This is a genomic window from Guptibacillus hwajinpoensis (assembly GCF_020171785.1).
Classification (GTDB): Bacteria; Bacillota; Bacilli; order Bacillales; family Guptibacillaceae; genus Guptibacillus; species Guptibacillus sedimenti.
The window spans coordinates 1-57,671 of the sequence record NZ_JAIVAE010000001.1 but is presented as its reverse complement, the minus strand read 5'-3'; the positions used below and the strand labels follow the sequence as shown (position 1 = coordinate 57,671).

Genomic DNA, 57,671 nt, shown 5'->3' with positions numbered 1-57,671 from the left:
ATGGGCAAGCGCCGTTTTCCCAACGCCACTCTCCCCAAGAATAAGGATACTTGCATCCGTCTCTTTCACTTGCTGGAGCAGTGACATAACTCGTTTCATACTTGGACTTTCAAAATGAAAGGTGTCTTCCGGCTGCTCCTGATCTTCCCTTGTATTCAGTTGTTTTAATACGAGAGCTTTTACTTCTTCAAGCTCCATCGGTTTATTCAAATAGTCGACAGCACCAAGCTTCATCGCTTGAACGGCGCTTTCTACATTTCCGTATGCCGTCATCATGATAACTGGTACATCAGGGTTTATCTGCTTTATTTCCTTCAATACTTGGAGTCCAGTCATATCTGGGAGCATATAATCGAGAATCACGATATTAACATCCGTTCGCTTAAAAAAATCAAGTGCACTGCTTCCTAAATGAGCCATGATCGAATCTAAGCCCGCTTTTTTTAATTTACGTCCAATTAATTTCGCTAATTGGACTTCATCATCAACGATTAAAACCGTTTGTTCCATAATGCCAGCTCCTTTTCTATCGATGAAACCAACAATGAATGGTTGTCCCTTTCCCTTCAACACTTTCAACTGTAAGCTCGCCGTTATTTTCACGAATAATATCTCTTGCGATCGTTAAACCGAGACCATTCCCATCTTCTTTTGTTGAAAAAAATGGGTCAAAAAGCCACTCAAGATTACTTGCCATAATCCCTGTTCCTGTATCTTGAAATGCTACATGAAGTTGGTTTTCGTATTCACTTAAGGTAACTGTTAAAGTTCCCTCCCCTTTCATCGCATCCGCTGCATTTAGGATAATGTTTAGAAAAGCCTGAATTAATTCATCATAAAACCCGATATACTCACCATTTGTTTCATAGTGCTTAACGACTGTTACGTTTTGCTCCTTCATTTTAAAGCGAACGAGATGAATCACTTCTTCAATAACGGTCTTTAACTGAAGATGTCGAGCATCAGCTTTATTCACTTTCGCAAAATTCAAGAAATTACCAACGATCGTTTTCATTCTTCTTACTACTTGATCAATATCACGCGCTAATTCTTTAATGTCTTCAGAGCTATTGGCTTCTTCCACTTCTTCTCGTAACATCTCAGAAGATCCTGTTAAGATGGCAAGTGGATTTTTTATTTCATGCGCAATTCCTGTTGTAATTTGACCAATTAAAGCAAGTTTGTCGTTTTGCTTCACGCGTGACTCTAGCATTTTCATTTGTGAAATGTCTTGCAATACAGCGATACTTCCGATAATTTCATTTTTTCCATTATAGAAGCGAGAGGTGCCAATATTGACAAGATGACGTTGACCTTTAGCATCAATAATGTAACTCTCACACTCGATACTTGGTTCTTCTGAGATCAATGCTTTCAATAACATAAAATCTTCATCTGTATGTTTAATAGGGAGCTGCGAAAGAGGGCGACCGACAAGTTCAATCCGACTATACCCCACCAAATCTTCAAACCGTCTGTTCACATGTGTAACAACGGCATGCTCATTAATCGTAATCATGCCATACGGGATTCCTTCGATCATATCATTTAAATATCGTTCACTTTCTTCTAATTGGTGCTGTTTCTCATAATTGCTGTTACCAACCGAGATGATGGTTCTAGTTAATTCCCCTACTTCGTCTTTTCGTAAGTTTTCTGAGGTGGATTCTTCCTGATAAAATGTTTTTCTTCGATAAGCTTTCGCATAGTTTGTTAAACGAATAATCGGATACACGATGTCCCGAATGCCAGCTACGATGAACAAGAACGAAAGAATCAAAATACCAATGAAAGATAGCGTGAGAACATACGAGAGTTTTCTAACCGGAGCAAAGGCAATTTCTTCTGACACGCCATAGACAAGCCCCCAACCATCTCGAAGGGTTTGATAGGCAATAATGCTTTGATCTCCTTCATAGACAGAACGCGATACCCCTGAAACCTCTTTGAAAATTTGGCTCGATGGAAGATCTTTTGAAATAACTTCTCCTAACGCTTCGGTATTTGTGGATGCAATCACAAGACCATCTGGATCAATCAGCATCCCAAAGTGCCCTTCGCCTGTGCTAACACTTTCAATCATCTCAGATAAATAATCCTGACTAAATTCAGCAATGAGTGCACCCTGGAAAGAGTTACTTTCGTTAAATACCGGAATCCCGACTGAAACAACTTCTTCTCCATTATAATTTCGAATCATATTCGACACGGCATAGTTATGCGTCCACTGCATTTCATTTAATTTCGGATAAAGATAAGATGTTCCCTCAAGCTCAGGTGCAAAAGGCGATTCAAACATCACCTTGCTTTCATTGTTTAAATAATAAACCGATCGAATAATCGAGCTCTGAGCAATCGCCTGTCTTGATCGATTATACATGCGCTCCACGTCAACGTTACGTTCTTCTCGATTGCCTGCAATTAAATGAAGCTGAAGTACCACACTCGAAATTTCGTTATCCACTCTTTTTACAATACTTTCCGTATTGGCTACATTTTCACTAATGATATCATCTTCAATCATGTCTTCTGCATAATTAATAATCACTTGATAAATAAGTAGCGTTGGAAGAACCAGAAGTAAAATAAAAATGAGCACAGATTTTTTTAATATACTTTTGCGGATTGGATGCCAAAGGATTCGTTTTATTTTTGTAAAGGATTTCATTTCATCCCACCATTTGAATGTCATGTCGAACGTTATGTCATTTATCATAATCGCCGCTTTACTAGATTGGCAACCGTGAATTTTGAACCAAACGCTTTTGACCATTTTTCACCACAATCCCTTCCTTCTACTCAGAGTTAAGAAACGGTTCGACTTCTTCCACTCATTTCCCCGGAAATGGCCAACTAGTTTACACAAGTATTCGCTTAAAGTAGACAAGAGATTTTTTTATGTCTCGACACCAATATCCCTTTCTTTCAGAAAAGCTTATGTATAATAATGACATCAACTTACTTTAATAGGGAGGAATCGTATGAAAACGCTCAGGATGGTGTTTTTATTCGCTTTGTTACTTACTGTGTCGGCTTGTAATTTCCTTACCACCTCAGACTCCTCAGAAAAAGTAGAAGCAGAAAAAGAATCGGTGGACAAGTCTTCGACGGAGACTGCAACAGAAGTTCTTTTTCAAGAAGGCACCTACAAATGGGAAAAAGATGGTGAAATTCTTGGTGGACTTGATATAACCGACCCTAAGGCGGATTCCTTCACGTTTATGCTCCAAGCCTACGATGGTCAAAATGTTGGTGAATTGTCCGGGGTCGCTCAGGTTAACGGAGAAATGGCCTCTTTCACACACACTGAAAACGCAGCATGCAAAGTTTCTTTCGGGTGGAAAGAAGATCGATTAACGATCGATACGAGCGAAGCCTGTGAGAACTTAAATGAAAACCCGATTTCGTTTACGGGTGTTTATACAAAGATTGAAGTCGGGAACTCCTCGTCCCCAACTGAAGAAGAAGCGACAGAAGAAGCGAACTGGCAAGAAGCACTTTATATCAATCCAACTTTTGAGCAGGGCGAGCTTACCTTATCAAATGTAACGAAGGAATCCTTTGAATTCACCTTTCAAATTAGTAGCGATGATCAAGTTGGGAAAATGACAGGGACTGCAACCATAAATGGAAATGAAGCAACCTTCAAAGACCAAGAAGATCCAGCTTGTTCAGGGACATTTGTTCTATCAGATGATGTGATTTCATTTAATGAAGACTCTTGCTTAAACTACCATGATGCAGCAGTTGGTTTTAACGGGGAATATGCTCTTTCAGACGAAAAGCCTACTGCCACGAACGAAACCGCTTCTTGTGACAAGGCCCCTTTTCATTCTGAACTTTTGCAGTTTGCCGAACAGGGCCACTTAAAAGATGCATCCATTTTTCTTGGTATGTCGGAAGAAGCCTTGAAAAAACTGAAGCCTTCCATGACGTTTGATGAAGCACTTTATGAAGGAACGCCAGGTTTTTATGATGACAGCTACTCTTACTTAACAGCCGATGAGAAAGTCAGTCATCTAAGATACAATGCGCTTTCGGAGGGACCAGCTGTCCCTTATGCTGAAGTTGTTTGTCAATTCGGAGAACCTGACGAAGTGGTGTTTAATGAATTGGACTCGGAATACCTTCATGTTTATTATGCTGGTGAGAATAAACTTTCCTTTGTATCTGATTCGAAAGAAGGCGCCATTAAAGCGGTCGCGCTTCAAACGATGACCGTTCAATGATTTTCGATCTCTTTAAAGCAGTCAGGCGATCAATGCCTGACCGCTTTCTTCCTTTAGAGGGTTATGTTGATGTGCACAAACGATTTAATGTTCTTTAAGAACGTTCAGGATATAACTCTTTCAAGTAATCAACTGACTGTCGAATCATCTCTTTCAACACATCAAGATCAATATCGTCTAACTTGTTCACGTAAACGCACGCCTTACCTGTCTTATGCTTACCCAATCGTTCAAGTGCGTTCTCGCGTTCTGGTTCACCTTGAGCGAGATATAAGCTAATTTTTGCTTTCCTTGGTGAAAATCCTACGAGTGGCGCATCACCTTCATGTCCCGTCGCGTATTTATAATGATACGAACCGAAACCAATAATGCTTGGTCCCCACATTTTCGCTTCATACCCCGTTGTTTCAGTAAATAGATCTAACAACCGGTACCCATCTTCTCGCTTTTTCGGATGGTCGACACTTTCAATAAATTCAATGACACTGTTATCCGTTTCTTTCGTTTTTAATTCGTACATGCAGGAAGCCTCCTTAGTAAAGTCTCTCTTTCCTGTTACGCTCTTCCATCATAATTTCCTTTTTCATCATGTAAATTCCCCTTGATTAAACCAAAAATGTATCGAGATGATTTCGTTTATTATCGTTTCATGTTAGTTACTGAAAAAACGTTAGGAATCCTCTCATTCTGGAACGGTCTTGCTTATAGAATTCCCATCACCTTTTGAAGGTAAGACAATGTTTACATTAAATGATATCCCAATGTTTCTAGTGTAATCGTTATTTTAATCATAAACTATTTAATTACGTCAAATACGAATCCTGTGACGCTCTTTTTCTATCAATTCACATATTTCTCCATCTGCTTCATTTTCTTCTTTCTTATGCCTTTTCGCAATGATGAGGAGAGACCGAATGACGGGATGGCTGTCGTTGACGTTCTTCGGTATGGAAAATCAGTTGACCCCATCGATTAAATATGAAACCTGCTTCTGAAGCGGGTTTTTCCTTTATGCAAACTATAGTAAAATAGATGTAAATCAATCTTAGGGAGTGATTAGTTGAAAAGTGAAATGAACCAATTGTTCATAGAGAAAAAATGTGTTCATGTGCTTTATGCGTATCAAGAGGTTAAGAGCTATATCGAACAGGTTTGCGATTTCATTGAACAAGGAGCATTGCACGGGGAATATACGATTCTTATTGAAAATGATCGCCTTTATCCAATGATACTAAAAGAATTACAACGAAAACTAACGAAAGATCAATTACACTTTGTTCACCGTGTGAATAGCTTTGATTTTTACTTTTCAAGTGGAAGTTATCATCCTCCTGCGATTCACGAGTATTTTAAAGAGACCGTGGCTCCGTATGTCGAAAACAGCCTGTCCTTTCGTTCGTGGGCACACGTTGAATGGGCTTCAATGGAAGAACCCCTTCATCTGATCGAAGACTTTGAAAAAATCGTTGATCGTGCTGTTAACGACCTGTCTTTTCCACTCATCTGTGCTTATGATGGGGAAAGGATGCCTGATTATCTCATCACCATCTTAATGGAAACACATCCTTATATATTAATGAATGATGAATTCACCTTGTCCAAACAATACTTCGGCTAAAAAAATGAGCCCCGTCCTTATGACGATAAGGACGGGGCTCACTTAGTTAATATTCAATACGTTCAAAAGGCTCCATCGTTGGCACGTCTACTTCAAATGCATCTGGATATTTTATCCCAAGCCCCGTATTCAAACAAACGACCCGTTCTTCTTCTTTGATCCAACCGCGTTCTTTGAGTGTTTTGGCTGCTGCAAACGTAGCGGCTCCTTCCGGACAAATAAATTGTCCTTCTAGACTAGCGACCTCCCTTTGCGATGCCCGGATCTCTTCTTCTGAAACGGCTAGCGCACAACCATCCGTTTGATAAATTGCATCCAGTACAAGAAAATCACCGATGGCTTTTGGGACATTAATTCCAAACGCATGTGTCGTTGAATTCTCCCAGAACTCCGATTCCATTTTCCCTTCCTCAAATGCTTTCACAATCGGAGCACACCCATCGGATTGAACAGCAACTAATCTTGGAAGCTTCGTTTCTTTGATCCAACCAAGCTCCTGAAGCTCAAGAAGCGCTTTATAAATACCGATCAGGCCGACGCCTCCCCCTGTTGGATAAAGAATCACATCAGGAAGTTTCCAATTCAACTGTTCTGCTATTTCATACCCCATCGTCTTTTTACCTTCAATGCGATAGGGCTCTTTTAGCGTAGACGCATCATAGAATCCATTCTTTTTCACAAGATCACCTACAATTTTTCCTGCGTCACTTATTAGTCCATTTACAAGATAAAGATGAGCCCCAGAAATGCTGACTTCTTTTCTCGTAATTTCAGGAGCGTCAACTGGCATCACAATATGCGCTTCTACTCCTGCCTTAGCCGCGTAAAGCGACCAGGCGGCTCCTGCATTGCCATTCGTCGGCATCGCTAAGTTCCGTACACCAAGCTCTTTTGCCTTTGAAACCCCAACCGCCGCACCTCTTGCTTTAAACGAACCAGTTGGTACGAGGCCTTCATCTTTTATGTACAAATGCGGTATCCCTATCTCCTTACCAAGAGTAGGGAGTGACAGGATCGGCGTCATGCCTTCTTCAAAACTCACTTTATTTTCAACATTTTTTACAGGAAGCAACTCATGGTATCGCCACAGTGACTGCTCCCTCCCTGCGATCATTTCCTTTGTCACATGCTTCTTCACTTCATCAAGCTTGTAGTCAACGAGAAGTGGTGATCCACACACACAGAGCTGTTCAACCGTATCGACATCATATGTTTCACTGCACTTCGGGCAGGTTAAATGGGAAACCATGCTATAAGTCATCCTTACACCTCCGTTTTTTATAAAAAACAGTGAAACCCAAAGTTCACACGCGTGATCTTTGGGTTTCTTCCTGTCAAAGCATTAACTATGAAAATCAAGTCCTGATCGCACTTCTTCAACATATCCCGCTCGGATCACATAATCACCGAAATGCTCATTCTCTTCTTTTTCTTTTGCATAATTAAAGAGGATCGGTTTAAGAGAAGCAAGGATCTCTTCCTCACCGATGTTTTCTTTATAGAGCTTGCTTAATCGGTCGCCAACAAATCCGGCTCCCATGTACATGTTGTACTTGCCAGGTGCCTTTCCAATAAAAGCAATCTCGCCTAAGGTTGGACGTGAACAGCTATTCGGACAGCCTGACATACGAATCACAATCTCTTCTTCTCTTAGACCCGCTTCATCCACAATCTCCTCGATTTTATCAATAAGAGAAGGCAAATACCGCTCAGCTTCAGCCATCGCTAAACCGCATGTTGGGAAGGCAACGCAGGCCATGGAATTACGGCGCAGTGCAGAATTTTGTTTCCCGTCTGTCAGACCGTATGCGGCGACAAGCTCATCGATTTCCGTTTTCTTTTCTTCTGCTACGTTCGCAATGATGAGATTTTGGTTCGGTGTTAGCCTGAAATCACCTTCGTGAATTTTCGCTATTTCTCGTAGTCCGGTCATAATTTGATAATCTTCTAGATCAACAATGCGGCCATTTTGGATAAAGAGCGTTAAGTGCCATTTGCCATCGCCTTTGACCCAGCCATAGCGGTCACCATTATGATCAAAATGATAAGATCGAGCTTCTTCTAGTTCAAACCCGAGTCTACTATGCAATTCGTTCCGAACCCAATCAAGTCCTCTTCGATCAATGGTATATTTAAAACGCGCATTTTTTCGTTCTGATCGATTGCCATAATCACGCTGAATCGTAATAATCTTCTCTGCTACATCAACAATGTTTTCAGGTGCACAAAAGCCAATGATGCGCGACAGCTGCGGATACGTACTTGTATCGCCATGCGTCATGCCCATTCCACCTCCTACCGCAACATTGAACCCTTGAAGCTTGCCATCTTCAAGAATCGCAATAAAGCCGAGATCCTGGGAGAAAATGTCCACGTCGTTTGATGGCGGAACCGCAACGCCAATCTTAAATTTTCTCGGTAAGTAATGAGGACCATACATCGGCTCAATCTCTTCTTCTTTTCGATCAAGCACCTTCTCTTCATCTAACCAAATTTCATGATACGCTCTTGTTCTCGGCAACAGATCGTCACTTAGTTTTCGTGCCCATCCGTGCACTTCTGCATGGATATCAGATTGATACGGATTGGCGTTACACATCACGTTCCGATTCACGTCCCCACAGGCCGCAAGAGAATCCATCAGAACAGAATCCATTGCCTGAATGCTCTTCTTCATATTCCATTTTAAAATGCCGTGCATTTGAAATGTTTGACGCGTCGTTAATTTGAGCGTTCCGTTTCCATATTCATTCGCAAGATCATCCATCACAAGCCACTGCTCTGGAGTCGCTACGCCACCTGGCAATCGGACGCGAACCATAAACTGATAAGCTGGTTCAAGCTTCTGCTGCTTTCGCTCCTGGCGGATATCGCGATCGTCCTGCATATAGCTACCATGGAACTTTAATAGCTTTGTATCTGCATCCGGAATTGATGCGGTAATCGGATCCGCAAAGCTTTCGACAAGAGATCCACGTAAATAGTGGCTTTCGTCTTTAATTTTCTCCATTTCACTCGGTTTTCCATCTTGGGTTGCCGTCTTTTTATTCATGTCAAACTCCTTCCATTCCGCTTAGTACACATCACGCTGATAGCGCTTCGCGTTCCGTAAGTCCGATAAATAAGCCTCTGCTTCTGACTCACTCAAACCGCCCTGCTCCTCAAGAATGTTGACGAGTGCAATGTGAACATCTTTTGCCATATATTTCTCATCGCCACATACATAAATGTGTGCTCCCTTCTGAAGCCACTCGTATAGTTCTTTACTTCGCTCACGCATGCGGTGCTGAACATACACTTTCTCTTCTGTATCGCGTGAAAAAGCGACATCCATGCGAGTCAGCACACCCTCTTTTAACCATTTTTGCCACTCGACCTGGTATAGAAAATCGGTAACAAAGTGCTGCTCACCAAAGAACAACCATGTATCGCCACCTGCGCCAATTTCTTCTCTCTCTTGTAAAAAAGCACGATACGGCGCCACTCCCGTACCTGCTCCGATCATGATGACAGGTGTATCGGGATTGTTTGGCAGTCTAAAATTCTCGTTTCGCTGTACAAAGACCGGAAGTTGATCACCTGGCTGTGACCGTTCAGCGCACTGGCCGGAACAAACCCCAGTGCGAGCTCGACCGTGTGCGTCATATCGCAGCGCACCAATGGTAAGATGAACTTCCCCATCACTTGCTTTCGGACTGCTTGCAATGGAGTAAAGACGAACGGGTATTTTACGAAGTACCTTCACAAATTCCTCTGCAGCAATTTCCCAAGGCCCGTAGTCTTTCACAAGATCAATGAGATCTCTTCCATAAATGTACGTCTTTAGCTCTTCTCCCTCAGCATCCACCATGCGAAGTAGCTCTGCGCTTTCCGTAAGATCCGCAATCTTCTTAAGTAATGGCTTTGTTAGACTTGTAATCTCATATGTTTTCGTCAAAGCTTCCTGAAGAGACTGCACGTCTCCCTGCTTGTTTATCACCAACTGGCTGTCTCGGTTCCAATTCATTTCTTCCATTAGTTGAAGCACAAGTGCGGTATCATTTTCAGGATAAATCCCTAAACTGTCGCCTGGTTCGTATACAAGATTGGATCCTTCAAGATCAAGCTCAAGATGACGCGTTTCTTTATTCGATCCACGTCCGTTTAAATTGATATTCTCTAAGATCTCTGCTTTAAACGGATTCGTTCTTGAGTACGAAAGATTCGTATCACTCGCTTCCTTAGAAGGCGAGGCTTCACTACTCTTGGACGGGGCATCAGACAGCACACTCATGACACCTTCAAACCATTCTTCCGCAGGTTCTTCAAAATCCAAATCACAATCGACACGAGGATAAATTCTAGTAGCTCCTAACTCTTCCAGACGTCTGTCAAAATCTTTCCCCGTTTGACAGAAAAATTCATACGAGCTATCTCCAAGTGAAAGAACAGAAAACCTAATTTCTTCTAATTTAGGAGCGCGCTTACTTTGGATAAAATCGTAGAAGCTTAGCGCATTATCAGGAGGATCGCCATCTCCATGCGTGCTTGTAATCAACAACAAGTCTTCTACTTTCTTAAGTGACTTTGGTTTAAAATCATCGAGGGATGAGAGTGTAACGTTATACTTTTCGTGATCAAGCCGCTCAAAAAAAGATTCTGCTAGCGACTGACCATTTCCCGTATGAGAGCCATAAAGAATCGTAATCTCACGCGTTTTTGGTTCATTCTTTGAGAACGCTTCTTCTGCTGAGGAAGCTTCAGTAGTTGCCGCTGTTTCTGCCACTCCCGGAACAGAAAGATATCCACTTAGCCAAATTTTCTGCGTTTCATTTAACGTTGGTAATAAACGATTTAAAAGTTCCGTTTGTTCTTGATCAAAAGGACTATTCATAACCTGTAAATGCAATACAATCCACCTCGCATAGTTAATTCAATGTAATACAAGTTGTTTACCCGGATTTAAAACCGTATGAATACGAAGTATGCTCCTCTCTTCTAAGATACACATAAAAAAACCTCTCTTCTTTAAGCATAAGAAGAAAGGTTTGTGAGAACGATGCCAATCTTCTTATCTTTCAGGATGTACCTGCTGGATTTGGCACAGTATGAGTTGATCATTCAACTCATCGGTTGCCGAGGCTTCAAAGGGCCAGTCCCTCCACCTCTCTTGATAAGAAATGTTGCTATAAAGTTTTGATAACAATGATTGTTTCAAATAATATCTTTTGTTTAACAAAATGTCAATGTATTATTAGAAAATTATCACCATTCAATTAAATGAAACATGATGAGAGCAAGCGATAGTTGAAAAAATGAGTCAAATGATTTAGGTCGATTTTCATGAACGTAGATGCTTATTTTTTAGATTCATAATTTCAAACATATTCACAATCAATAGAAAGAGAGTAATCCCCAGTTTTACTACAATCGAGTAAGGAAGCGGGGTTACTAATAAGAGAATAGCCATAAAAGAAACTGTACAGCTTCGTATGACATCTCCCTTAAGAGACGTTTTTCTCACCTCACCACGCAGCCATTTCACAAGGGTTCTCCCAACGCTAGAGATGGCAATAACCATACAAACAAGATAAGTCCATATCGGTAAATAGTACGGTACTACAAAGATTGTAAGCGACAGCAAAATCGTCAGCACCGCATATCGGATCGTTAGTTCTTTATAGGTAAGTGAGTTGAAATCTTTCATTTCATTCCATCCTTATGTTGCTGGTTAGGCGTATGTGCCATCTCCCGAGAAACACGTTCCACCTTATTCATGTTGAAAAACCAGAGAAGGCTCATGAAAAAATAATAGATTCCAAGAATAGAAAGGGTATCCGTTACACTTTCGCCAAAGGATAGGTTAGACAAATAGTGCTTCCACAGAAGACTTCCGATCACACATATAAGAGGACTGATAATATAAAACCAGCCGTACATTAGTTTATTGAATTGTTTCATCTGACCTCCTTATTGATAACGTTTATCTAACTGTTGACTCCTTCTCATTTGATACAACTTGAATCCAGGCCCGGCCTTTGTTCCACGTCACGCTAAGCGGCAAATCCATGCTTTTACTTAGATTTTCAGAGGTGATGACGTCCTCTTTCTTTCCTTTCACCGCAATTCTTCCATTTTCCATTAACATCGCATGAGTGAAGGAAGGAGCAATTTCTTCAATATGATGCGTGATGTAGATCATGGTTGGACTATTTACTTGTTTTGCCAGTCGCTCCACCTGAGCTAAGAGCTTTTCACGTGAATACAAATCAAGACCCGTACATGGTTCGTCGAGAATGAGAAGCTTTGGGGAAGCCATTAAGGCTCGCGCAATCAGGATTTTTTGCTTTTCTCCTTGCGAGCAGATTTGAAAAGGCTTATGATGCAAATGTTGCAATCCCCACTCCTTCATAAGCTCCTCTGCCTGCACTTTATCCTCTTCTGTCACATGCTCATAAAGACCTGCGGAAGCAAATTTCCCACTAATCACAACTTCTGTGACCTCTTGCATGGGTGAAATTCGTTCTGTAAAAGCGCTACTTACCCATCCAATTGCTCTTCTTAGTTCATTTAAATCGGTTTGTCCAAGCCGCTGACCAAACACTTCGATCACTGGGGAATAGCGAAGCAATGGCCAAACTCCTCCGTAAATTAACTGAAGCAGCGTCGTTTTTCCTGAGCCATTTAATCCGATGATCGCCTGGTGCTGTCCTTGTTCAATGGTAAAAGAAATATCAGATAAAATCATTTGGTTCTGCCGCTGATAATAGGCGTTCTCAACATGAACGATCGCCATAGCTCTCCCTCCATTCTCTACAATATATCTTTTAAATCTTTAGTGATTATACCCGTTTGCGAACGCTTGAATCACTTCAAGTTCCTCTTCATTAGGCTCTCTTTCCACGATTTTCTCGTAAGCGATTTGCATCTGTTCTTCATCTCCGTTTGAGGGTCCAGTAAGGGAGGAAACCGTGCGTAGAAGCCTTACTTCTCTCGCAAATGCTTCGCACGAAATGGCTTCACCATGCGACAAAATCATCCAGTCCGCCTCAAATCCTTCCAGTACATCAAGCAACTGGGTAGTCGTTTTTACTGTATAATTCGTTTTGCTAGAAAAAATATCAGGATAAAAGCAATCGCCTAAAAATAGAATTTTCTCTTCTTTTATGTAGACGACAACCGAGTCAGCCGCATGGTTTCCGCCAACATGTTGAAGGACACACGTCACGCCACCTAAATCAATTTCTAGCTTTCCTTCAAAGGTTACATCCGGAAGTGTAATCGTTATATCACGTTGCTTCGCAAATTCCTTCTTAATAGCGGTTGCACAAAATTCAATTTCCGTTCCTTCTTCTACACGCTGAGCAAGATCTGCATCAGACCATGATAAGGGAAGAAGCTTAGCCATTTCTTCTTTAGTTTGAAAAGAAGAAATCGAAACCGTATCTCTGAGCGCGGATAAACCAAATATATGATCCCAATGCCAGTGGGTAAGTGCTACTATATCAGGTCTTTTAAGCCCCCGATCTGAAAGTTCCTCTAGAAAATAACGTGCATGGTTTTCTGAATTTCCTGCGTCAATCATTAACGACTTTTCATCCCCAACGATCATCCCTAGAATCGGTCGGTCTGTTTCGGATACTGGTGTTTGGTAGTAAAGACGAGCGCCAATTTGTTTGATCTGTTGCATAAATGTACCCTCCTAAAACGTCTTTTCACCATTTTACCATTCCATAACCAAACTCGAAGCATTATTCTTCCATTCAAAAAGACACTCCTACAGAAGAAGTGTCTTTCCTAATCATGAAAGGAAGCTTGTCGTAAGCTATTATCCTAGTCCATCTACAATGATCTTCACCATCATCGGTCCAATAATCACGACAAATAGTGGAGGAAAAACAAAGACCACCATCGGAATCAGCATTTTAACAGGGGCTTTCATGGCTTGCTCACGAGCGAGCTCACGTCTTTGCTCGCGGATGCGCGTCGTAATGTTTTTAATCACTTTTGACATCCCAATTCCAAGATGATCAGCTTGAATAATCGACATCATCACACTTTGAAAGTGATCAGACGGAACTCGTTTTTTCAAACTGTAAAAGGCTTCTCGTCTCGCTTTTCCGCGCTTCATTTCATCCAACGCTTGATTGAACTCGTCTGCAAGCGGTCCAGGTTTCCGTGCACATACGTTTGCGATCGCTCCTTCAAGACCGACACCCGCTTCAAGAAGCAGACTCACCATATCAAAAAAATCCGACATGTCTTTATTGATAACTTTCACTCGCTGCGTTTTTTTCTTAGCTAAATAAAACAAAGGATAGCGATAAAATAAGAAAGCGATCCCGAGAGCTAAAACAAAACTTGTCGATGCTTGGCCATCCGTAACAGGTGTAATCAGCAAGAAAGTAACAAACCCTCCACCAATGCTGAGAAGAAGTTGAATCAAACGGAATTCAACTGCGGATCGTGTTCCAAACCCAGCTTCATGGAGAAGAATCGTCAACCTCTTTTGATTCTTTCTTGCAAATGTTTTGTTCACCTGCTCAATCCCTATCCCCCAATATTTGCGAACCAGCGGGTGTGATCCCCCGCTTTCTCTTTTTTTTGTTTTACGCTCGAGCTTTTCATTCTGTCCGAAATAATGTTCCACCCTCATTTCAAGAGCAAGTTCTTTTCGAAAAACCGTTTTAAGAACCGCTGCGCTTAGGAAGATAAAAAAGACGAAGGCACAAATCATAAATAAGACTGAAATCATCTGCTACACCTCAATCCGTACAATTCGTTGAATAAAAAACCAACCAATGAAAAGTGAAATCACGCTAGCGCCCAATAAGAACAATCCTAGCGGGTTTGTCAGCATGGGCTCAAGATAGTCTGGGCTGACCAAATAAAGATAGATTCCCATTACGACTGGAAGAGCCGTAATAATCCATGAAGAAAGCTTCCCTTGAGCGGTTAGCGTTTTAAGCTCTTCAAGAATCCGGATCCTTCCCCGGATCGTATCTTCCATCGTATCCATCAGCTGCGCGAGATTGCCCCCACTCTTTCGCTGCGCGAGAATAGCCTGAACGACAACTTCAAGCTCTTTATTCGGCAATCGTTCTAGCAAACTCGAAAACACATCTTCCATCGGAACCCCCATCCCAATTTCGCGAACTGCACGATCAAATTCGGGGCCGAGCGGATCTGGCATTTCTTTGCCAATAAGCTGCATCGTTTGCACAAAACTAAATCCGGCTCTCATCGAATTGGACATCGTTCCAAGCGCTTCCACCAGTTGATAAGACAGAAGGTTAATCCGCTTTTTAGCTTTCGTTTTTATATAGATGACCGGCATGATAAATCCGATTAGAAGCGTCGGTAAAAGACCATACCAGGGCAAGCCCATTCCATATAACACCCCCGTACACGTTAGTGCACTGAGGAGACGAATCACAAAAAACTCCTCCGGTTTGAATGAACTTCCCGATTGAACGAGATAAGCCTGCGTTTTTTGACTAAACCGCATCCCAGCAAAAGCCTTCGCAAACGAACCAATCATTTGCTTGAACGTTTGCTTCTTCTGCTTTTCCTCTACTTCCGAAACGGTGAGGGCATGCGGGATAAACTCCTTAATTCGTTTGTTCGTATGTTTTTTTCGCATCAATCTTTTGGACGAGAAATAGAAAAATACTGTAAAGCTAACAAAAAGCAAGAAGATCATGAGTGGATCGTTCATGTTACCACACCTCTTTAAACCAGGATGATGGAATGGTATAGCCATTTTGTTCAAGGAGCTCTGACACGTGTGGCCGTACTCCCGTTGTTTCAAAATGCCCCACTACTCTTCCTTCAGCGTCACGCCCAGTTTCTTTATACACAAACAGGTCTTGCAGGACGATAATATTCTCTTCCATCCCAAGCACTTCCGTAATTCTCGTGATTTTCCTTGATCCATCCTTCATTCTCGCCTGCTGTACAATCAAATCAAGCGCATTCGCGATTTGCTCTCGAATCGCTCGGAGTGGTAAGTCAAACCCCGCCATGAGGACCATGGTTTCCAGACGAGAAAGCATGTCTCTCGGTGAATTCGCGTGTCCTGTACTAAGGCTTCCATCATGACCGGTATTCATGGCTTGAAGCATATCGAGCGCTTCAGCTCCACGTACCTCTCCCACAACAATACGATCCGGGCGCATTCGAAGCGCGTTACGAACGAGTTCACGTATCGTAATTTCACCCTTTCCTTCGATATTAGGTGGGCGTGATTCCAGCGATACAATATGCTCCTGAGATAAATTTAATTCAGCCGCATCTTCAATCGTAACAATCCGTTCATCATTAGGAATAAACGAAGAAAGAACATTAAGTGATGACGTTTTTCCCGACCCCGTCCCTCCACTAATAAAAATATTTAATCTTGCTTTTACACAGATTTCTAGAAACTCGGCCATGTCTTCACTTACTGTCCCGTAGTGAACAAGGTCATTCATTTGAAGAGGTATGCTTGAGAATTTCCGTATCGTTAGCGACGGCCCCTTCAATGACAGTGGAGGGATGACCGCATTCACACGCGAACCATCCGGAAGACGCGCGTCCACCATTGGGGAACTTTCATCGATTCTTCTTCCAAGTGGTGCGACAATGCGTTCAATCACGCGACTTAAATGATCATCATCTTGAAAAGAAAGGGGACTTCGTTTCAATTTCCCGTACTGCTCGTAATAGATAGCTTGCGCACCGTTTACCATTACTTCAGAAACCGTATCATCTTCAAGAAGAGGCGTAATCGGACCGTATCCAAGCAGCTCATACTCAACCGATTCAAGCATCTGTTTTTTTTCTTCAAACGTTAGCCGCTCTGCTTCCTTATCCAGAAAATCTTTACCCCACTCTCGAATTTTCATCAGCTCTTCTTCTTTTTGAAGCTGGTACTTTTTAAGTTCTTCTAATAAAAATGTTTGTAGTTTTGTTTCTAACTGCTTGTACTCCACCGACTTAACAATTGGTGCTTCCCTCTGTTCTTCCACTTGCGCTGCCTCTTCTTCGACATACCGTTTAAAAAGCGACAATGGAACTCCTCCTTCATCGACTCAATGCAAATCGTTTTGTTTTTTTCTCTTCTTCTTCTGGCGGTGGCAAAATTAGATGGGAGATCTGAAGCATACGTTTCGAAAAAGAATGACGCCCATTTCTTAATACAAGTGGAAGTCCTTCATTGATGGCTGTTGTCATTTGCTTACCCACGTCCGGAATCGAAGCAAATACAGGATTTTGGAGAATCCCTTCCAACCGCTTCGCTTCAATGGCACGATGCTTGGAATCCTTATTTAAAACAACATGAACCTTTTCAGAGAAATGAAGCGAGTCAAGCATATCAACGTAAAGCTTCGTGTTTCGTAATACGGGCAAATCACTTGTTGTCACTAAAAGAAGGTCATCCGCAAGATCGAGACTTTTAAGATGAATTTCTGAAAGAGACGTTGGTGTATCAATGAGAATCACGTCATACCGTTTACGCAGTTCAGCTACCGCAAGTGCAACATGTTCTTCCGTCATAATTTCAAAGAACTCCGGTCGAGGAGGCGGTGGAAGAAGGGCGATTCCACTCGAGTGATGAGAGACATAGTTATCAATCCCATATCGGCCTCGCTCAACCGCTTCTTTCACCCACTCATAAATCGTGCGATTTGGCTTTAAGTCGAGATACATCGCGACATCGCCAAACTGGAAGTTCGCATCGAGAATCACAACACTTTTCCCACTTTTAATAAAGGCATTGGCGAGATTGACCGCAAGCGATGTTTTCCCTACCCCTCCTTTTGAACCACACACTGCCATAATGCGGCTGTTTTGTTTTGGCAAATGCGTTACGCCCTCCCCCTTGCTAGCTCTTTGTTTCATATAGTCTTGGGCCTGAAGGATGACATCATTGATTTCATCTGTAGCATCAGAATACGTAAGCAAATTCGACGCACCTACACGCATCGCTTTCTTCGTATTTTCCATATTTTCAGGAACGAGGATAATGAGGTAAACGGAAGGGAATTTCATCGAGATTTCCTGACAAAGATCATACACGTTGTAAGTTGTGTAGGCCTTTAGAAAAAGTATCGAATGAGGTGTACGCTCAAGCTTGTGAAAGAGATCTTCTAGAAGTTGAAAACTCTTTAGCTTATGATTTTTCTTCAACAGAAGCTCTTCCAATTCACCAGCTTTGGCATTCGTATCTGAATAAAAATACCAGTTTAAGTCCGTCATCATTCCGTCTCCTTGTAAACCTGACGTGTTTCTTTCAATCCCTCTTTCACCGTTCCATCGTCTTCACTATTTCGTAGCATGAGGTAAAACTTATCTTTATCCTTAGCCGCAAGACTTACGCTCACACCTTCCTCTGGTGTTACTTCAAGCGTAACCGTCACATAATGAAGCGCTTCGTCCGTCGTGTCAGGTGATTTCCCTGAACTTAGCACTTTCACCTTTTGTAGCATCATGACGGCTGACTTGAATTCTTTCTTTTCTTCATCAATCATCGTTTCATAAGCGATTACATCGACAAATGAGTTCGGTTCAATATATCCTGAAACGCCAGGTGCTAATTCAACATCGATCGAAATCGCGCGTTTTCCTTCGCTCACGTCAACGATTGGGTTGGGTATCTCTCGTTTTGGAATCGTTGTCTCTGCCGCTACCTCCGGCTCTTCCACTTTCTTAACTTCTGTTTCTGCATCCGTTGTTAAGTTCGTAAATAGCGCTACATACACAATCACTGTCGAGAATGCGCCAAAAATAACGGACCACAGCCAAATTCGCTTCGTTTTCATTCCTCGTCCCTCACTTCTCGTCTATTCCACCAGTTTGACACCGTATAAGTTCCCAGGACCTGTACTGCCAATCTCGCCACTCGTTACGATATCTTTAAATTCTCCAACAATTCGTTTTGGTTCATCTAACCGATTAATCCAGTAAGCAGCTAAACCAACGACTTTGACGGATGATTTCCCATTTGCGTCATCCCAGGAGTCAATAAGCGGGATAATGATGACACGGGCACACGAGTAATCGGCAGTTGATGCCTGCTGACATTTCGACTTTCCTGCATCCTGATTGATTAACGTTTCGATTGCACCCATAACAGGTCCCCACTTTTGTCCGGGGTCTGTTTGAACAGACGTCCCTACCTCAATTTCTGTCCCATTGATAATATTGTCAGCTAGCCCGCTCGCGCCGTTACTCTCGATATCAAGGTAGCCGCAGTTCCCATGATGCTTGCCGGTATTCTCACACTTTAACTCAGTTTCGTTTGGGATCGCCGTATACTCAATCGCAATCGGTGTAACGCGCTTAGCTGATTTAAGCAATCCTATTTCAGCCTTTGCGACTGCCTGGACCGACGCTTCCTGAATTCCAAAAACACGGGCAAAGGTCATTGGTACTGTCGATTCTCGTGATACTTTGATCGACTTATTAGTGATGGTAAGATCACCACTTGAAACGGGAAACGCGTTTTTGCTCGCAAGGTCTTTTGCAATTGAAGCAGCACTTACCTCACTCGATACTAACCCTTGAGCCCCGGAAAGCGCTGCTGCATCCATCGCATTTTGTAACATTCGTTTTTCGTGATAAAGTCTTCCAACATCGACAACCATTGCTGTCACACCAAGTAGTACAGTTAAACTAAGCGCGAGCATCACGGCTACGTTGCCTTTTTCGTTCATTAATAAAGCCCGTAATTTCTTCATCATTCCATCCTCATTACAGTTGAACTAGACAGTGTGATCGGTCCAGTTAAATTTGAAACGACAGGCGTGAGGAAGCTGATTGGGTACGTAATCGTTACGGTCACGTCGCTTCCAGAAGATTTGGTTCCACCTGGTGAGATCGCAACCTGACCCGCAGTCAGATGAATGCTTGATGCACTAGCAACTGCCGTCGAAACAATCGCGGCATCATTTTCTCCAATGCTCGCTGTTCTCGCAGCTTCACGGCTCGCATGGTCAATCGCCAGGTAAGTGTGGAAAATACGTCCAAAATCAATAATGCCGAACAACAGCATGACTAAAATCGGGAGGACAAGCGCAAATTCAACCATCGATTGCCCTTTTTCTGACCTCATACCACCCCTCCTAAAAAAGCCGCGCAGAGCGTTCCAAACGTAATCGCAACACCATATGGAAAGGTGAGCTTGCTTTCTTTGTTAATCGTAAATCCCTTCATCGTCATTAGGGTAGACACCGCATATGTCGGTGACGTTACATACTTCCATAAAGACATTCTTTTTAAAATAAGAAAAAGGCCGATAACGCCACCTATAAGAGCCGTATAAAAAAAGGAATGAAGAACGAAAGAAGTGCCCGTTAACGCCCCAACCGCTGCAAGCAACTTCACATCACCAGCCCCCATTCCCCCTAACAAATACGGAATGAGAAGAAGTGCGAAACCAACAAGCAGCCCAGCCCCGCTAAATAGAAAGCCTTTCAAACCGAGCGTGATCGTATAATAAACTAAGCCAATTCCCATCGCAGGAAACGTCACAACATTTAATATGCGTCGATTGCGTACGTCTGTTATAAATGAAATCAATAAGACGATCCCCAGGATACTGTATACCATCGCAGTCCCTCTTTGTTTTTAAATTTGGCCCCACTTGGGTAAGTGGGGCCAGGGTTTTATTCACCTTTAAATGCGCTAGTTACACTATCAACAAGTGAGTCAATTTGTACGCCTAATGCTTTAATCCCAACAATAGCCACAACTGCTACCCCCGCCAAAATCAATCCATACTCCGCCATACCTTGTCCTTCTTCTTCTCTTACAAACTGCTCCATTTTTTTCAACATCATTTTTCCCCCTTAGGATTTTGTTTTTTAAATGTATGAATGAAATCATAACTACCAAGTTATCAACTGTTCTTAAATGGACCTGAGATCTTTGCTTCATCTCCTTTCAAACACTATGATTCTCACATGTTGTTCAGTATAGTGTTCGATTAAAATCATTTTGTTCTTTTTATAGAACAACCTTAACTTCATAATAATTCGTTATAGCGAATTTGTCTAGTCCTTTTTTCTCTTTTTTTTACAAATTATTTAGGTCTATATTCACTATTGAGGTTAAAAACCGCTTGATATATAGTATAATAAACGTCATTCATTAGGAGAATTGTCATGATACCAACTAACAAAAGCGCACTATATCGAACACTTCCGCTTACGATCAGCAAAGCAAATACGTTTGGAAAACGACTAAAAGGGCTAATGTTCCGAACACGACCTCTTCATGATGAAGCCCTTCTGATCACACCTTGTAACGCCATCCATATGTGTTTTATGTTCTTTTCGATCGATGTTGTTTTTCTAAATGAACGAAACGAGGTCGTTAAAGTTGTTCCTAACCTTAAGCCCTGGAGAATTGTCCTTCCTGTCAAAGGTGCTAATGCAACTCTCGAATTGCCTGCAGGAGCGATTGAACGGTATGAGATGAAAGTAGGAGACTATCTGAATATTTAAGAAAACAAATAAGCGGCAGTGTCCTTATGTGGGGACGCTGCCGCTTTTAATGCTGTAAAAAGGTATAGGACGAGCTCACGAAACCTTTTTACGTAAGTATGATCATGTTCTTAGCTTTTCTTTCATGATGATCGAAGAGAAAAAATCGATCTTCTCAACTTTTTTTACTAGTTAACGGCAAGTAAACGTCCTCAATCCATTTAGTGAATTTTTCTTCCGCATCAACATAGTGAATCGCTTCAAAAAGATAAATGTCTGAATCACCACCTCCGTCATAGCCCTTTGCAAATAATCTCTCGCACAACTCTTTGTCCTCTACGCTAAAGTAAACATCCCATAAATGATCTCCATTTAGATAAGCAATAGCGAGAAACGCTTGATCTGTCTGTTTTTCATGGTAGATGACTTCAAGTCCTTGATGCTTATTGGATTGCTGATTGTAGACGTATTCAATAAACGCTAAGTATTGCTCATCAAAGACAAATTTACTCATCCAAAACGTCAGCTTCCCTGCTAGAAAATACACAACGTTTTTAGGTATCAAGCTTGCTTCGATCGACAATTGTGTTCCTCCATCACGTTCAATCAGCTCATACCGTGTGAAATTTATTCCCTCTTTCGTTGTCGTTTTCATAGCGATCCTATGCGGAGGCTCGTGAACAAGCACTTCCGTCTCAAACGTGTACGCTTTCTTACCAATTCTTTGCTTTGATTTAAAGCGAGAACCTGCTCCCATTTCATCCTCTCGCCCTTCATAAATATGCTCGACAATCATTGTATTCCAAATTAGAACATGCTCGTCTTTATGTAAGCATTCGTAAACGAGGGCAATTGGTGCATCAATAAACTCTGTAAAACGATAGGCAATTAATTCTTTCATCTTCGTCTTCTCCCTATCCAGTCAGGCTGAACGTTGGTTTTCACCTATTTTTATAAAGATTTCTTCGAGTGATGGTTCATCCACCTCTATTCGAAACACATCCACATTCGCATGCAAAAAGCTTCGATTAATTTCTGGAATGAGCCATTCACCATCTACCGTGACAGTCGTTAATTCCTGATTCCATTCCACCTTATTAGCTAGTTCTTCTAATTGTGGTCTTAGTGAACTCATTTGTTTTTCGTTCAAACGCGAATGCTTGATAAACACGATCAATTTATTTTGATACTTAGCTCTCAATTGCTGCATACTTCCCTTAGCTGTAATAACACCCTGGTTCATGATCGCAATATCATCGCACATCTTCTCAACTTCATCTAAATTATGAGAGGTTAAGAAGATGGTTGTTCCTTCCTTAGAAATGTCTTGAATTAAGCGATGAATGGTTAATACTGCGTTCGCATCCACTCCTGATGTAGGTTCATCAAGAAAGAGGATATCTGGTTCATTGATTAAAGCTTGTGCAATTCCCAGCTTCTTTTTCATACCAAACGAAAATTTCTTTGCCTTTACGTGCGCTGCTTCTTCTAATTCTACTCGTTGTAAAAGGTTAAGAATTTCCGATTTTGGTAGTTTTACATTCAAAAGTCTACTAAAGTACTTGAGGTGTTGGAAAGCTGTTAAATCATCATAGAACGTTGAGTAGTCTGGTAGAACGCCCATTTTTTGTCTCTGATGAGTTTGCTCTCCTAAAATCTTAAACGATCCTGAACTCGGCTGAATTAACCCCGCTAGCATATTAATAAACGTCGATTTACCCGCTCCGTTTTTCCCTAGAAACCCAAATACGCTACCTTGTGCTACTTTTAGATTAATCTCATTGACTACTTTCTTGTTGGCATATATTTTTGTTAAGCCTTCTGTTTCAATGGCATACATTAAAAATCCTTCTTTCTAATCAGTAATAGACTTCCTAGTACGAACAGTATTGGGAAGATCAACACAACGTACGTGTAGATATGTTCACCTACACTATAATAATAATACGGCGTTAAATAGCTTACTAAATCAATGATGAGGTTTTCTGACCAAAGACTCCATAAGCCAATGATAGGCAAAAGGATAGCGAGAACGCTTCCGAGGAACATGGTCATCCCAGGCTTCGTAATCAAGGTTGAAAGAAAGATAGCAAGTCCTACAAAATAAAGGATAAAAATAAGTGCTTCCATAAACTGATGGAAATAAAACCCTTTTGTGAAAGGAAGGATTAATAGCGAAGCAACTAAAATACACACCATCCAATACATAGCTATGCCAAGGAATTTACCAAGAACGATCTTCTCTCTAGAAACCTTAGTAGCAAGAAAGCGAATCGTTCTCGAATGCACTTCCTGGTTAATGGCGTTGTGAGAAAGACTAGTAACAAACAAAGGTCCTGCACCTATGATAAGTAATAGTAAACCACCCATATAAATATCCCCTTCTAAACCACCAACCTCGCTGAGAACTTCTTTATAGTTGTTAATTAACTTTGCGATTCCTAACGTTACGCTAAAAATAAATAGAATAATAATAATCGACCGAATGCTTTTAAATAGATTTTGGAACTCTCTTAAACCAATGGCTAACATACGAAACTCCTTTTCTTTTCGTTATCTTTGCATAAAAGTACTTTCTATCTTCCTATTCGTTCAACTTCCTTCCCTCTACCTTGATACCATTGATAAAAGGATCCCGCGAGTTCGCGTGGAACATCTTCTATTCCTGAATGATGAACAGGTTTTGAACGGTTCACGATACCAACGGAAGCCACTCCGAACCACTTTTGGACAAAGCCGCGTTTTATGCTGATTTCTATTACTTTGCTTCGTTTTGTTACAAACAAGGAGGTGGATAACCCTCCAGTTTTAAATTGAACAAAAGACGCATTCAATGTGTATTTTGTATGCTTGTAATCCAAATACCGGATCACACTTACAATCAGAAGGATTATTACTGAAAGAGTCCACCATGGAATAGCGAAAACATCGGGCTTAAAATACCAGAGCACCCCAGTTCCAATGATCCATATAAAGCTTGGTTTCATTAGTCGAATGAACAAGGAAGCACGTGGCAGCCGATCCATCTCCTTTGTTACGTGATAGGATGGTAAAATCGCTTCTATCATCTCATATGCTTGATGAACAGGTAAAAAGGGGTACAGGGAATTACTTTCAAGCTTTTCTTCATCAGACCGCGCTTCCCCAACGCTCATTAGCTTGACCTCGGCAAGACCTAATATGCGCTTCAGCATCGTTTGATGAATTTCAATCGCCTGAACGCGATGCTTAGAAATCGAAAACTTCGTAGCATCCAGCACTCCTTTTTGTATGTAGATCCGATCAGAATCTGATGCAATCTCAAAACCTCCGTATTTTAGGAACGTTCGACTAATCCCAAACCCAATTGAAACGAGGATCACAAGAAAGATGATCGTCACCATAATCCAGCCCGACTGTAATAGGAAGGCAACCAATCCCTCCGCATCTTCTTCCACTCCAAAAATGTCATCTAATTTAAAATAAAAACTAGCAAGCAAAGGAATCAGAAAGAGAAAGCTTAAAGAAGTGAACGAAGCTTTTAAGAGATCCTTTTTTTTAGCTCTAAAATGAACCTGCCGTTCCTGTTCCTTGTGCTCCGTTACTTCTACTGTTTCATCCGCTTCTTCCGTATCCTTATTTGTAGCTACACGTTCCTTAAGTTCATTTGCCTGAGTGCGAGAAACAATGTCAAATTCGACCGCTGCTTCATCCCCCTTCATTCCTGTTTCAAAAACAATGGAGGTTGTCCCAGTTAAGCGATGAAAGAAAGACGTATGTTCATTTGTATTTTCAATTTTGTTAAATGGAACGGTTCGTTTGGATTTGGTAAAGATCCCTCTCTTTAGATGAAAGGCTTCATTATCGAGACTGTACGTATTGGTGAACCATTTTAAAACAATGCGTATGACCGAAATTCCAAGTAGAAGAAGCAGAGCTGGACGGCCATATACAAAGAAAAAGGATTCTGACCCTCTCTTAATAAGGAAAAAGTATACGAGAAAGAAGATCGCACTCTTTCCGAGCTTCCAACTATCAAATCCAATGATCCAGAGAGAATATCTGCTATACCCCATCATTCCCCCTCCTCTTTTACCTTAGCGTAACGTGCAATAGTATCACGTAATTGAAACGCTTCTTCTTTCACTAAGGCAGGAATGAGATGGGAGGAGCCCATCGTTTCAATGCTTATTGCATAGAGCTGATAGCGTCTTAGAATCGGACCCTGTTTTGTCGCAACGGATTGAATTTTGCTCATCGGCACAAGCTGATGTTGTTCATTGATGGCTCCATGTCGCAGTTTCAAATACTCCTCGTCTATTTCATATCGCCAGTGCTTGTATTTCAGTTTTGGATGAAAGAAAATATCCCAAATGGCCGTTATGATGGAAACCACCGTTACGACAAGTAGAAGCCATCCGACCCATTCCCACCATAAAAAACGATGGTCCAGGTAAAAAAGAGTACCTAGTACAAGAAAGCCGATAGCGTTTCCAATGAGTTCATTAATCGTCCATACTTTCACAACATCCTTTGACAATGTCAGATTTGGATTACTAATTTCTGTTGCCATACTGCCACTCCTCTAACTAACTTTCATTTCATCTTTTAATTGACGTTTTTTCCTGCTTTGAAAAGGATTTTCTAAGTAAACAAACGTCCGCATCACTTTTTCAAGCGGTCCCTGTCTAAACCGTTTCAAGAAAAACGTACTGCCTACAACTTGAAGAGTGAAAAGTCCAATTCCAAATAGAATGGAAAGAATAACGCCCATCTTTCTAAACAAACCGAATCCATAGCCATAGAAAACGGAAGTACATACGACCGTTTGAAGCATATAGTTTGTTAACGAGAGCTTCCCTAAATTTTCAAATCCCTGAAAGAGGTGGCCATTCAATTTGCTGTAAAAATAGCTAAACATTCCGATATAGCCGATTGCTAGTACACTCCCACCTATTAAACCCATATCTGGCAACCAATGGATTTCTTTTGATAGATACAGGGTTGCTTTCAAGAAGAGACCAAGCGGGAGGCAAATGATCGATATGTATTGAAAAAACTTAACCTTGTTTGGATAAAGCCAGCCAACATGCGCAGCGTACATTCCAAGAAGCATCATTGGAAGGATAAGAAAAGGCATAAATAAGACAACGAAAAACGCTTCGCCCTCACTCATTTCCATCGGATCCACATTATTACGGTGATGTTTGATCATTTCATAAGAGCCTGATCCGTAAATCTTCATCGTATCTTTCAGATAAACATCGATTTTTTCTTCACTTATGAGCTCCTTTTCTTCTCCACCTAAGAAACTAATAAGGGTCACAAATAAAAACAAGACCACACACCAAACGAGGATTGTTTTTCGCTTTCGATTAACAAAGAACAGAAGGAGCATGCCCATTACGCCATAAAGAAGTAAAATGTCTCCCTCCCAAAGGTAGATCGAATGCAGAACACCAAATAAGATCAAGATGAGGAATCTTCGAAAAAAATGCCATTTTACACGACGCTTTTTTTCTTTCAAACGATTTCTCATCAAAATCAATGAATACCCAAATAAAAACGTAAATATAGGCATAAATGAGTTTTCGATAAAAATTTTAATCGCTACATATCCACTATAATCCAAAGATGATAACCCAAAAAAAGAAATCTCATCTTTCCCGAAAATACCATACTGAAAGATTAAAAGATTTGCAATTAAAATCCCAAATAAACTCCAGCCTCGTAGTGCATCTACCAAACCGTTTCTATCCCCGCCCACCATACTGTAACCTCCTACTTTCATCACAAATCCCAATATTTCCTAATAATTAAGATATCAGGAAAAATTGCTTTATACAATATAAAATTATTGTTTTTCAATAAAAAAGTATCGAAATATCGGCATTATGTAGTAAAATAATGTTAATCATACAACACGATTGGAAAGGGGTTTACGAATGAAATGGAAATTTGGGTTTAATCTTTTATCGAAAGTTTGCTTGATCCTGTTTTATATCATGGCTTTATTATTTGTTATTACGACACTAGAACACGTCTCACTAATTTGGTTTTCTGATAGTGCACTTGCAAAATCTTTCCGTCCTTATGAACCAATCTTCAGCTATATTCAACTGACGTTCCAAAATCATCCTGATCTCTATGATGAGAAATCTTTTTTAACCTTATCGTTTATTTCAATGATTACTAACCTACTCTTTTTGATGCTGTTTTTTTGGTTGATGAGGAAGTTATTAAAAAACATTTACTTGAAAAGCCTTTTTCTATATCAAAACGTATCGATCATTTGGAGGCTCGGCATCGTAACAATCATCCTAGGTACTGCATCAACATACATCGATGAACAAATCACATCTAGAACACTAGACTTGCTAAAAATCTCGAACGCTACGATTGATTACTCAACATTAAATTATATCGATACCTTAATAGGCGGAATGATATTGATCCTTATCGCCTCTGCCTTAAAGTACGCTGTCAACGCGGTTGAGGAAAATGAACAAACAATCTAACAACAAAGAAGGCGATGGACGATGATTCGAATTAAATTGGATGTGAAAACGAAAAATGAAAAGCAATTCATTTTAAGACATTAAATCTCCTATTTAGACCTATTGTCAGCCTATTGCTTGCGAAGGAGGAGAGCGCTTTAGCACTCTCCTCCTTTAATATTGAAATTCCAACTCCTTAAACACCCCAAACCCTAACAGCACATCCAATGTGCTAACAAACCATTTATTGGGTTTAATGCCTCTCATTTCCGGTTACATACCCTATGTACTTAACAAACAAAGGAGATGAGTGAAATGGCAGATCGTTACAAAACAGGTGAAAAGGCTCCAGAAAACGGCAAGTATGAGTTTGATGGTTTAACAAATGGAAACAATAGCAATCCAACAGAAGATGAAAAGCACATTAGCCTTCAAAGCGGAGAAACCTTTCCTCCCCTTCGATCCAGCAAAGAATCGGCTTATTGGAAAAAAGCTTAATTTCGTAAAAGCAAGTAAATAAACCTAACTAAAGGAGATGAATGAAAATGGCAGAGAAAGATCCAAAACAAGCAGCAGCACATATGAGTGAGGATAAGAAAGATGACATCATGAACAACTTCAAATCATTTAAAGATTACCTCGGGGATCAGGTACACAAAGGCGAAAAACTCGGTCTTGGCGAAGAAGGATTGTCAAAAGGCGCTAAGCGCGTTGCAGACTATCTAGCGAAGCATGAAGAACCACGTAACCGTGAAGAAAAAGTATTAAATGAACTATGGAACGTAGCAAACGAGGAAGAACGTCAGCATATGTCTCACGTACTCGTGAAGCTCGCCGATCAAACAAACTAACTCCATACAAAAAGCCGTCCTCCTTAAATTGGGAAGACGGCTTTTTTGTTTATTTTTTTATTCCTGATAATACTTGGCCATGGCCATCACCATCGCGCCCATACGTGGTGTGGTTGGTGTTAAGACGTGCTTAACTCCGCGCTCTTTCAACTGGTCTTCCGTCACTTCACCCACCGCTACAGGAAGTATCTGATCATTGAAAAGAGACAGGATCACGTTTTTCTTGTTCTTATTTTCAACATAGTCAAAAAAATACCGTACCTGGATGGCGCTTGTAAACGCCACCGCATCAAGTAGCCCACTTTCGATCTCCTCAACCAATTGTTCGACCACCGCTTCTTCAGGAGGGGTGTGTTCGTACGGATATATGGTTCGAACCTCATTATTTGCTTGTTCAAGCGTTTTAATAAACGTTGGCACATTCTCACCATGCATTTGTAGCGCAATGGATTGATTTTCAATCGTAAGCGAATGCTCGAGTTGATTCATCGTCCCACGATCCGCTACTGTTCCTGGTGTAATGCCTTTTTGCTTAAAATGCTGGAAGGTTTTCGTACCTCGAACGGCAATTGGAACTGTTCGAAGTAGCTGCTCATAAGGCTTCCCTAGACCGTTTGCTTCCGCAAGCTCAGCCATTCTCTTTTCGCCCATTCCTGTAGTGAAAATCAATAATTGCGGAGGACTTTCAATAATAGCTTGTATCGATTCAACAACATGCGCTTCATTCGTAAAAACGGTTCCCTGCGCGGGGCGAATGAACGCTCTTCCCCCCTGTTTTTCGATAAGGGTGCGGATTTCTTCTCCCTTTCGCCCACCCGTTACGGCAATCCTTTTATTCTTAAGTCCCATCCCTCTACCATCTCCTTAAGCCTCATCTTAAATAGAGGGTACAGCACCATATCCATTTGTTCAACTAAACGCTATTCTAATGTGACATAAATAAACCCATCCTCTACTTCAACTGGAAATGTTTCGACCTTGCTGTTAAGAGCGGATTGAAGACTCCCCGTAAAGAGGTCTATGCAACACTGATGGTCAAGGCACGTAATAAATCGCCCCGACATTTCTCCATTCACAATGGCCCCGCCCTTCGGACAACGGTTATGAAGTGCTCGAAACGTGCCATCCGGCAGACAAAAAATCGCAATGGATAGCTGGAGTAAATCAACTGAACGTCCAAAACCAGGAATGTGATCACGCGTCCTTCCGACATTGATTTTGACAGCTTGAACCGGCATCGTATTGATCCTCCTAAAACCTATTATTGTCTTTTCACTAGCTTTGCGCTGTTCGACTGACTTGATCACTTCTCGGAACAAGCGTTAAATTGGTTTTTCGTTTCCTTTCTTCAGGAAAAAGTTGATTAGATGGAATGTCAGAAACCGGCGCTAAACGACTAACGAGTTTTGCTATAGTGACAGCTTCTGAAGTATCTCCGTAAAGAATCGCCCCGATCACATGACCATGTAAGGTCACAATTTTTTTGTAGACGTGACGAATGGGATCAATCCATTGGTACGTTCTCGTATCCTCCGTTTCAAGCACTTGACCTGCAGAAAACAAGCTGATACCTGAAATATTTAAAGTAGTTGAAGGGATGGAACCACGGTATGGTTTCGGACACCCTGCAATCGTACCTGCTAAATGTTCCGCTTGATCAAGAATTGGATCAATCACACCGTACGTAACGTCACGATGCTCTGCACATTCACCTATCGCATAAATAGAAGGATCACTTGTTTGCATATAGTCATCTACAAGGATGCCACGATGAACTTCCAATCCACTCTTTTTTGCTAACTCTACATTTGACTTTACACCAACAGCCATTACAACAAGATCGGCTTCAAGAAAAGTCCCATCAGAAAAAGTGAGCGATTGTGCACAAGAGTCACCGTTAATTTCTTTTGTTCGTTTACATAAAGCAAATTTTACACCTAATTTTTCTAAATCTTCTTGTAGCATTTCAGAGGCAAGTCGGTCAAGCTGTCGATTCATCACATTCGGTTGATGATGAACAACTGTCGTATCAATCCCTTGTTGAACAAGACCCATCGCTGTTTCCAAGCCTAGAACACCCGCACCAAGTACAGCTGCTTTTCGGTAACATTTAGAAGCATCCATTAAGGTTTTACAATCCTTCATAGAACGGAATGTCATAACGCCGTTCTTTCCAGCTCCTTTCACTGGAAGAACGTGCGGATTAGCACCTGTTGCAAGGACAAGCGTGTCATAGGCGATCTTCCGTCCCCTATCTGTTTTCACATGTCGACTGAGTGGATCTATCATTACCGCTGTTTCATTTTCTATGAGTCGAATCCCTCGTTGTTTGTACCAATCTTCATCTTCTAATTCTGCTTTTTCAACAGCAACATCTTGTTGTAGAATCCGCGAAAGTAAATATCGCTTATATGCAGGCTCCTTTCCAATAATCGTTATTTCAAATCGAGAAGACTTCATCGAAAGCAAGCGTTCAAGAAACTGAATGCCAGCAAGTCCATTTCCGATTACGACAAGGCGTTTCACAGAATCCCCTTCTTTCTGGACGATATAATATGCAAAATCGTACCATGTTTGAAAATTGAAAATAACAAATTGGTCATATATCCTAACAGGGTTTTGAAAGAAAGGACACCATTTGGATAGTTTTATGATTTCAGCAAATGATAAAGAGAGATCATTTTCGGAGTGATGTTGATATGAAAAGAAGACGATTCGGACGTTCTTCTCCTACGTTACTAGAGGAACAAATTAAGCTTGAGTTTCATAACAGTGAAGACTTAAAACAGAAGACGATTCAACTCAACGGTCTTACGCTTACACTCTTGTATCTCGATGACATTTCTGATCGCATGGTTATTCAAAAAACCATCCTTAGTCCGCTACTAACGATTTCAAGTGAAGACACGAAGATTATCCCAACCGATATTCCCGACCTTATTCCAATGGCAGCGGTGAATAATATTAGCGATCACAGTACGATTTCAAGACACCTGATGGATGGATGCACAGTCCTTATTGCACGGGATACTACTGAGGATCACGTTTACTCTGTAAAAACGACATATTCCGTCAAGAGATCACCGGATGAACCGGTGAATGAACCGACGATTAGTGGGCCACGAGATGGGTTTATCGAATGCATTCAGGATAATAAAGCATTATTGCGAGCTCATTTGAAAACGAGCGATCTTTTGTTTGAACAGCATTTTGTTGGGAAAGATGTAGTAACGTCGATTTCAATCACATACTTACAAGGAAAAGCGAGCGAGACATTAATTAACGAAGTGAGAGAGCGAATCACTCAAATTGAGGTAGATTATATTACAGATGCAGGAGTGCTTGAGCAGCTAATTGAACGCAATCCTCTCTCTGTTTTTCCTGAGTTAGCCTCGACTCAGCATCCAACGAAAGTGGCCAATGCGCTACTTGAAGGACGCGTAGCTCTAATGACAGATGGCTCTCCCACGGTATTAATTGCACCCACAACACTGAACATGCTTCTGCAAACACCTGACGACTATTATTTTAAATGGATTCCAGCCTCTCTCATTCGGTTATTGAGCTATTTCACCGCCCTGATCTCAGTTCTCTTGCCTGCGGCTTATATTTCACTCATTTCGTTTCACCATGGACTTATTCCAACAAGTCTTGCGGTTTCTCTCTCAAAGACGAGGGAGGGCGTTCCGTTCCCTTCCGTGATTGAGGCCTTTATTATGGAACTTACCATTGAAATTCTACGTGAGGCTGGGGTACGACTCCCTAAACCGATTGGTTCAACAGTAAGCATCGTCGGGGCCATTGTTATCGGCGAAACTGCCGTAAGCTCAGGAATTGTTAGTCCTATGATGGTCATGGTGATTTCATTTACAGCAATCTGTTCTTTTGCTATACCAAATTACCAGCTAAGTCTTGCGCTCAGAACGATTCGCTTTTTCTTCTTATTTTCTGCATCCATTCTTGGCGTCTATGGCATGCTAATCGCCATCTTTATTGTCACGACACATCTTATTAAACTGAGAAGCTTCTCGAACCCTTATATGGAACCATTTGCACCCATTCATTTCAAACGATGGAAAGACTCCTTTATACGGCTCTATTACCGTGTGGGAAAAAGGACGGGGATATAATTGCAAACCAACCAGCACTCTCTTCCCATCATTATCTTTTTTATTTCAACGATCATTGGTGTTGGAATCGTCACGTTACCGCGTGAAACAGCTACGATTGTTGGACAGCCCAATATGTGGATTAGTGTGATTCTTGGAGGGATCGTCGCCTTCATTAACGCGCTATTTCTCTTTATGTTAATGAAGAAATATCCGTTGAAAACCGTTTTTGATATCGCGCCAGAATTAGTAGGAAAATGGATTGGAAAGCTGCTCAATCTGATTTTCGTTTGCTACACGATTGCGATTTCCGCCTACATCATTCGAACAATGGCTGAAATTGTGAATTACTACTTACTTGATAAAACACCCAAATTCGTTGTTTTGCTTGTTCTTGTACTCTCTTGTATGTATCTCGTGTCAACAGGGCTTTCAAACATCCTGCTCTTTTTACAACTGTACTTTCCACTTATTTTGTTAACGTTCCTCCTCTTAACCTTACTTAGCATTAAAAATATTGAACCGACTCACTTACGACCGATCCTATATATGGATGGAATTGACCTGCTAAGAGGAGTCAATTCCACCTTTTTCTCGTTCGTAGGATATGAGCTTCTGATGGTGCTATCAGGACAATATCGCCTTACACGCTGGAAACCAGTTGTCTTTATTCTAGGCATCAGCATCGGCAGTGTATGCTTTATTTACGTGCTGTTCTTCATACTAAACATTGGTGTTCTCAGTATTGAAGAGTTAAAGGTGATCACATTCCCAACGATCGAAATGGCGAAAGCCATCGAATTCCAGGGGTTTTTCTTTGAAAGATTTGAGCTTCTCTTTTTATTTGGATGGATTATTACGATCTTCACCACCCTAACCGCCTATTATTATTCTGCGATGCTTGGCGTTTGTAAAACCGTTAACTGTAAAAAATCGCTACTGATGAATGCCATCATCGGGTTGCTCATCCTCACGCTCTCGCTGGTACCATCAGGCATTACAGAGCTGTTTTCATATGGCACCTATTTAAACTATTTATCATATGCTTCTTTAATCGCCATTCCTCTATTGCTATTTCTCTTTTCATTCAGAAAGGGGGCGATGAAGTGAAGAAAGGCGTGCTTATTTTCTTTTCTCTACAACTTCTCTTCCTTACTGCGTGTTGGGATAGCAATGAAATCGAGGATTTAGGGATGATCATGGGAATTGGACTCGATTACAACGAATCAGAGGAAGACGTCTTTTCCATGACTAACCAGTACGTTGTTCCAAACAACATTGAAGGGACACAGTTTGGAAGTTCAGGAGGGGATCCTTATCAAAACATCACATTAACTGGCAGCAACTTCTTCCAAATCATCCGTGAAAACTCCCTTGAAACCGATCGTCCGCCAAACTATACGCACTTAAAATCCATGGTGCTTACGGAAAGGCTATTAAAAGAAGAGCCTTTAAAGCAGTTAATTAGCTTCTTCCTACGAGATCATGAATTTAGGAGAACAGTGGCCGTTTTTATTACAAAAGAATCTTCTGCCGACATCCTTGCGGTTGAACCGACAAAAGAAATGTTCCCAGCCGTTCAGTTAAAGGAGCTCACGCAAAACCATGATCGAAGTTTATATGTGCAAGATACGCTTAAATTTGGAGAAGTGTCGAAAAAAATTACTGAAGGCGCAAGCTTTGTTATCCCGGAAGTTGGAATCAACAAAGGACGTATTCGACTCCTTGGTGCTGGGATCATTTCGGATAAATCGGAGCAGATCGTTGGTTGGCTCACTCCTGAAGAAATTGCCGGATTAAAATGGATCACGAATGAAGTAAGCGGCGGTTTAGTAGCGATTAAAAAGGAAAATTCTGAGGCGGATCAAGCTGTGCTTGAGATTATGAAAGCAAGTACGTCCATCGAACCCGTGTTAAAAGAGGGACAGCTGACCATTCAGTTAAAAGTGAAAAGCTCTCTGAGACTTGCAGAAGACTGGGAAATCAAGCGAGATGTTTTTCAAGAAGGATGGGAAAAAGAGCTAAAAAAACAAGGCGAACAAGTCGTTAAAGAAGAGATGGAACATGTCATCTCCATCGCCCAGGAGCAAAAGCTCGATTACCTTGAGTTTGGTACGTGGACAAGCATTAAACAGCCCGCCTATTGGCAAAAGCATCATAAAGATTGGGAACGTATTTTTTCTCAATTGCCAGTAACGATTGATGTCGATTTCACTTTAACAGGCTATGGGACACAGGATATCAATTAGCTAAAAAGGAAGCGTTGCTTAAGCAACGCTTCCTTACATCGATTAACCGTGTTTTTTCGCAATACCTGCTAATTCTTCTTTTGTTCGAAAACCAACTGCATTCTCAACAAGCTCACCGTCTTTAAAGAAAAGCAACGTTGGAATACTCATTACATCATATTTTCTTGCGGTTTCCGGATTAGAATCCACGTCAAGCTGAACAATTTTCAGATCATTTCCCGTTTCCTCATCCAATTCATCAAGAACGGGTGCAATCATCTTACAAGGGCCACACCACGGTGCTCCTAAATCAGCTAACACAAGACCTTCTTTCGTTTCTTGTTCAAATGTTTGATCCGTTACATTTTGTACGGCCATGTTATCTCTCCTCTATACTTATTTTTATAACCACTAAAAACTAATTTAGTGGTTAGAATACTACATTATGTTATAATTTATGTCAACGATATAGTAAAAGGTGTGTTTCTAGATGATCCAAAAAACAAGCTTCTCTCATTTTTCTGATTACCTTTTCATTAATTTAATGAACACTTTAAAAATGCAGAATCACAACCCGATCGATCTTTTAACAGAAAAAGAGAATGCTACTCAGTGGTTAACCCTAATGGAAGAAAACGGCTTATTAACGGCAAGTCAAATAGAACAAATCAAACAGGCGCCGATTCAATTAGACGATCTCCGCCAATTCCGCGATGAATGTCGAGACCATTTCGCTTCAAATAAATCTCACGATAGTTTCATCCATCTACTTACGAACGCGACCAAAGCAGCGCCCCTTTCTTTTCTACTTGAGAAAAAGAACCTAACTCCACTTCCAAGTAAAGGTGGGACACAGGGATTACTAGCCATTATGGCATTTCAAGTGCTCCAATTTGAAGGTGCTGGTTTATTGAACAAAGTAAAAGCATGCGAAAATGATGATTGTCTTGCTTTTTTTATCGATCAAAAAGGAAAACGCAAATGGTGTTCAATGGAAGTTTGCGGAAATCGAAAGAAGGCCAAGAAGCACTATTATACGAAAACGAAAACGTCTAAAAACACATAAAAAAGGATGAGGCCATCACTGGCTTCATCCTTTTTTCGCTATGCATTTGTGACAAGATCAACAGGCTTCGACTCCGGTACAATCGGCTTCTTCACTTCTTCTTCACGTCCCGCTCGCTTAATGAAGAAAGCAAGTACAAACGCTAAACCTGCGATAAAGGTAGCGATAAAGAACGCAAAGTTAATACCTTCAAGCATCGCCTGCATCATAATTTGCTGTTGAAGCGTAGCTGGATCAACCCCACCCGCTACCGCTTCCTTCGCAAGATCGGTTGCAGCAGACTCCGTTCGGTTGGACATAATGGTTACGAGAAGCGCTGTTCCAATCGCACCAGCTACCTGGTTTAACGTATTGTTCATTGCGGTACCGTGCGGATAAAACCGAGCTGGCAGTTGATTTAACCCGTTCGTTGATACTGGCATCATCACCATCGACATCCCGAACATGCGTATGGCATGAAGAATCATAATGTAGTTATACGTGGTTTCCATCGACAGTGTACTAAACAGGTACGTCGTCACAACTGTAATTGCAAGACCAGTTGTTGCAAGAATACGCCCGCCAATTTTATCAAATAAACGACCCGTAATCGGTGACATAAAGGCCATCACGAGTGCTCCTGGCAGCATCATTAAACCGGCATCAAGCGGTGAAATGCCTCGAATTGTTTGTACGTAAATCGGAAGCAAAAGCATTCCTGAAAACATTGCCATGTTCACAACCATCGTAATGGAAGAAGAAAGAGCAAACATGGGATATTTAAAGATCGTAAAGTTTAGCATCGGTCGCTCTTGTTTCGACTGACGAATAATGAAAGTTGTCAGTGAGATAACCCCGATCCCGATAGTTAAATACACTTGTGGACTATCCCATCCTTTATTCCCTGCAGAACTAAAGCCGTATAGAATACCACCAAACCCCGCGCTTGATAAAAGAAGTGAAAACAAATCGAGTCGAATGTTTACCTTTTCTTTCTTATCTTTTAATAAGAAGAACCCAAGCAAGAAGATTGAAATCGCAATTGGCGTAACAAAGTGGAACAACATTCTCCAATCATATTGTTCGATAATCCACCCAGATAGCGTTGGACCAATCGCTGGCGCAGCCATTAGAATGAGTCCGAAAACACCCATCGCCGCTCCCCTTTTTTCAATCGGAAAGCTAACAAGCATCACGTTCATTAAGAGCGGCATCATAATGGCCGATCCTGAAGCCTGTAACATTCTCCCTCCAAGTAGGACAGGGAAAATCTCCGCCATTCCGGCAATCACTGTACCAAGCGTAAATAGTCCGATCGCCACAAGAAAGAGGCGGCGCACTGAATATTTTTCAATTAAAAAGGCCGTAGCTGGAATCATGATTCCGTTCACAAGCATAAAGCCTGTCGTAAGCCACTGCACCGTCGCGGTTTCAATTTGTAAATCCGCCATAATCGACGGTAGTGCAATATTAAGCAGCGTATTATTCAGAAATGCGATAAACGCGCCTATAATTAAAATCGCAAGAATACCGTACTTTGGACGAGGCGTCTCTTTACCTGATTGACTCATCTTTATACCCCCATATACCTTTAGTTCAATTATTTATACCATCGGTTCAAATCTCTCATATCATATACCATGAGTTCAACTTTTGCAATCATTATTTCTTCCCAATTTAAAAGGATTTGTTTCAATAATAAAAGTAAGGTATGATCAGGTTTATACCGGCAGTATAAAGGTAATGATAATGACTTAATACTATAACGAAGCAAAAGGTGATACGATGAACGATCGCAAACAGCACGTTATTAAGATGGCGCATCAGCTTTTCATTGAAAGAGGCTTTCAGTCTACTTCCATCCAGGACATTTTAGAGTTTAGCGGTATTTCAAAAGGAACGTTTTACAACTACTTTTCGTCCAAAAACGAACTGTTAATCGCGCTGTTTAAAGCACTTTATGAATCGATGGAGCGAAAGCGGGATGAACTGCTTATCGGTCAGGACCCATCAGACCTTACCATTTTTAAGAAACAAATTGAATTCCAAATGAATACAAATAAAAAAAACAAACTCATTACCCTGTTTGAGGAAGTGTTTGTTTCAAACGATGAAGACTTAAAACATTTCCTACGAGAAGGTCAGAAACGAATGCTTCGATGGGTTTACAACCGGTTTCTTGAGCTATTTGGCGAAGAAAAACAACCGTACTTATTAGATGGGGCGATCATGTTTTTGGGGATCCTTCACCATAATGTCAAGTATTATTCGATCGCAAATGGAGCAAGTGCAGATATTTATCCAGTCGTGGAATACAGCGTGGATCGGATGGTTACGATCGTGGAAGATGCTTCAATCGCAAATCAACAACTAAACAAGCCAGAGCAGATGGACGACTGGTTTCCCGAGGGTAACCAATTGTTTCACTCTAACCTCGTTAGTACCATTCGTTTATTAAAAGCTAATCTATCAGAATCAAATAATGAAGCAATTGAACGATTAGATTTTGTAAAGGACGAGCTTCTCCATTCCAAGAAATCTCGTAAGTTTCTTATCGAGAGCGTTCTTTGTTCGCTCAGAGATGATCCGAAACTTGACCAAACAACTGTTAATCAACTTGATGAGTTAATTAGCAACTATTTTAAGTAAAATAGAAAAAGGGCTCAGAAATGTCTAAGCCCTTTTCTTTGCTTCAGTTTCCACTCGGTCCATAAACTCCTGAACAACGTTCATTTGATCCTTCGGTCGACTTAACTTCAGCATGGCTCTCCCTACAAAATTCACGCCTTTATTTTGTCCCTCATAAATGAATTTCGTTTGGTTTTCACCCAATTTTTGGAGTGTAAAGCCAAGTGTGATTTCAAACGCCTTTCCTAAAACAAAGCATATCCGTTTCACTTTAAGCGTTTCGTTATCTTCATAAGCAAGCGTTTCAACCGTATACGTTTCTAATCTTTTTCCTTCACGATACGTTTGGCGATGCCTAGCCCCTACTTCATGCTCTTCTTTTTCAATTAACACATGCTCTTCAACCTTAGGCATAATCACTTTAATATGCTCGTCTTTAAATAATTCCCAAACCGTTTCGATCGGTGCTTCGATTACCTTTTCTTCCTGCCACTGTATCATTCGTTATCCCTCCCTGACCTAAGAAACTCATCAATCTCTGTTACTTGAAGGTGTAGTTCATTGATCTTATTTTCGATGTTCGCTTTTTTATCACGCAAAAGATCTTCTAAATGAGCAAATGACTCATCTTCCATCACAGCTTTCATTTCTTGTATGGTGAATCCAAAGCGCCGAAGCTTCCCTAATAAAAGCGCTAGAAAATAACTACCATCATCATAATAGCGATACTTATTAATCGGATCCATATAGGCTGGCTCTAACAAATTTACTTCTGCATAATAGCGAAGCGTTTCCTTGCTCAAACCCGTTAACGCAGCAAACTCACCGATTTTGTACATCATTACCTCCTACCTTCATGTTAAACGATTGGGTGCACCACCCGGTCAACCTTACGTTACTACTTTCTTCAAAAAAAGTCAGTCGTATCAAACAAAAAAGGGAACGCTCCTAATTAGCGTCCCCTTTTTGCTTATCTTATTTTTTTGTAATCGATACGCGCCCAACAGAACGATCTGTTGCTTCACCAGTTACTTTAAATTGAAGGCCATATTCAGGAACATTTCTTCCTGCATCCGGTACCGCTTCATTCAAATAGCTTTCATGATCGTTAAAGAACTTAACGAATTGATTTTTCTTATCTGTCATCGTGCGTCCATTAATATTACTGTAGTCAATGAACATTTTTTCATCTTTACGGAGACTGAACGCTGCATCATGGATTTGATAACGCGTTTGCGCTACAGTTCCATCACTCCAGTAAAGTTCATGCTGATCGGCATCGACTACGCCAAGGAAACCTTCCCCAGGATGGAAACCAGTCCAGTTATCGGAATACTTATTATCAGCATACCACACCACTAGACCTGGATCGTAAGACATGAGACTGTCACCACGACTAATGTGACCCAGTCCTTCATCAACACCCTGATGGTTTCTCCACTCAAGCAGGTAATAATGCTCGGAAACTTTTACCCCTGTATTCTTTGTAAAGCCATCAAGCTCCACTTTCGGTTCGCCTTCTGCATCATCAAAGAAAATTTCTTCGCCATCCGCCGTTACGCGAACATCATCCACATAGAAACCAGGGTTAATTGCCGCAGCATCCGTCCAGTAATTGATTTTCACCTGAATATCTTTACCAGCATAAGCACTTAAGCCAAATGACGCATCAATCCATCCATCTGATTTACCCGTAATGCCATCACCTGGATTACTATCGTGCGGGTTCGTTTGTGTTGTAATGTTACCAGGGATTGTACTCCAATTCTCTCCATCTTCACTCACTTGAATCGAACCATAATCCCAGTCTTCTTCAATGTCATACCATGTTTTGAACGTTAGCTCTGCAGAAGCAGCATTTGAGAGATCGACATTCATCACAGCTGAGTTGTCGAGATCATTGTCACTTCCACTGAAATACTCATAATCTCCACTGAATGGTTCGTTAATGACCGTTTCTTTATCTGGCAGGTTAATACGAAGCGCATCAAGGTTGGTCCCTTTCGTATTTGCCTGATCAAGGTAAACTTCTAAACCTTTTTTATCAATGTCCTCTAAATCTACTTCGTCATACTTCAACCAGTTTCCATCTTGAGAAGCTTGTAGAAACTCCTTCGACCATGCACTAAAACCAGTTGGTTCCGTTCCTGGGATCTTACCTGCCCAGCTACCGCTAGCCATAATCGACCAGTAAGAGACGGCTTCTCCTTCACCTGAATACTGTGTATCGTACTCATCAGGTAATCCTAGATCGTGACCATACTCATGCGCAAATACTCCAGCAGCGCCATCAGCAGGCTCGATTGTGTAGTCGTACGCATACATGGAACCTTCACCCCAGTAATCGACTTCCGGTTCTGGAGATCCTTCGATTGGGAATATTCCTCCAAGATTCCAACGGTGAGACCAGATTGCGTCAGGTCCAAGTTGACCTCCGCCTGCTTCTTCCCCAACAGCCGAGTGAACAACCATTAAGTGGTCCACCAAACCGTCCGGCTCACGGAAATCTCCGTCGCCATCGAGGTCATAACGATCTTCCTGATCATAGTCTTCAAGATTCACATTTGGATCTTGAGCAGCTGCCGTAAGAGCTTCCTTCACAAGTCCACGTGCGTTCTTATCACTATCTTCAACAGTAGGGTAGTTCCCACCGTATTCAGCAGCGTTTTTAGATGCCATGTACCAACCAGCAACTTCACCATTCACGGTATAAGCACCATCGGTTTGCTCTTCATAGAATTGCTTCATGGAAACGAGATTTTCGCCATTAGGCCCTTCATATCCGTCTTCACCGAAGATCATATCTTGGTAATGTTCTTTCACATAATCCTCGTAGTACATATCAGATTCTTCCGGCTGGATACTGTTATGAGGAAAGTCTGGAAATTCAACGAGAAGAACAAGGACGTTATCCGATCGAACGTCTCCGTCATATTCTTCCTCAACGACCGGGGCAAGGTTTTTACCGCCGTTACTATAGTTCCCTTTCGCTTTATCTTTGTTGCCATTCTTTAATTTTTCTTTAATATCAGCTTCAACTTCAAGCTTTTCATCTTCTAACTCACCGCTAGAATCTTTTTCTTGAAGCGATTCTGATTTCTTTTTTAGAAAACTTTGTAATGCTTGTTCGGCATCCTCTGCTGAGGCATTCTTTGAGATTTTACCGGATTCTTTCAGCATCTCAATCAATTTCTCTTCATTTGCAATCGCGAGATCAAATGGTCCTTCCTTATGTACTGATTCTTTCTTCACCTCTTGTTTGACTGGAGTTGTGTCAGCTTGGACCGCTGCGCTTGCGCTAGGTGTTGAAAATGCACTTAGCGTTAACGCGGCGATCATTGCCATTGACAATACGTTTTTCCCCTTCAATTTCTCATTCCCCCTAAAAATGTTTTTTACAATAACTTTACAATGATCTCACTATATCCCTTTATCTGAAAAATTTGAATGATTCAAAAGTCACAATCTTCGGCAATTACTGCTAAAATAAACGTATTTTACTAGAAAAATGACAATCACCAACCAAAAGTCATAGTTCTAAAGTATCGAACTATGTCACTAATATTATTTTTTTTGCGATAACGCTTCGACACATTAAACTCAAAAAAACAAGGCTCAACGAAAATCGCTGCGCCTTGTTTTTTTGTTTATTATGGGGGAATATTAATTGGTTTCTCCATGAAGATCTTTCTGAATTTCCTTTTTCAAATCCTCGATATATTTTTCACTTGATTTATCATCGATCTCTGCAGATTTGGCTTTTTTCTTCAAATATTCTTCTAACACCTCTTGGATTTCTGCAGCACTAGCATTCTTCGGGATCTCGCCTGACTCCTTCAGCATTTCTATGATTTTCTCATCGTTTGCGATTATCTTAATCTGGGGAGAAAAATCACTCTCGGCTTCTGTTTCTCGACTCGTTTGCTCCGAATTTTGACTTAATGAGTTAGCGCCCTTCTCTACCATATTTCCACAGCCAGTTAGTAAAGCGGCAACCAATAGAATGAACAAGGTTTTCACAAGTTTCATGGAGTCTTTCTCCTTCCATTGATACGACCTTTCGTTACTAGACGAGATCATTCTAATAAAAGTTACAAAGGGGTCAGGCACGAGCCTGACCCCTCTACAACCAAAAATCCACCAATTGACGCTTTGGTGGGTTTTCTCATAAGTATTTCAAGTTTGTAGATAGAGGATAGAAATCCCTCTCTCTCCAATCACCATTCCACGACAATAATTGTTAATGGTAATAACAGAACAACCGCATTTACAACAATTCCGGCTACAGCTAGTTTTCTTTTCGATAAGCGATAGGCGATCACTCCAAGAACAATGCCGACCGCGCAGATAAGTATAGGGAAAAAGATCGGAAAGATTTCGATCGTAGTAAGTTCAATGGCTCCAGATAGGAAGCTTCCAGCTATAATTGCCGCAAGAAAGCCTGCCGCTATCGATACAATTGAAATAAATGTGCTACTTCCATTAATTGATGTAGGTGTTTTCGTCATCCTGTTTCTCTCCTTTGGTGTAACGCGTGTCTCTATTAACTTGTTACCCGAAACCAATTGGAGATAATCTTTCTAATGTTCCGATCCAGGCAAGAGCTGCATTTCTAATAGTTGTGCTTTCTCATTTAGTTCGTCATCCGCTTTCAACAACTGAAACAGGCCTCTCATCACAATTTCATCAGGATTTGATTTCCTGGATTCTTCAGAAATACGATCGGTCACTTCAAGATAGTAGTGCGACTGATCGAGCTGATGAATGCTTTCATAAAGACTTTTCCATGCGTTTTCTCTTTTTTCAAATGAAGTAAACGCTCCTTCGCGATCCATTCCAACAGAGAACGGGCGCATCATCTGATCATCGAGAAGGGGATTACTTTTTCCAGCGAGAAAATCTTTTGCTAGAATATCAATCTGCCTAACAATGTGTTTCCCAAGTTGCTCAGGTACTAGTTCATTTTCAGAAGAAATCATTAAGCCGGTATATGACGTGTAGATGGATTGCGTCATCCACATTAAATCCCATTTATACGGTGCAATCTCTTCTCCATATAACTCGATTAAATTTCTCTCTAACCAGCTAAACAAGCGACCTCTCATGCGATGCCCCATTCCTTCTAGCTTCTCACTACTTTGGGCCGACTCTCCTCGCATGTGCATTTTCATGTACGCTTTGTATTCTAATATACCTTCAAATTGAACTTGAAACTGTTTTGCGAACCGTTCATATGGGGGTAGATTCCCATCTAACCCCACGACAAAAGCCCGTTCAAATACAAGCTGTTGGTAATGTTCATAAATCGAAATGATTAAATCTTCTTTTGACGGAAAAAATGTATAAAGCGATCCCTTAGACACACCGACGCTATCCGCAATTTGTTGCATTGACGTGTGCGTATAGCCTTTCTCTGCGATCAACTCAACAGCCGCCTCTAATATTGCCTTTCGTTTATCCATATCGTTCACCTCGATGTCTTCTTTCAACAGAATACACTACTTCATGAGTGAAATGATAGTCACAGTGTGTCCTGTAACAAGAGTGATCTTGGTATTTATTAACAGAATCTTGCTGGATCATACGTCAGACACCATTTCTGTTTAAAATCCATTTTCAAGCACACTCATTTCTTGACTTCTTCATTTACATCCGTAAAAATGACTATTGAGTCAAACACATTAAAACTTTATATTTCAACAAATATGGGGTATAAATGACATCAGATTGACCGACCAGTCGAAAACGAACAGAGGAGGCTCTTCTATGCTGAAATGGATTTTACAACGCTCCAAGCTTTTCATTATCTTTATCCTATTATTCGTCATTGTTGGAGTGTTTACATTTATTCAACTTCCACAACGCGAAATTCCAGAAACAACGGTGAATATCGGAACGATTAGCACGGTTTATCCTGGTGCCACGGTGGATACGGTTGAACGATCAATCACGAACCCAATCGAGTCATCACTTAGTTCGATCGATGGGATTGCAGAAGTCACATCATCTTCTGCAGCTGGCTTTTCAAATATTGTGGTTGAAGTCGCAGAAGGCGAAAGTAAAAAAGAAGTATTTGGTGACGTTCGCCAGGCCGTTTCCGATGCCTCTACTTCTTTCCCAGAAGAAGCTTTCGAACCAGATGTGAACGAATCAACGGCGAAAATGCCGATCGTTTCCTATCATTTAACAAGCGATAACCGCGACAACCTCTTCTCCCTACAGGAAGAGTTAAACCGCTGGAAAGAGGAAGTAGAAGAATTATCAGGCGTTTCTGGCGTAACAATCAAAGGCCTGCCTGAAGAACAAATTTTAATTGAATTAAAGCAAGATGATCTAAAGGATTCTGGACTGAATGTAACCGACGTTCAAAGTGCGATTAACAATGAGTACTACCCAACGCCTTTAGGAAAACAGGAAATGAATGATAAAGTCGTTCAGCTTTCTGTCGAAAATTATGACTCTCTTGACGAGATGGAAGAGCTGTTTGTTGGGAAAAACCCTGATGGCGACGCGGTTTACTTAAAAGATATCGCGACAGTCGAAGTGAGTCCAAAAGAACTTGAAGATATCATTACATTTGAAGGAAAGCCTTCCGTATCCTTCACGGCTTATGTTAAATCAGGTGAGGACATTCCTACTGTTGATGAGCGTGTAAGTGATAAGGTGGATGAATTATCAGAAGGTCTCCCTTCTAACGTTGAACTTGAGCCTTATTACTCACAAGCCTCGATCGTAACGGATATTTTTGATGGCTTGTTCTTATCACTAGCGATTTCTGTTCTAGCCGTTATTGTAGCAACGTCCCTTGGACTTTCTGGATCTGGTGCAATTGTTGTTGCACTAGCAGTGCCAATCTCTGTCCTTATGGGCTTTATCCCTCTGCCGTTCGCTGATGTGGACCTTAACCAGATTTCCGTAATCGGGTTAATCATCGCACTCGGGATTATCGTCGATGACTCGATCGTAATCAACGATAACATCCAGCGAAGATACAAACTTGGTGACAAAGGTATGATGGGAGCTGTGAATGGCGTTAAAGAGATTTGGGTTTCGATCGTCACCTCTTCTCTTGCGATTGTCTTTACGTTCCTTCCTCTTATCTTCTTATCAGGTGGAAACGGAGCCTTTATTCGTGCCTTGCCTACGGTATTGATTACAACGATCATTGCATCAACGCTTGTCGCACTAATCTTTGTACCGATTTTACGCTACTTCTTAAGCAAACGATCGAAGAAGCCAATGTCAGATGCACCAGGGTTATTAGGAAAACCGCTAAATAAACTAGCTGATGTTTATGCCGATAAGCTTCTAAAGAATTTTTCTAAAAAACCGATCCTTGTTTCTATTCTTGGCCTAGTTCTTACAACCGCCATTTTTGGATTAGTTGTGTTAACACCGTTTGAATTCTTCCCGACAGCAGATAAGGAAGAAGTAACGGTAGATATTACCCTACCAATTGGAACCCCAATTGAGGAAACGCACGATACGCTTCAAGAAATTGAAGACAGATTAAAAACAGATGACGGCGTTTATGAAACAAGCGTCTTTACTGGGACAGGTACGCCGGGACTCTTTAATAGTTCCCTAACGAGCACCGGTGAAAATACTGGCCAAATCGTCGCTCGCGTTGATCGTGAGAACCAAACGACGCAAGGTCTCATAGACGATTGGACAGATAAATTAAGAAATGAATATCCAGATGCAGAGATCTTTATGGAAACGATCCAGCAGGGTCCTCCAGCAGGTGCACCTGTGACCGTCACCGTCTCTGGACCAGAAATTGATAAACTAATTGAACTTCGAGATAACTTAAAAAATGAAATTGAAGGACTTGAAACAGATCTTGTCGTTGATGACGTAGGTGACTTTGAACCTTCAGTTGAATACGTTCCAGATCGTGATGCCCTTGAAGAAAACGGCATTACAGTGAATCAGGTTAGTCAGCAAATTCGTCTCGCAACAGCGGGCATTCCACTAAAAGCATTTGATAACGGCGTTGTGAAACGTGACATGAACATCGTGCTTGAAGGAAGCGAAGATGAAGTTGATCTCTCAAGCCTTGAGCTACCGGCCGCATCTGCAGGCGGACCTCCTGAACTGATTTCGTTAGACGAGCTTGTCACAACAGAAGAAAGTGAACAAATTCAAAAGATTCCTCACATTGATGGCGAACGCTCGATTACGCTTCGTGCCTTCCCTAAAGACGAGGAGAATTATAAAGAAAATGTAACGGAGATTGTGGAAGATCAACGTGATCAGCTTGATGATGCGGATTATAGCATCACACTTGGCGGTGAAAATGAAGCACAAAATGATTTCTTCGCGGAAATTACCGTTCTCTTCATTATTGTACTGTTCTTAGTGTATCTGTTAATCGCACTCCAATTTAATTCACTATCGCTACCGTTTCTTGTACTCGTTGCCGTATACCTTGCGATTGCAGGTGCCATCCTTGGTCTATTCGTAACGCAAACGCCAATTAGTTTCCTTGGTGTGATGGGAATGGTCTCACTCACCGGTATTGTGGTAAGGAACTCGGTTGTGCTTATTGAGTTTATTGAACAAGCCATTAAGAAAGGCATGGATGTGAAAGAAGCTGTTATTGAATCTGGACGTGTACGTCTGCGCCCAATTATTCTTACAGCCATCACATCAATCGTGGCCTTAATCCCAGTTGCTGTAAGTGGCGATGCCCTCTTTACACCACTTGCGGTTACGATTATATCAGGTATCCTCTTCTCAGCTGTCTTAACACTGATTATGGTGCCGATGCTTTACCTTGTTTTCTATCGATTTAGAAGAAAGAAACCAGCTCAAGAAGAGATGTAAAAAAAAACCGCTCAGAGGAACTCCTCTGAGCGGTTTTTTTGTATGAAAGAAAAAGAGCTACCGATCACCTTTTTTCATTTTTTTGCATGATCTTCATAAAAATACTGTAAAATCATATGAAAGGAGTGAACTATGAAACCTATTTTACACACCATTTTATTTCACTATTTAAAATTGATCTTACCAGCTTTTCTTTTTGTACTCGCTGCCATTCAAATCACGGCATTTCTATCAGACGTTCATATAAGTCTTCTATTAAATGAAGTAAGTCAGTTTAATATAGGAAAACTCTTTCTCGTGTTACTCATTACAATGGGGGCAGTTAGCCCAATGTTTTTATATGATTCTTTGATTTTGAAATCATTGCGAAAAACATTTCCAATGAAACAACTTCTTAAGCAATCGTTTATCGTGAACGCCGTTTCAAATTTGATTGGGTCTGGTGGTATCGTTAGCAGCATGCTTCGAAACTATTTTTATCAAACGGAGCAGGACGATCACAGTGAACTATCAAAGAGCATTGGAAATATGACTTACTTTTATTTAACTGGTCTATCTCTTCTTGCGCTAATCACGATGATCACTTACAGAGAAAACCCCTTACTAAAAGAAATTCCCTGGCTCTATTTGGTTGTGATCATCATTGGACTTTATTTACCCGTTCTCATCTTTTCTTTCTTGTGGAACAACTACAGGACGCGCTCTTTTGGCACGAAAACGAGACTTCAGCTCATTGCCGTATCATTCCTTGAGTGGACTTTTGCCTTTATTGCAATCTGGTTATTAGCAACAATGCTTGGCTTAAGCATTTCATTTCATGACCTTTTCCCACTCTTTGTGATCGCTGCATGTGTTGGCATTGTGAGTATGATTCCTGGAGGTCTCGGTTCATTCGATCTCACTTTCATCTGGGGCAGTCAGCTGATTGGCTTACAAAATGAAAAGGTGCTTTTCCTGCTCATTTTATTTCGCGTTGGTTACTTTTTCTTCCCATTTTTACTAGCGATGATTCTGTTCGTCAGAGACTATTGGGAAAAGTGGAATGCGAACTGGGATAACCTTCCGATCGCCCTCGTACAAAGACTGAGCCATGTACTCATCACTTTGTTAGTCTTTGTATCGGGGTTAATCCTACTCTTATCTGCTGCTTTACCCGGAATCATCGCCCGCCTAAAAATTCTCGAGGAAATGCACTCGATTCCATTTCTCGTTAACCTCTCTCACCAGCTTTCTGTCGGAGCCGGTTTTGCTTTACTCGGATTATCGAGAGGGATTGAATACAAAGTGAAACGAGCCTATTACCTGACAATTGTTGTCCTTTTCTGCGCGGCTGCATTTACATTTTCGAAAGGGATTGATTATGAGGAAGCCATATTCTTATTAATTGTTGCCTTCATTCTCTATCTATCAAGAACACGCTTTTATCGTGAAAGCTATGTGTTAACTTGGAGCAAAACGATTATTGATGCACTCGTTATTCTTTTCATTACGTCGATGTATGTCCTAATTGGGTACATGAGCTTGCCGTCATCAACGAACGCGATTCCGTCTCAAGTGTTGCCCTATCTGATTACGGATTACCACACGTTGTTTTACAGTGCATTAATCGGATTATTGATTGCGCTACTCGTCTTCCTTATTGGAAACGCGGTGATTAAACCTAAAAATCCAATCCAGAATTCCGAACCTAAGCATGATCCTCACATTCTCGAGCACTTATCAACCTATCGCGGCAATACGTTAACGCATTTAGTATTCTTACATGATAAATCGCTGTTCTGGAATGCCAAGCGTACGGTATTCCTAAGCTTTCAACAGTCGTCTGATAAACTTGTCGTCCTTGGTGATCCGGTTGGTGAGGAAAACGACTTTTCAACTGCAATTGATGAGTTTCAACAGCTTGCAGATATTCAAGGCTTTACGCCAGTCTTCTATGAAGTGAGCAATGACTTGCTTCCACTTTTACACGAAAAAGGGTTTGGCTTTTTTAAACTTGGTGAAGAAGCATTCGTTGACTTAGAGCAATTCACCTTATCCGGTAAGAGAATGAAGGCGCTGCGCGCAGTTAAAAACAAATTTGAACGTGAACATTATCTGTTTGAAATCGCAACACCTCCTCATAGTGAAGCCCTATTGAATAAACTAAAAAACGTATCGGATGAATGGCTACAAGGAAGGAATGAAAAGGGGTTTTCGTTAGGATTCTTTGACGTTGATTATTTGAATAAGTCGGAGATCGCCATCATGAAAGAAAATGATACGATTATCGCCTTTACGAGTCTTATGCCAGTCTACGATGGAAACAAAACCATTTCTGTCGATTTAATGCGCTTCATCCACGGTGCCCCGTCTGGCACAATGGACGTTATGTTTCTTTCCTTATTTGAATGGGCCAAAGCAGAAGGCTATCAGTCTTTTAACCTTGGCATGGCTCCACTTGCAAATGTGGGTCAATCCAAATTTTCTTTCCTAAGTGAACGAATCGCAGCCCAAATCTTCCTCCACGGCCATATCTTCTATCACTTCCAGGGCCTACGGAAGTTCAAAGGAAAATACGCTCACACCTGGGAACGCAAATACCTCGCCTATCGCAAAAAATCCTCCCTCCCTTTTACGATGGCGCAGGTCTCAAGGTTGATAAGTAAGAAGGGGAGTAAAGGTGGTAGTAAGGGGGGTCAGGTACGTGCCTGACCCCCCTTACAAACAACTGCCTCTCTACCACGGACAGCGGATTTATTTCGCTTAAACTTGAGATGGAACTTTAAAAAGCCACCGGATTTCCGGCAGCTTTTCATGTTAGCCAATAAAGGTGAGATTTGGCCAATATATTCAAATTTTAGCCAATATATTTCGGTTTTGGCCAATATCTTGAGAATTCGGCCAATAAACCACTCTTCGCCTCTTAATAAAGAGCATCCTTATTTTCAGTAATAAGGATTTTGAGTAGTAACACTTCGGTGTCTTCCTGAATCATTTGTTTCACATCATTCGGGTCACTTAAATCAACCGTCCTCATCTCGTTTGACGTTGTGCTCCGATACGCCGCTAATACTTTTTCTTCATCTAAGGTTAGCGGTACTTTTTTATCTTTAAACGCATATTCCCAAGTCGACATCGAACTATCTAAATTAGCTTTCTTATCGCTTTTTTGGGGATTTAATTTTATATCAGGTGCATATAAAAAGTACAATGGTTCATCTTTTTCTGAATGGATGATTCCGAATCCTACATGACCTTCATCTGTCTCATCTAAACTTTCACCATAAATAAGATCCACAACAGAATCATCATCTTTCTTCCCATCTTGATAGCGCTCAACCCAAAGCTTCACCCATCTTTCATCCGCATTTTGTACCTCAAGCTTAAAATCAAATAGGATACCAAGCGCTAACTCATCAAATGTCTTCACATATTCTGACTCAGGCGCTGGTTCTATTTCGGCCACCTTGTTTTCATTAGTAGAGCAACTCGAAAGAAGAACGGTTGCCAAAATGAATGAGAGCCACCATCTTTTCTTCACTTCTTCTCCTCCAATTTTAGTGTAGCTTCTAAAATGGCCTGGTACACCTCATTCCATCCCTTGTAGTAGGCTCCTACTTGATAGGGATCGACAAACATGCGATCCATTGATTCGTGTTCAGCCTCAAACGGTAGCACCTCTCTAATTTCCATTCGATAAAAAAGTTGATACCCCACTTTAGGATAAGCGCTCTGTTCGTTCCAGTTCGGATTTCCGCTATGATCGACCGTTAAAGAACCGATGAATTGACTTACGCCTTTCACATATCCCTCTTCCATCGCTTCACGCGCAAAACAAGCTTCAGGTAATTCCCCTGCTTCAATATGCCCTCCCGGAAAGTCCCAACCTCTTTGCTTCAAATTTACGAGAAGAAGTTGATTTCGATTGAAACAGAATCCATGAGCGCTTGTCACAATTCCATCTGGAGCGGTTTTGCCGTTCCAGCTTAACTTCACTTTCTGTGCACCCCATTGAACATATGCGATCGCCATACAATTCTACCCCCCAATAACCTACGCTACTTAACCTACCTCAACAAAAGTAACTCAAGATTCAATCACAATATCAGCCTTTTCTCCTGGTCGAACACTTTCCAAGTAATACTCCTCTGCCTTCCAGTAACGGTCTTCAAATTTCTTGATCTTTTTCTGTGTTCCAGCGGTTTCACGTTGAAATCGCACCGCTTTCGCACAATCTAAATAAAGCATTCGGTCAAAAGCTCCGCGCCATTCCTTTCGTTGGAGGAAAACACCTTCAATGATCACGATGTCTGCCACAAGGCTATCATTGTTAACAACACCTTGATCAAGCTTTACTCCGGTTTTCACTCTATCAAAAAGCTCTTCTTTTAGTTTCTTAATATCCCACTGCAAAAAATAGTATTCAAACCATTCCTCATGCCCCGTATCATAGCGTCTATTGCGCGGTTCTATGTAATCATCGATATGAAACGTAACCGTACGATATCCTAGCGACTTGAAATAATGCTCCAGTTTGGAGACAAAGGTCGTTTTACCTGAACGACTTAGCCCGTCAATCCCCAGCACAAAGGGTATTTTCAACGAATCTACAGGCAATATTTTTGTAAAATCCAAATTCGACATCTTCCATCGTAAGGGTGCGATGCTTTCCACTCCTTTCACTAATAGCTTTTCATTTAATTTTCGTGTCAATCACCGGGATCTTTTTGTATATAAAAAGATCCCCGCGAAGATCACTTTCCGGGATTTCTAATAAGGTCACCAATTTGACTATGGTACCTTCACCTATTGATGAAGGACTTTATCCCCTCCACCATGAGTGACAGCCCCCATCAATAGGGAAAATTTGGACGCTTAACAAAAAGCGCCCATCTTAAAATAATTCATCTCATCACTCCACCCTTACTTCCTATCCTTCGCCATCAAAAAATTTGTAATACAGCGTAACACCGCTAAAATAGATAGGCACTACGAGAACGATAAACACAACGCACTCTATTATTTTTTCGATACTGTAGACCTTTCTTTCTGAATCAATAAAATAGAACGCTAGAAAATGGATAAGCCACGATCCAAGAATGACCCATCCGAGTATGTGTAAAAACGTTTTGGCTTTCATTCCTAACCTCACTTACTTTTTAACCCTCGCAAAACTTATGTACAACCACCCCTTAAGAGGAGTGGCATCACTGTCTTTGTTCTTTAGCAACTCTTTATATGATTGTTAATCTCCATACACTTACTTTACCTCCACAACGACCGTTCCAAATAAATCACCGCCGACATACGCATCGAGTTCCCACGTTCCGCTTGAAGGAAGCTGCATGGAAGACGGGGTATGAGCATCTGCACCATTATGAGCACCTGCCAATTCATTTGTTTCAAAAACGACCACTTCTTCATTTGTATCCTGATTCGTACCGATCACTTTAAATCCACCATCTAGTTCATCATCAGTTCCCCAAAAATGCCACATATACTTGTTTGGCTGACCTGCTTTAAATGTTGCCGCTTCACCATAAATAAAGCCCAGTCTTCCTTCTTCTCCGATCAACGTATACGATCCAGATGTAAACGTATCACTAACTTCTAATTCACTTTCCTTTTGAACAACTTGTTGAGCCCCTGCCTCTTCTTTGGCATGACACCCCGCTAAAATAATGAGAAGCAGCGGCAAGATTTTCAGCCAATTTTTCATCCGTTTTCAGCTCCTCCTCTTCTCCCATTTCATGGATAAATTCACTAACCATACTCTTCGATAAAAGGGAATAAATTCCTGTCGGAGCGTTAGGGAATATGGGAAAAGAAAATTCTCGTGCTGAAAGCATTACTTTTTCTTTTTACGTAGGATAATGACTGTCGTTAAAACGATCAACAGTAAAAACAATCCTTCTTCCAAATCGTTCACCTCAGTTCATCTTTATTCGCATGAGTTGAGTAACCTGGAAAAGCAAAAGTTCTGATTCTAATAAAATATACGAATCAAAAGGCGATACGTTTCAAAATAAAGCCGCACTTACTTGAGTAAGTGCGGCTTTATTTTGATGGAATGATTTATGCGTACTTGTTTAGTACACCAGTAAGCTGATGCTGAATCTGGTTAACATCGTCTGTTGTTAACATAAACTGCACTTTGGATTCATCCGTTTCAAGCATTTCAGATAAGAACCCCGAAAAGCCTCGTGCTTTTCGATCGATCTCAAGGATCACGCGAATGTTGTCTTTTGAAACCGGCTGGAACACGGCTTCTAGCTCATCAAGGCGACTGCGAAACGCACCGTGTGTGGCGTGGAACTCAAATTCCTGAATAAACGGCAGTCGGCCAAAACCGTGAGCTTCTTCATTTTCAACCTCTCGAAGCTTAAAACCAAGTCCATCGACCGCTTGAAGGAAAGCATTGATATACGGATGAGGAGCAACCTGAATCATATCCTTATCTTGCGGATCCACAGCACTCTTAATATCAAGTCCAGTTTGGAGCCAAACTTTGCTCTTCCCTTTACTGATCGGAGCATCAAGCGGCAACGTAAACGAAAAAGAGAATTCTCTCTCATCATTTGGTTGAATCGTAAACTGATTCGCCACTGCGTGCCGCGCAATCTGAGCCGATTTTGTTACCGTGCTGTCATCTTTCTTTTGCACGTAAGTTGTGTGAAGGGACAGATCGATCTTTTCAATCGTTTGTTCAACGCTGCCTGCTCTTATTTTAATCACACCATCGACTGTTTCACCTGGAACGAGCACATTCCGATTCAAAATCGTATCAACTTCTGAACTTCCAACACCTACACGCGCCATCATTTTCTTCATAAATGACATTGGTCACCGCTCCTTTGATTGTGTGTATTTTCTTAAGAAATAGATTTCGTCAGGGAAGTGGAGATTCCTGCTGAGGCAAGGAGGGGTCAGGCTCGAGCCTGACCCCTCCTGTGGACATTTATATGCGCTTCACAAACACAACGCGCTCTTCTCCAGGCCCGTCGTAATTTGAGTGCACCGCAATTCCATTTACGACACGGTTACCACCTCCAATTTCAAACCCCATTCGAATGTGGTAAGCAATTGAATTCTTATTTACTGGAGAGGTAACGCACCGCACCAAATTACGGCCATACATTTTCATCGTTTGAAAGAAAGACTCATAGAGTTGGCGTCCAATGTGACTGCCACGATACGTAGGGTGGACACCAACAAAATGAATATACCCTTCCTGTAGATGCGATTGAGAAAGAAAACCTATCAGAAAACCTATAATTTCTCCGTCCTGTTCGGCCACAAAACTCGTATTCGTAAAGTGATCAAAAAACAATTTAGGTAGTTTGTCTGCCATCTGTCTACCATCCCACCATTCATTGATTTGTGGCGCAATGACATAGTAGTCTGACTGCTTTACATGTCGAATGTTCATAAAACCCTCCAATCTTCTGAGTTATTACGTCTTCCTTACGCTTCTTCGTCTATGTATCCCGCTCTACTCTCAATTATTTCAAATTATCACCTAATCCTCAATCACTTCTTTACTCTTTTAACGTATCGGGGGTCAGGTACGTACCTGACCCCCATTAAACACATTTGTATGCTGGTGGTGGTTCTGCAATGAATCAAGGCTGCTAGAATTGAAATCTTTGAACAACTTCGCAACCGTTCTTAAAAGAAAAGATGGCGAGACAGAAATGCACCTGCCTCGCCATCTTCTATTTATCCGCTACTATTAAACCTAATAACTTCGCAAATCCAATCGCCTGTTCCTGTGAAACGATACAACCTTCAAGCGTTTCAAAATCCACGTGAAGCCTCTCGAAATAGCATGTACTAATATCGACACCATTTAACCGCGATTGCACAAAGTTCACCTCATTAAGATCGCACTGATCGAATGCCGTTTTCGTAAACTGGCAGCCGTGGTAGTTTGCATTCTGTAGAGAAGTGGATTTAAACTCCACCTGTTTTAAGCGCGTATCCACGAAACTACTGAAATGCGCACGGCTATTTTCAAATAGAACGTTTCCGAGATTTGCTTCAGTAAAATCTGTTCCCATGAGTTTGCAATCAAGAAATTTCACACGATGAATGATGCCTTCATTGAAGTTCACATTTGAAAGATTGCAGTTATCAAAGATCACATCCGTTAAATCTACGCGAGGTAACATAGCATTTGTTAACGTCACATTTCGAAATACAACTTTTGAAACAATGGCCTGATCCAGTTCAATGTCTTCGATTGTTTCTCCCGTAATCTCACAATTCATTAATGTAAAATCGTCATCACTATAGATATCCCGAAAGCTTCCTTCTTCCAAAACTGCCGGCATTTTAGGAAGCGTTACTTTTACGTTTTTACTCATTTAAACACCCTTCACTGATTTCTCTAGAATCATAAAAAAGATACCACAAGGAAAGGTGTAAAGTGCAGTCTGTTATTTAGTAGGAAAGTGTGTACAACTGATCTGGTGATTCATCCACCTGTATCACTTTCTTCAAATTCATTTTTATAAAACCATCTATAAAAACGTCTCGATATGTAATTCGTTATTCCAAGTGACACAAAACTATAGTACCACTTCCACTTGACATACTTAATGAGATTCGTATAGCGCTCCGCCAACACTTCGCCACCAGTTATCAAACCAACATGAAAAAGATAGTAAAGAAATTGAATAACCTTATTTCGTTTCTCAGGATAATTTAAATTAAAAATCGCACAGAACGAGGGATAAATGAAGTATTCAAATGTAAAGCTACTTTTATTTGATTTCTTCATAAAACGTACCGGATACTTAATCAAACCTTTCTCGACAACCCATAACCCTAAAAACCAGGTAATAAATTGCTTGAAAAACATAACGACAATCACATGTCTAATTTTAGTTTTTGGAACAAAGCGATATAATAACACACCAGTGACAATCCAAATGACGTAGAGTAGTCCACGATCTTTTGACACCATCCATAACCTCCTCTATCCTAATACTGTTTCCGAAAATAAGGCTTCCATACATGAAAATTCAATTATATTCACGACCTTCCTACTTAGTGTGCGCTCTCAAAAGACAATTGTCTTTTGAGGGGGTCAGGTACGAACCTGACCCCCATCTCCACCCTCTCCCGTTTAATTCTCCACAAAAAGTGGTACAATCAATACATGAACACATAATCATATATAACTTACACGCCATACAGACTGGAGGCATCACGTTGGGACAAAACCATTCTCATGACCATGGACATACACATTCCGCTAACAAAAAAGCGCTCTTTATTAGTTTCCTACTCATTTCGTCTTTTATGATTCTTGAGGTAATTGGAGGATTTGTAACAAATAGTCTCGCCCTCTTATCAGATGCTGGACACATGCTTAGCGATGCAGTTGCACTTGGCATGAGTCTACTTGCATTTAAACTTGGAGAAAAGGCATCGAATCAGGACAAAACCTATGGATACAAACGATTTGAAATTTTAGCAGCTTTTTTAAACGGTCTTGCACTAATCGCAATTTCTTTCTATATTCTATGGGAATCTATTAATCGATTTATCGATCCACCTGATGTAGCAAGTACTGGAATGTTGATCATTGCAACAATCGGTTTTATCGTAAACGTACTAGTGGCATGGATCTTAATGAAAGGTGATACATCAGAGAACCTAAATTTACGTAGTGCTTTTCTACACGTACTAGGAGATTTACTAGGATCAATTGGTGCGATTATCGCAGCCTTGCTCATCATGTTCGCTGGGTGGAACTACGCAGACCCAATCGCAAGCTCCATCGTAGCTGTCCTAGTTTTAATCAGCGGGCTTCGAGTTACAAAAGATTCCTTCCACGTCTTAATGGAAGGAACACCTTCAAATATTGATCTAGAAGAAGTGAAGAAAATGTTAACTGGTTTAGATGGTGTTCATTCGATCCACGACGTGCATATTTGGAACATCACTTCTGACTTTCCTGCTTTCACATGTCATTTAGTCGTCAATAAAGGTTGTGACCGTGATCAACTTCTCCAACTCGCCAATCAACAACTACATGATCAGTTTGAGCTTAGTCACACCACCATTCAAATGGAATGCGATACATCAGACATAAAGAATCAAGAAAATAACTGCAATTAAAAAAGAGAGGGGGTCAGGCACGTGCCAGAGGACGTCTTCTTTCCTAATCACTTCTTCATACTTTTCCCACATCATTTCAAGATCAGACTTTGCAGAATCCGCTTT

59 protein-coding genes and 1 riboswitch (1 of these 60 running past the window's edge) are annotated in these 57,671 nt (G+C 41.1%); of the genes, 14 read left to right on the top strand and 45 right to left on the bottom strand.

Features of this window, described 5'->3' with window-relative positions; all coding sequences use genetic code 11:
* Both LCL91_RS00295 and LCL91_RS00290 read right to left on the bottom strand, forming a co-directional pair.
* On the bottom strand, positions 1 to 510 hold the beginning of the coding sequence (locus LCL91_RS00295; RefSeq protein WP_224878947.1) for a sigma-54-dependent transcriptional regulator. The gene continues 819 nt to the left of window position 1, outside the view; 510 of the gene's 1,329 nt are visible here — the first part of the coding sequence; its start codon is at positions 508 to 510; its stop codon lies beyond the left edge, outside the window.
* Between the two features lie 16 nt (positions 511 to 526).
* Complete coding sequence (locus LCL91_RS00290; protein ID WP_224878945.1) at positions 527 to 2,668, bottom strand: sensor histidine kinase; 2,142 nt, start codon at positions 2,666 to 2,668, stop codon at positions 527 to 529.
* Positions 2,669 to 2,981: 313 nt separating this feature from the next.
* On the opposite strand from LCL91_RS00290, the gene LCL91_RS00285 reads away from it, so the two are divergent.
* Positions 2,982 to 4,229, top strand: coding sequence for a hypothetical protein (locus LCL91_RS00285; RefSeq protein WP_224878943.1), 1,248 nt, complete (start codon positions 2,982 to 2,984; stop codon positions 4,227 to 4,229).
* 94 nt (positions 4,230 to 4,323) lie between these two features.
* Here the strand turns inward: LCL91_RS00285 and LCL91_RS00280 are convergent, their stop codons facing one another.
* Positions 4,324 to 4,749 (bottom strand): DUF1801 domain-containing protein, encoded by a 426-nt coding sequence (locus LCL91_RS00280; RefSeq protein ID WP_224878941.1) that lies wholly within the window; start codon positions 4,747 to 4,749, stop codon positions 4,324 to 4,326.
* 540 nt (positions 4,750 to 5,289) lie between these two features.
* On the opposite strand from LCL91_RS00280, the gene LCL91_RS00275 reads away from it, so the two are divergent.
* Positions 5,290 to 5,847, top strand: coding sequence for an MEDS domain-containing protein (locus tag LCL91_RS00275; protein WP_224878939.1), 558 nt, complete (start codon positions 5,290 to 5,292; stop codon positions 5,845 to 5,847).
* A gap of 46 nt (positions 5,848 to 5,893) precedes the next feature.
* Here LCL91_RS00275 and LCL91_RS00270 read toward each other — a convergent pair whose 3' ends face one another.
* The 16 genes from LCL91_RS00270 to LCL91_RS00195 form a co-directional block, all read right to left on the bottom strand.
* Positions 5,894 to 7,108, bottom strand: coding sequence for a threonine synthase (locus tag LCL91_RS00270; protein WP_224878937.1), 1,215 nt, complete (start codon positions 7,106 to 7,108; stop codon positions 5,894 to 5,896).
* 81 nt (positions 7,109 to 7,189) lie between these two features.
* Complete coding sequence (gene cysI, locus LCL91_RS00265; protein WP_224878935.1) at positions 7,190 to 8,899, bottom strand: assimilatory sulfite reductase (NADPH) hemoprotein subunit; 1,710 nt, start codon at positions 8,897 to 8,899, stop codon at positions 7,190 to 7,192.
* A gap of 21 nt (positions 8,900 to 8,920) precedes the next feature.
* Positions 8,921 to 10,735, bottom strand: coding sequence for an assimilatory sulfite reductase (NADPH) flavoprotein subunit (locus LCL91_RS00260; RefSeq protein WP_224878933.1), 1,815 nt, complete (start codon positions 10,733 to 10,735; stop codon positions 8,921 to 8,923).
* 159 nt (positions 10,736 to 10,894) lie between these two features.
* A riboswitch (SAM riboswitch) is annotated at positions 10,895 to 11,006 on the bottom strand.
* Between the two features lie 161 nt (positions 11,007 to 11,167).
* Entirely contained in the window at positions 11,168 to 11,533 is a 366-nt protein-coding gene (locus LCL91_RS00255; RefSeq protein WP_224878931.1) for a hypothetical protein, read from the bottom strand.
* The gene (locus tag LCL91_RS00250; RefSeq protein ID WP_224878929.1) at positions 11,530 to 11,787 is read right to left on the bottom strand and encodes a hypothetical protein; all 258 of its coding nucleotides are present in this window, start codon (positions 11,785 to 11,787) and stop codon (positions 11,530 to 11,532) included. The genes LCL91_RS00255 and LCL91_RS00250 overlap by 4 nt, the downstream gene beginning before the upstream one ends.
* 22 nt (positions 11,788 to 11,809) lie before the next feature.
* A complete protein-coding gene (locus tag LCL91_RS00245) occupies positions 11,810 to 12,622 on the bottom strand; it encodes an ABC transporter ATP-binding protein (protein WP_224878927.1) in 813 nt (270 codons plus the stop codon).
* Between the two features lie 39 nt (positions 12,623 to 12,661).
* Positions 12,662 to 13,516, bottom strand: coding sequence for an MBL fold metallo-hydrolase (locus tag LCL91_RS00240; protein ID WP_224878925.1), 855 nt, complete (start codon positions 13,514 to 13,516; stop codon positions 12,662 to 12,664).
* Between the two features lie 138 nt (positions 13,517 to 13,654).
* A complete protein-coding gene (locus LCL91_RS00235; RefSeq protein WP_224878922.1) occupies positions 13,655 to 14,581 on the bottom strand; it encodes a type II secretion system F family protein in 927 nt (308 codons plus the stop codon).
* A gap of 3 nt (positions 14,582 to 14,584) precedes the next feature.
* Positions 14,585 to 15,544 carry a type II secretion system F family protein gene (locus LCL91_RS00230; RefSeq protein WP_224878920.1) on the bottom strand — a complete coding sequence of 320 codons (960 nt, stop codon included), beginning with the start codon at positions 15,542 to 15,544 and terminating at the stop codon, positions 14,585 to 14,587.
* Between the two features lies 1 nt (position 15,545).
* Positions 15,546 to 16,877 (bottom strand): CpaF family protein, encoded by a 1,332-nt coding sequence (locus LCL91_RS00225; RefSeq protein WP_224878917.1) that lies wholly within the window; start codon positions 16,875 to 16,877, stop codon positions 15,546 to 15,548.
* Positions 16,878 to 16,890: 13 nt separating this feature from the next.
* Positions 16,891 to 18,066 (bottom strand): AAA family ATPase, encoded by a 1,176-nt coding sequence (locus LCL91_RS00220; RefSeq protein WP_224878915.1) that lies wholly within the window; start codon positions 18,064 to 18,066, stop codon positions 16,891 to 16,893.
* The gene (locus LCL91_RS00215) at positions 18,066 to 18,629 is read right to left on the bottom strand and encodes an RcpC/CpaB family pilus assembly protein (RefSeq protein WP_224878913.1); all 564 of its coding nucleotides are present in this window, start codon (positions 18,627 to 18,629) and stop codon (positions 18,066 to 18,068) included. The genes LCL91_RS00220 and LCL91_RS00215 overlap by 1 nt, the downstream gene beginning before the upstream one ends.
* 21 nt (positions 18,630 to 18,650) lie before the next feature.
* Positions 18,651 to 19,547: a TadE/TadG family type IV pilus assembly protein gene (locus LCL91_RS00210; RefSeq protein WP_224878911.1), complete on the bottom strand. Its 897-nt coding sequence runs from the start codon at positions 19,545 to 19,547 to the stop codon at positions 18,651 to 18,653.
* A complete protein-coding gene (locus LCL91_RS00205; protein ID WP_224878909.1) occupies positions 19,547 to 19,921 on the bottom strand; it encodes a TadE/TadG family type IV pilus assembly protein in 375 nt (124 codons plus the stop codon). The genes LCL91_RS00210 and LCL91_RS00205 overlap by 1 nt, the downstream gene beginning before the upstream one ends.
* Positions 19,918 to 20,418 (bottom strand): A24 family peptidase, encoded by a 501-nt coding sequence (locus tag LCL91_RS00200; protein WP_224878907.1) that lies wholly within the window; start codon positions 20,416 to 20,418, stop codon positions 19,918 to 19,920. The genes LCL91_RS00205 and LCL91_RS00200 overlap by 4 nt, the downstream gene beginning before the upstream one ends.
* Positions 20,419 to 20,474: 56 nt before the next feature.
* Positions 20,475 to 20,645: a Flp family type IVb pilin gene (locus LCL91_RS00195; RefSeq protein ID WP_224878905.1), complete on the bottom strand. Its 171-nt coding sequence runs from the start codon at positions 20,643 to 20,645 to the stop codon at positions 20,475 to 20,477.
* A 327-nt stretch (positions 20,646 to 20,972) separates the two neighbouring features.
* On the opposite strand from LCL91_RS00195, the gene LCL91_RS00190 reads away from it, so the two are divergent.
* The gene (locus LCL91_RS00190; protein ID WP_224878903.1) at positions 20,973 to 21,314 is read left to right on the top strand and encodes a DUF192 domain-containing protein; all 342 of its coding nucleotides are present in this window, start codon (positions 20,973 to 20,975) and stop codon (positions 21,312 to 21,314) included.
* A 154-nt stretch (positions 21,315 to 21,468) separates the two neighbouring features.
* On the opposite strand, the gene LCL91_RS00185 is transcribed toward LCL91_RS00190, so the two are convergent.
* The 6 genes from LCL91_RS00185 to LCL91_RS00160 are packed head-to-tail and all read right to left on the bottom strand — an operon-like array spanning position 21,469 to position 27,042.
* The gene (locus LCL91_RS00185; RefSeq protein WP_224878901.1) at positions 21,469 to 22,194 is read right to left on the bottom strand and encodes an SRPBCC family protein; all 726 of its coding nucleotides are present in this window, start codon (positions 22,192 to 22,194) and stop codon (positions 21,469 to 21,471) included.
* 21 nt (positions 22,195 to 22,215) lie between these two features.
* Positions 22,216 to 23,133, bottom strand: a complete 918-nt coding sequence (locus LCL91_RS00180) for an ABC transporter ATP-binding protein (protein ID WP_224878899.1) — start codon at positions 23,131 to 23,133, stop codon at positions 22,216 to 22,218.
* Positions 23,133 to 23,825 carry an ABC transporter permease gene (locus LCL91_RS00175; protein WP_224878897.1) on the bottom strand — a complete coding sequence of 231 codons (693 nt, stop codon included), beginning with the start codon at positions 23,823 to 23,825 and terminating at the stop codon, positions 23,133 to 23,135. The genes LCL91_RS00180 and LCL91_RS00175 overlap by 1 nt, the downstream gene beginning before the upstream one ends.
* Before the next feature lie 44 nt (positions 23,826 to 23,869).
* On the bottom strand, positions 23,870 to 25,348 hold the full coding sequence (locus tag LCL91_RS00170; RefSeq protein ID WP_224878895.1) for a PH domain-containing protein: 1,479 nt from the start codon (positions 25,346 to 25,348) through the stop codon (positions 23,870 to 23,872).
* Complete coding sequence (locus LCL91_RS00165) at positions 25,348 to 25,845, bottom strand: PH domain-containing protein (RefSeq protein ID WP_224878893.1); 498 nt, start codon at positions 25,843 to 25,845, stop codon at positions 25,348 to 25,350. Before LCL91_RS00165 ends, LCL91_RS00170 begins: the two co-directional genes overlap by 1 nt.
* Positions 25,846 to 25,857: 12 nt before the next feature.
* A complete protein-coding gene (locus tag LCL91_RS00160; RefSeq protein ID WP_224878891.1) occupies positions 25,858 to 27,042 on the bottom strand; it encodes a DUF418 domain-containing protein in 1,185 nt (394 codons plus the stop codon).
* Between the two features lie 175 nt (positions 27,043 to 27,217).
* Between LCL91_RS00160 and LCL91_RS00155 the strand changes: the two genes are divergently transcribed.
* The 3 genes from LCL91_RS00155 to LCL91_RS00145 all read left to right on the top strand — a co-directional run bounded on the left by LCL91_RS00155 (position 27,218) and on the right by LCL91_RS00145 (position 28,620).
* The gene (locus LCL91_RS00155; protein WP_224878889.1) at positions 27,218 to 27,790 is read left to right on the top strand and encodes a hypothetical protein; all 573 of its coding nucleotides are present in this window, start codon (positions 27,218 to 27,220) and stop codon (positions 27,788 to 27,790) included.
* Positions 27,791 to 28,084: 294 nt separating this feature from the next.
* Positions 28,085 to 28,267: a YjzC family protein gene (locus LCL91_RS00150; protein ID WP_224878887.1), complete on the top strand. Its 183-nt coding sequence runs from the start codon at positions 28,085 to 28,087 to the stop codon at positions 28,265 to 28,267.
* A gap of 47 nt (positions 28,268 to 28,314) precedes the next feature.
* Entirely contained in the window at positions 28,315 to 28,620 is a 306-nt protein-coding gene (locus LCL91_RS00145) for a DUF3243 domain-containing protein (RefSeq protein ID WP_224878885.1), read from the top strand.
* A 57-nt stretch (positions 28,621 to 28,677) separates the two neighbouring features.
* On the opposite strand, the gene LCL91_RS00140 is transcribed toward LCL91_RS00145, so the two are convergent.
* The 3 genes from LCL91_RS00140 to LCL91_RS00130 form a co-directional block, all read right to left on the bottom strand.
* On the bottom strand, positions 28,678 to 29,469 hold the full coding sequence (locus LCL91_RS00140; protein ID WP_224878883.1) for a uroporphyrinogen-III synthase: 792 nt from the start codon (positions 29,467 to 29,469) through the stop codon (positions 28,678 to 28,680).
* Between the two features lie 71 nt (positions 29,470 to 29,540).
* Positions 29,541 to 29,858: a Rieske 2Fe-2S domain-containing protein gene (locus LCL91_RS00135; RefSeq protein ID WP_224878881.1), complete on the bottom strand. Its 318-nt coding sequence runs from the start codon at positions 29,856 to 29,858 to the stop codon at positions 29,541 to 29,543.
* Between the two features lie 37 nt (positions 29,859 to 29,895).
* A complete protein-coding gene (locus LCL91_RS00130; protein WP_224878879.1) occupies positions 29,896 to 31,146 on the bottom strand; it encodes an NAD(P)/FAD-dependent oxidoreductase in 1,251 nt (416 codons plus the stop codon).
* A 173-nt stretch (positions 31,147 to 31,319) separates the two neighbouring features.
* Here LCL91_RS00130 and LCL91_RS00125 point away from each other — a divergent pair, with 173 nt between their 5' ends.
* From LCL91_RS00125 to LCL91_RS00115, 3 genes are read left to right on the top strand one after another with little or no spacing between them, the layout of a single operon-like run.
* Entirely contained in the window at positions 31,320 to 32,750 is a 1,431-nt protein-coding gene (locus tag LCL91_RS00125; protein ID WP_224878877.1) for a spore germination protein, read from the top strand.
* Positions 32,751 to 33,839 carry a GerAB/ArcD/ProY family transporter gene (locus tag LCL91_RS00120; RefSeq protein WP_224878875.1) on the top strand — a complete coding sequence of 363 codons (1,089 nt, stop codon included), beginning with the start codon at positions 32,751 to 32,753 and terminating at the stop codon, positions 33,837 to 33,839.
* The gene (locus tag LCL91_RS00115; protein ID WP_224878873.1) at positions 33,836 to 34,978 is read left to right on the top strand and encodes a Ger(x)C family spore germination protein; all 1,143 of its coding nucleotides are present in this window, start codon (positions 33,836 to 33,838) and stop codon (positions 34,976 to 34,978) included. The genes LCL91_RS00120 and LCL91_RS00115 overlap by 4 nt, the downstream gene beginning before the upstream one ends.
* 42 nt (positions 34,979 to 35,020) lie before the next feature.
* On the opposite strand, the gene trxA is transcribed toward LCL91_RS00115, so the two are convergent.
* Positions 35,021 to 35,335, bottom strand: a complete 315-nt coding sequence (gene trxA, locus LCL91_RS00110) for a thioredoxin (protein ID WP_224878871.1) — start codon at positions 35,333 to 35,335, stop codon at positions 35,021 to 35,023.
* 112 nt (positions 35,336 to 35,447) lie between these two features.
* On the opposite strand from trxA, the gene LCL91_RS00105 reads away from it, so the two are divergent.
* Positions 35,448 to 36,023 carry a CGNR zinc finger domain-containing protein gene (locus tag LCL91_RS00105; protein WP_224878869.1) on the top strand — a complete coding sequence of 192 codons (576 nt, stop codon included), beginning with the start codon at positions 35,448 to 35,450 and terminating at the stop codon, positions 36,021 to 36,023.
* A 38-nt stretch (positions 36,024 to 36,061) separates the two neighbouring features.
* Here the strand turns inward: LCL91_RS00105 and LCL91_RS00100 are convergent, their stop codons facing one another.
* Positions 36,062 to 37,573 carry an MDR family MFS transporter gene (locus LCL91_RS00100; protein ID WP_224878867.1) on the bottom strand — a complete coding sequence of 504 codons (1,512 nt, stop codon included), beginning with the start codon at positions 37,571 to 37,573 and terminating at the stop codon, positions 36,062 to 36,064.
* A 214-nt stretch (positions 37,574 to 37,787) separates the two neighbouring features.
* Here LCL91_RS00100 and LCL91_RS00095 point away from each other — a divergent pair, with 214 nt between their 5' ends.
* Positions 37,788 to 38,651: a TetR/AcrR family transcriptional regulator gene (locus LCL91_RS00095; protein ID WP_224878865.1), complete on the top strand. Its 864-nt coding sequence runs from the start codon at positions 37,788 to 37,790 to the stop codon at positions 38,649 to 38,651.
* Positions 38,652 to 38,675: 24 nt separating this feature from the next.
* On the opposite strand, the gene LCL91_RS00090 is transcribed toward LCL91_RS00095, so the two are convergent.
* The 6 genes from LCL91_RS00090 to LCL91_RS00065 form a co-directional block, all read right to left on the bottom strand.
* On the bottom strand, positions 38,676 to 39,131 hold the full coding sequence (locus LCL91_RS00090; RefSeq protein WP_224878863.1) for an SRPBCC family protein: 456 nt from the start codon (positions 39,129 to 39,131) through the stop codon (positions 38,676 to 38,678).
* Positions 39,128 to 39,469 (bottom strand): MerR family transcriptional regulator, encoded by a 342-nt coding sequence (locus tag LCL91_RS00085; RefSeq protein WP_224878861.1) that lies wholly within the window; start codon positions 39,467 to 39,469, stop codon positions 39,128 to 39,130. The genes LCL91_RS00090 and LCL91_RS00085 overlap by 4 nt, the downstream gene beginning before the upstream one ends.
* A gap of 136 nt (positions 39,470 to 39,605) precedes the next feature.
* Positions 39,606 to 41,975 (bottom strand): immune inhibitor A domain-containing protein, encoded by a 2,370-nt coding sequence (locus LCL91_RS00080; protein WP_425589643.1) that lies wholly within the window; start codon positions 41,973 to 41,975, stop codon positions 39,606 to 39,608.
* 318 nt (positions 41,976 to 42,293) lie between these two features.
* Entirely contained in the window at positions 42,294 to 42,659 is a 366-nt protein-coding gene (locus LCL91_RS00075; RefSeq protein ID WP_224878857.1) for a hypothetical protein, read from the bottom strand.
* A 188-nt stretch (positions 42,660 to 42,847) separates the two neighbouring features.
* A complete protein-coding gene (locus tag LCL91_RS00070) occupies positions 42,848 to 43,138 on the bottom strand; it encodes a hypothetical protein (protein WP_224878855.1) in 291 nt (96 codons plus the stop codon).
* 72 nt (positions 43,139 to 43,210) lie between these two features.
* Complete coding sequence (locus tag LCL91_RS00065) at positions 43,211 to 44,092, bottom strand: TetR/AcrR family transcriptional regulator (protein WP_224878853.1); 882 nt, start codon at positions 44,090 to 44,092, stop codon at positions 43,211 to 43,213.
* 304 nt (positions 44,093 to 44,396) lie between these two features.
* Here LCL91_RS00065 and LCL91_RS00060 point away from each other — a divergent pair, with 304 nt between their 5' ends.
* Both LCL91_RS00060 and mprF read left to right on the top strand, forming a co-directional pair.
* Positions 44,397 to 47,459: an efflux RND transporter permease subunit gene (locus LCL91_RS00060; protein ID WP_224878851.1), complete on the top strand. Its 3,063-nt coding sequence runs from the start codon at positions 44,397 to 44,399 to the stop codon at positions 47,457 to 47,459.
* Between the two features lie 132 nt (positions 47,460 to 47,591).
* Positions 47,592 to 50,150 (top strand): bifunctional lysylphosphatidylglycerol flippase/synthetase MprF, encoded by a 2,559-nt coding sequence (gene mprF, locus LCL91_RS00055; RefSeq protein WP_224878849.1) that lies wholly within the window; start codon positions 47,592 to 47,594, stop codon positions 50,148 to 50,150.
* A gap of 211 nt (positions 50,151 to 50,361) precedes the next feature.
* Here the strand turns inward: mprF and LCL91_RS00050 are convergent, their stop codons facing one another.
* The 9 genes from LCL91_RS00050 to LCL91_RS00010 all read right to left on the bottom strand — a co-directional run bounded on the left by LCL91_RS00050 (position 50,362) and on the right by LCL91_RS00010 (position 56,406).
* Positions 50,362 to 50,979 (bottom strand): hypothetical protein, encoded by a 618-nt coding sequence (locus LCL91_RS00050; protein ID WP_224878847.1) that lies wholly within the window; start codon positions 50,977 to 50,979, stop codon positions 50,362 to 50,364.
* The gene (locus LCL91_RS00045; protein ID WP_224878845.1) at positions 50,976 to 51,470 is read right to left on the bottom strand and encodes an NUDIX hydrolase; all 495 of its coding nucleotides are present in this window, start codon (positions 51,468 to 51,470) and stop codon (positions 50,976 to 50,978) included. The genes LCL91_RS00050 and LCL91_RS00045 overlap by 4 nt, the downstream gene beginning before the upstream one ends.
* 54 nt (positions 51,471 to 51,524) lie before the next feature.
* Entirely contained in the window at positions 51,525 to 52,073 is a 549-nt protein-coding gene (locus LCL91_RS00040) for a hypothetical protein (protein ID WP_224878843.1), read from the bottom strand.
* 295 nt (positions 52,074 to 52,368) lie between these two features.
* Complete coding sequence (locus LCL91_RS00035) at positions 52,369 to 52,578, bottom strand: hypothetical protein (protein ID WP_224878841.1); 210 nt, start codon at positions 52,576 to 52,578, stop codon at positions 52,369 to 52,371.
* A 120-nt stretch (positions 52,579 to 52,698) separates the two neighbouring features.
* Entirely contained in the window at positions 52,699 to 53,157 is a 459-nt protein-coding gene (locus tag LCL91_RS00030; RefSeq protein WP_224878838.1) for a DUF4871 domain-containing protein, read from the bottom strand.
* Between the two features lie 356 nt (positions 53,158 to 53,513).
* The gene (locus LCL91_RS00025; protein WP_224878836.1) at positions 53,514 to 54,278 is read right to left on the bottom strand and encodes a sporulation protein; all 765 of its coding nucleotides are present in this window, start codon (positions 54,276 to 54,278) and stop codon (positions 53,514 to 53,516) included.
* Between the two features lie 118 nt (positions 54,279 to 54,396).
* Entirely contained in the window at positions 54,397 to 54,867 is a 471-nt protein-coding gene (locus tag LCL91_RS00020) for a GNAT family N-acetyltransferase (protein WP_224878834.1), read from the bottom strand.
* A gap of 286 nt (positions 54,868 to 55,153) precedes the next feature.
* Positions 55,154 to 55,804, bottom strand: a complete 651-nt coding sequence (locus LCL91_RS00015) for a pentapeptide repeat-containing protein (protein ID WP_224878831.1) — start codon at positions 55,802 to 55,804, stop codon at positions 55,154 to 55,156.
* A 110-nt stretch (positions 55,805 to 55,914) separates the two neighbouring features.
* Positions 55,915 to 56,406, bottom strand: coding sequence for a CBO0543 family protein (locus LCL91_RS00010; RefSeq protein WP_224878830.1), 492 nt, complete (start codon positions 56,404 to 56,406; stop codon positions 55,915 to 55,917).
* Between the two features lie 248 nt (positions 56,407 to 56,654).
* On the opposite strand from LCL91_RS00010, the gene LCL91_RS00005 reads away from it, so the two are divergent.
* Positions 56,655 to 57,566: a cation diffusion facilitator family transporter gene (locus LCL91_RS00005; RefSeq protein ID WP_224878828.1), complete on the top strand. Its 912-nt coding sequence runs from the start codon at positions 56,655 to 56,657 to the stop codon at positions 57,564 to 57,566.
* Positions 57,567 to 57,671 lie beyond the last annotated feature (105 nt).

Bases quoted from the DNA above. Each gene is read 5' to 3' on its own strand.
- LCL91_RS00290 (WP_224878945.1), bottom strand. From the start codon at position 2,668: ATGAAATCCTTTACAAAAATAAAACGAATCCTTTGGCATCCAATCCGC.
- LCL91_RS00285 (WP_224878943.1), top strand. From the start codon at position 2,982: ATGAAAACGCTCAGGATGGTGTTTTTATTCGCTTTGTTACTTACTGTG.
- LCL91_RS00280 (WP_224878941.1), bottom strand. From the start codon at position 4,749: ATGTACGAATTAAAAACGAAAGAAACGGATAACAGTGTCATTGAATTT.
- LCL91_RS00270 (WP_224878937.1), bottom strand. From the start codon at position 7,108: ATGACTTATAGCATGGTTTCCCATTTAACCTGCCCGAAGTGCAGTGAA.
- cysI (WP_224878935.1), bottom strand. From the start codon at position 8,899: ATGAATAAAAAGACGGCAACCCAAGATGGAAAACCGAGTGAAATGGAG.
- LCL91_RS00255 (WP_224878931.1), bottom strand. From the start codon at position 11,533: ATGAAAGATTTCAACTCACTTACCTATAAAGAACTAACGATCCGATAT.
- LCL91_RS00250 (WP_224878929.1), bottom strand. From the start codon at position 11,787: ATGAAACAATTCAATAAACTAATGTACGGCTGGTTTTATATTATCAGT.
- LCL91_RS00245 (WP_224878927.1), bottom strand. From the start codon at position 12,622: ATGGCGATCGTTCATGTTGAGAACGCCTATTATCAGCGGCAGAACCAA.
- LCL91_RS00240 (WP_224878925.1), bottom strand. From the start codon at position 13,516: ATGCAACAGATCAAACAAATTGGCGCTCGTCTTTACTACCAAACACCA.
- LCL91_RS00235 (WP_224878922.1), bottom strand. From the start codon at position 14,581: ATGATTTCAGTCTTATTTATGATTTGTGCCTTCGTCTTTTTTATCTTC.
- LCL91_RS00230 (WP_224878920.1), bottom strand. From the start codon at position 15,544: ATGAACGATCCACTCATGATCTTCTTGCTTTTTGTTAGCTTTACAGTA.
- LCL91_RS00220 (WP_224878915.1), bottom strand. From the start codon at position 18,066: ATGACGGACTTAAACTGGTATTTTTATTCAGATACGAATGCCAAAGCT.
- LCL91_RS00215 (WP_224878913.1), bottom strand. From the start codon at position 18,629: ATGAAAACGAAGCGAATTTGGCTGTGGTCCGTTATTTTTGGCGCATTC.
- LCL91_RS00210 (WP_224878911.1), bottom strand. From the start codon at position 19,547: ATGAAGAAATTACGGGCTTTATTAATGAACGAAAAAGGCAACGTAGCC.
- LCL91_RS00205 (WP_224878909.1), bottom strand. From the start codon at position 19,921: ATGAGGTCAGAAAAAGGGCAATCGATGGTTGAATTTGCGCTTGTCCTC.
- LCL91_RS00200 (WP_224878907.1), bottom strand. From the start codon at position 20,418: ATGGTATACAGTATCCTGGGGATCGTCTTATTGATTTCATTTATAACA.
- LCL91_RS00195 (WP_224878905.1), bottom strand. From the start codon at position 20,645: ATGTTGAAAAAAATGGAGCAGTTTGTAAGAGAAGAAGAAGGACAAGGT.
- LCL91_RS00190 (WP_224878903.1), top strand. From the start codon at position 20,973: ATGATACCAACTAACAAAAGCGCACTATATCGAACACTTCCGCTTACG.
- LCL91_RS00185 (WP_224878901.1), bottom strand. From the start codon at position 22,194: ATGAAAGAATTAATTGCCTATCGTTTTACAGAGTTTATTGATGCACCA.
- LCL91_RS00180 (WP_224878899.1), bottom strand. From the start codon at position 23,133: ATGTATGCCATTGAAACAGAAGGCTTAACAAAAATATATGCCAACAAG.
- LCL91_RS00175 (WP_224878897.1), bottom strand. From the start codon at position 23,825: ATGTTAGCCATTGGTTTAAGAGAGTTCCAAAATCTATTTAAAAGCATT.
- LCL91_RS00170 (WP_224878895.1), bottom strand. From the start codon at position 25,348: ATGGGGTATAGCAGATATTCTCTCTGGATCATTGGATTTGATAGTTGG.
- LCL91_RS00165 (WP_224878893.1), bottom strand. From the start codon at position 25,845: ATGGCAACAGAAATTAGTAATCCAAATCTGACATTGTCAAAGGATGTT.
- LCL91_RS00160 (WP_224878891.1), bottom strand. From the start codon at position 27,042: ATGGTGGGCGGGGATAGAAACGGTTTGGTAGATGCACTACGAGGCTGG.
- LCL91_RS00155 (WP_224878889.1), top strand. From the start codon at position 27,218: ATGAAATGGAAATTTGGGTTTAATCTTTTATCGAAAGTTTGCTTGATC.
- LCL91_RS00150 (WP_224878887.1), top strand. From the start codon at position 28,085: ATGGCAGATCGTTACAAAACAGGTGAAAAGGCTCCAGAAAACGGCAAG.
- LCL91_RS00145 (WP_224878885.1), top strand. From the start codon at position 28,315: ATGGCAGAGAAAGATCCAAAACAAGCAGCAGCACATATGAGTGAGGAT.
- LCL91_RS00140 (WP_224878883.1), bottom strand. From the start codon at position 29,469: ATGGGACTTAAGAATAAAAGGATTGCCGTAACGGGTGGGCGAAAGGGA.
- LCL91_RS00135 (WP_224878881.1), bottom strand. From the start codon at position 29,858: ATGCCGGTTCAAGCTGTCAAAATCAATGTCGGAAGGACGCGTGATCAC.
- LCL91_RS00125 (WP_224878877.1), top strand. From the start codon at position 31,320: ATGAAAAGAAGACGATTCGGACGTTCTTCTCCTACGTTACTAGAGGAA.
- trxA (WP_224878871.1), bottom strand. From the start codon at position 35,335: ATGGCCGTACAAAATGTAACGGATCAAACATTTGAACAAGAAACGAAA.
- LCL91_RS00105 (WP_224878869.1), top strand. From the start codon at position 35,448: ATGATCCAAAAAACAAGCTTCTCTCATTTTTCTGATTACCTTTTCATT.
- LCL91_RS00100 (WP_224878867.1), bottom strand. From the start codon at position 37,573: ATGAGTCAATCAGGTAAAGAGACGCCTCGTCCAAAGTACGGTATTCTT.
- LCL91_RS00095 (WP_224878865.1), top strand. From the start codon at position 37,788: ATGAACGATCGCAAACAGCACGTTATTAAGATGGCGCATCAGCTTTTC.
- LCL91_RS00090 (WP_224878863.1), bottom strand. From the start codon at position 39,131: ATGATACAGTGGCAGGAAGAAAAGGTAATCGAAGCACCGATCGAAACG.
- LCL91_RS00085 (WP_224878861.1), bottom strand. From the start codon at position 39,469: ATGTACAAAATCGGTGAGTTTGCTGCGTTAACGGGTTTGAGCAAGGAA.
- LCL91_RS00080 (WP_425589643.1), bottom strand. From the start codon at position 41,975: ATGGCAATGATCGCCGCGTTAACGCTAAGTGCATTTTCAACACCTAGC.
- LCL91_RS00075 (WP_224878857.1), bottom strand. From the start codon at position 42,659: ATGAAACTTGTGAAAACCTTGTTCATTCTATTGGTTGCCGCTTTACTA.
- LCL91_RS00070 (WP_224878855.1), bottom strand. From the start codon at position 43,138: ATGACGAAAACACCTACATCAATTAATGGAAGTAGCACATTTATTTCA.
- LCL91_RS00065 (WP_224878853.1), bottom strand. From the start codon at position 44,092: ATGGATAAACGAAAGGCAATATTAGAGGCGGCTGTTGAGTTGATCGCA.
- LCL91_RS00060 (WP_224878851.1), top strand. From the start codon at position 44,397: ATGCTGAAATGGATTTTACAACGCTCCAAGCTTTTCATTATCTTTATC.
- mprF (WP_224878849.1), top strand. From the start codon at position 47,592: ATGAAACCTATTTTACACACCATTTTATTTCACTATTTAAAATTGATC.
- LCL91_RS00045 (WP_224878845.1), bottom strand. From the start codon at position 51,470: ATGGCGATCGCATATGTTCAATGGGGTGCACAGAAAGTGAAGTTAAGC.
- LCL91_RS00035 (WP_224878841.1), bottom strand. From the start codon at position 52,578: ATGAAAGCCAAAACGTTTTTACACATACTCGGATGGGTCATTCTTGGA.
- LCL91_RS00030 (WP_224878838.1), bottom strand. From the start codon at position 53,157: ATGAAAAATTGGCTGAAAATCTTGCCGCTGCTTCTCATTATTTTAGCG.
- LCL91_RS00025 (WP_224878836.1), bottom strand. From the start codon at position 54,278: ATGTCATTTATGAAGAAAATGATGGCGCGTGTAGGTGTTGGAAGTTCA.
- LCL91_RS00020 (WP_224878834.1), bottom strand. From the start codon at position 54,867: ATGAACATTCGACATGTAAAGCAGTCAGACTACTATGTCATTGCGCCA.
- LCL91_RS00015 (WP_224878831.1), bottom strand. From the start codon at position 55,804: ATGAGTAAAAACGTAAAAGTAACGCTTCCTAAAATGCCGGCAGTTTTG.
- LCL91_RS00010 (WP_224878830.1), bottom strand. From the start codon at position 56,406: ATGGTGTCAAAAGATCGTGGACTACTCTACGTCATTTGGATTGTCACT.